This is a genomic window from Segetibacter sp., from assembly GCF_025963695.1.
Lineage (GTDB): Bacteria > Bacteroidota > Bacteroidia > Chitinophagales > Chitinophagaceae > Segetibacter.
In genome coordinates, this window is record NZ_JAOQAH010000078.1 from 1 (window position 1) to 53972 (window position 53972).

The window sequence follows — 53972 nt, forward strand, 5'->3', positions numbered from 1 at the left end:
GGTGGTATACATCGGAAGAGGGCTTCCCACCCAATTGTTCAAAGGCTTTATCGACGAAATACGGGTGTACAATGTGGCCTTAAGTATTGAAGAGGCAACTAAGAATCAAACACGATTGTTTACCGGCGACGAAAACGGCCTTGCAGCCTACTGGCGTTTTGATGAAACAATCGCCAACCAGTTCTATGATCTTTCGTTTCATGGCGAGGACTACAACCGCAACGATGGCAAAATGAACAGCGCTGCTGTTTCCAGGTCAAACACCACCCCCACCGCCGACCAACTTTCTTTTAAATCCTATACTGATCTTTCAGGCAATTATTTTATTGCTGGCATACCCTATCTTGGCAATGGCACCACCTACACCATTGTTCCGTTAAAGGGTACGCACAAGTTTGATCCCATATCGGTAAACCGGCTACTCTCGCCCTCCTCCACTCAGTTTTCGGTTGATTTTAAAGACAAATCCTCGTTCCCGGTTTCAGGCTATGTTTATTATAAAAACACTACTGTACCCGTGCCAGGGGTTCAGTTTAAAATTGACGGGCAATACGCACAGAGGAGTAATGGTATTATCATAGAAACCGATGAGAACGGACTTTTCGATATATCTGTTCCGGTAGGTGTACATGAGGTAAAAACAGTTAAAGCCAACCATTTATTCGAGAATGATGGTAAAATTACTGACCGGGATGGAAACAATCGGAATTACCAGAATAGTGAAAGTGGTTTAAGCCTTACTGACATCACTACCATCAGGTTTATTGGCAGGGTTGCAGGCGGAGCAATCCAAAACAACTTACCCCTTGGCCATTCCGTATCGGTAAACAACCTCGGCAAAGATATCAGCATAAGAATGACTTTGCTGAACGACACTAAGTATGCATTAAATCTTGAGCCTGGAGCCCAAACCATAACAGTTAACCATTTGTTGCCTTCCAGCATAGCAGACTCATCCAAGATCCATAAAACGCGTGTTACTTATAATACCAATAGTATTGTTATAACGCCAGATCCTATAACGGGTGAATTTGTGGCTGATCTTATACCAGTCAAATTTATTGCCTCTGATGTAAATGTTACCGGTTGGGGCGATATACTGGAAGGTAAAACCGTACAGCTCGATTTCATTGATAAATTCTCAGCTGAGGGTTCGGTGCGCCGCTATACAGACTCCGCTTTGACTATCCGGAATACCTACGTTACCAAAACCTATTTTGACAGCCTCACTTTTAACGCTGCTTATAAGTTTATAAAACGTGTTACCCCTTCAGTGGAAATGGTACAGAAGAATGACAACAACGAGCCTTTACCTTATTTCGGCAACCTCCATTTCGAAACCGCTTCGCTTTTGGGTGTAAACGACAATATTGTGGTAGTTGATACGACTAAAGCTGCTAAAGCACAGTACAACTTTGGGAACCCTGTTTTTGTGCAAAATCAACTGTACAAATTTGGATTGAAGGCCTTTGAACAATACCCCTATTATGAGAGTGTAATAAACGGTATACCGCTTATTAAGCAAATTGGTGGCAAAAATGTGATGGATAACGTGGCAACCAGCGACGGTTTCGTTTCGGTTTTAAACAGCATTCGCAACGGTGCTGCTACGGCTGATACTTTTACACTTGACAACAAGGGCATGGCCGAGTATCAATTTACTGCGGGAGACCCGGGCCTTTCAACTGGTGGTATAAAAGACTTAGGAGTAAATATTCGCTTTGGAGAAGCAGTGAACGTTAGTTGGAACTGGTACAGCGAGCCTCAGTTAAGGGCTTTTGTTATGGGAGGAAAACTTACAGGTACCGACTTTGTAACAGCCGGACCTGACAAAGTACTTATGGTACTCCGTGATCCTCCGGGGTCTAAAAGTTTTTCCTATGTCGACAAAGGATCAACCCTGACCAATACCACTACTTACGGCGGTTCCTTCGACCAGGTTGGTGATGTTGACCTTACAAAAAAACTTGGAGCGGAGGTTGTAACCTGGACAGGAATTGGGGCGGGAGTAATTACTACCGTAAAAGCAACTACGAGCCTTACTTTAGGTTTACATCACGAAGAACATATTACCAGTACCAACGTAAGAGAATCAACCTCTACCCTTACCACACGCTTTCAAACCAGTGCCGAGCCATCGTTTGTTGGCCCGGAGGCTGACGTGTATGTGGGATACTCTACTAACATAGCCTATGGTAAAAGCAACAACATTACAATTGCAAAGAGAATTGAGGTGCTGGCTACTGACCTTGTACTCTTTCAACCTTCACCTACCAGTACTTATGTTGTCATTAGAAGGAGCGGCATCAATATTGGCGAGATATTCGGTACCCTGTTCGCCTTTCCGCAGCAGCATTTAGAGAAGGTCTTGATCCCGAACCTCATTGAGATCAGGAACAGTGCGCTCTTACCCGTTGGTACTTCACTCGCCGATGCCCAAGCGAAGGCAAACATTGAACAAAAGGCGATATATGTTTCTAAACTTCCAAATGGCCATGGCAACTTTGGCAAATCAAACACCGATACCATTGCCTTTGGACAAATTGCAAAAAGCGACCCGTTTGATAATGGCAAAAGTTACCAGATATTTTTCCCAACCTCTTCTAAGTATCGCACCGACACGATAATGATTCTAAATCAATATATATCAAACTGGCACAAGAGGATGGCTGATAACGAAAAGGCAAAAATAGAAGCTTCCCTTGTTCAAAACTATTCTTTTCATTCGGCAAGCCCTATAACCTATACGGCGTTGACAAGTATGAAACAAAGTAGTGACAACACCTTTCATTTTGTTATTTCTGGCAGCGTAAGCGATAATGTGACAGCAATTTTCCAGGGAAGTGGACTAATATTTAAATACAAGCAGACTATCGGCACGTCAATCAAAGGAGGGGTTAACAATAACAGTACAAACATTACAACATCCGGCTTCAATCTTGCATCAAGCAGCACAAACGATTATTTTAGCGTTGACCTAAGTAAAGCCCCCGATAACAGCCTCGTGTTTCATACCAAAGGAGGGGTAAGTGCCTGTCCTTATGTAGGTGCTACTATCTCCAAATATTACCAGCCTGGTACGGTTATCGACCAGCCTACCCAAAGAATAGAAGTTCCCGTTATAACAGTTGATAACCCCGTGGCAAATAATGTTCCATCAAGCCGCAAAGCCACCTACAAGATTACTCTGCGCAATGAATCTGAGGCTAAACTTCCGGCAGCGTTCTTAATAAAGTATACTGATAATAACGCAGTAAAGGGAGCAACTATCGCCGTAGATGGAACCAATATTGGAGGCGCGGGCCGTGTAGTGCTCCTACCCTATGGTGAAAGCATAACCAAAGTGCTTACGCTTACGAAGTCCGATGCAATGGATTACGACAATATTCAAATCTTGCTTACATCATCCTGCCAATACAATCCTATCGGTTACCAGGAAAATATTGCAGATACAGTACTCATCTCTGCGCACTTTATCCCTTCCTGTTCCGATGTCAGCATCAAATCACCCAAGGACAAATGGGTGCTTAATACAGAGTCGCCGGTAAACGGGCAGGCACGGCGCTTTTTACCCCTAGTGATTGACAACTTTGATGTAACTAATAGTTTATTTGATCATATCGGTTTGCAATTCAAGCCATCGTCGTCCAGTACCTGGATAACGGTAATGAGTTTTTATGCTGACCCGGCAAAGCTGAGTACAGCCCAGGGAGAGAAGCAACTCATTTCCAATGCGTCGGCTATCAATTACAATTTTGTACTGGATGATGGCTCATTTAACGACCAGAACTACGAGATACAGGCCGTGAGTTTTTGTAAAGTGGGTAGCGACTATGTTACTACCGAGTCGAACCTCATCAGTGGTATAAAAGATACCTATAACCCGCGCCTGTTTGGTACCCCACAACCTGGAGACGGTGTGCTGAATACTAATGAAGATGTGCGGCTAAACTTTAATGAGACCATTGCTGCAGGCTTGCTTACCAACAGCGATTTTCAGGTAACAGGTATACGCAACGGGGTAAAAGGTGACCATACGGTGAGTGTACGGCTTGATGGAATTAAGAATTACCTGGCGACAGAGTTTGAGAAAAGCTTTACGGGCAAGAACATAACATCAGAAATGTGGGTGCTTCCAACCGGGCAAGCTAATCAAACACTGTTTAGTCAGGGCGACCCAATAGAGTCGATGGAATTGGCATTAACAACAGACAACAAAATACAGATCACAATAGGTGCAACCATCATCAAAAGTCCGGCTTCATACGTTTACAACCCCGGCGAATGGGCGCATGTGGCCATGGTGTATAACGATAAGAGCCGAACCGTATCTGCCTTCTACAATTTTGTAGAAGTGATACATGCGGCACCGGTAAGCCCTTATACCGGGATTGGCCACATTGAGTATGGCCGCAGTATAAGCAAGCTCAACAGTTATTTCTCGGGCAAAATGCATGAGGCAAGAATTTGGAGCGATACCCTCAACTCCATCAAATTACAGGTGAATAGTTTGAGCATATTGTCGGGTGCAGAAAATGGACTGATTGCCTATTATCCCATGAGTGAAGGAAAGGGCCAGGTGGTGTTTGACAAAGCCCATGGTTCGCATGCTGCGTTAGATGGATTGTGGAGTACACCTGCAGGCAAAGGCATTAGCCTGATTGGCAACAACTATGTAAAACTCAACACCTCGTTTGCCCCTGTACTGGCGGCTATGGATTATACAATGGAGATGTGGTTTAAGGGCGATGCCGCACAAGCCAATACAACACTGGCAAGTAATGGTAAGGGAGACGGCGACGAATACGATGGATCGCTTAACCTCTTTAGCATAGGCTTTGAAGGGGGACTGCTTACCTATTGGAATAATGCCTTTAAAGCACAGGCTACCGGCAACTACCTGGATAATAACTGGCACCATGTAGCCATCGCGGTTAACCGCACATCAGGTAGTGCACAATTGCTTGTTGACGGGGTGTTGAACCAGTTTTTTGACGCCAGCAACCTTGGTGGAATTACGGCAGCTACCACCATCCTCGGTGCAAGAACATGGTACAGCAACGATGCGCCGGCGGTTCCCAAATACGACCGGTACTTCAAAGGGTATATTGACGAGTTCAGGTTATGGAATACTTACCTGAACCAAACCCTTGTATCAAGAAACAACAACGTGCGGTTAATGGGTAACGAGCTCGGGCTGATGGCCTACTATCCTTTTGATAATTACGAGTTATTCCAGGGCGTGCCCGGTTTATATTTCTCGTTAAAAGATGCCAAGGTGCAGGAAGTAGCCAACACATTTGTGCCCGATGCAATTGCCCCTGCTGCGGTAGCAAGCGACGAAGCTGCACCAATGAAAGATACCGGTCCGGCGGCTAACCTGAAGTTCGACTTTGTAGTGAACAATGATGCACTCATCATAAATGTGCAGGAGCCACCACAGGCCATCGACAAAACCGTGATCACGTTTAAATCGAAGAATGTACGCGACCTGAACGGCAACAAAATATTATCACCGGTTACATGGACAGCTTACATAGATAAGAACCAATTGAAATGGAGCGATCGGGAGATTAACCTGGTGAAGGACGTAAATACACCAATGAAATTTGAAAGCCACCTTGTAAATAGCGGTGGAACGGCACAACGTTTTATGCTCACCAACCTGCCTTCGTGGTTAAAAGCTTCAAGGGTAACGGGTACCGTTGAACCTCTGGGCGACCTTAAAATAGAGTTTACCATTAACGAAGGATTGAACATTGGCAGCTACGAAGAGATCATATTTATGCGCAACGACAATAATGAAACCGAAGCATTAAAACTGACTCTAACAGTAAAAGGCAAGAAGCCGGACTGGATTGTGAAGGCATCCGACTACCAGTACAACATGGGCGTGTACGGAAAAATACGCCTCAACAACATGTACTCTGTAAATAAAGAAGATATGCTGGCCGCCTTTACTGATGGAATATGTGTGGGAGTAGCCAACAATACCTACAATCCTTCCAACGACCTTTGGTATACTTTTCTAACCATCTACAGTAATGACGTTAGCAGCACAAACGTAGAGTTTAGGATATGGCAGGCAAGCACCGGAAAAACAATCAAGGCCACTCCGTCGCGGATTATTAATTTTTGGAACAACGGCATAGTTGGTACGCCGACCATCCCTGTTGTATTCGACGGCAGCGCATCGTTGTACCAGGATATGGTTGTGAATGAAAACTGGAATTGGATATCGTTTAACCTGCTGATCCCTGCTAATACATCGGTAACTACAACGCTGCAAAACGGCAGGTTCACCAATGACGATTTAATTAAGCATGACCTGATGGGCTTTAGCATCTATAATAACGATAAATGGGTAGGAAGTCTAAAGAGCCTGGACAACCTTTCGCTTTTTAAATTGAAAGCTACTTATGCGCAATCTTTAACCTTGAATGGCACTCCGGTAAATGTTGCCACCACGCCCATCCCGCTTAAAGGTGCACGCTGGAACTACATCAGCTACCTGCCGCAGGTAAACGCAACTTTGAAAGAAGCGTTGGCCGGGTATGTGCCTATGGATCAAGACGTAATTAAATCGCAAACAGGCTTTGCTATGTATGGTAAACAAAGTGGCTGGGTAGGAAGCCTGAGTATTCTTGAGCCGGGCAAAGGTTATATGCTGTACAGAAAAAGAGCGACTGATACCGCTTTTTACTATCCTGCTATCAACGGAAGCCTTTCAGGCGGAAGAATTATACCAGGAGCCATTATTCTAAATCATGAGCAGCGGCCAGTAGCCGGAAACTACAGTAGTTCCGACAACATGACCATTGCAGCAGTAGTGTCCCCTGACTTTGACTTTAAAAATGGGGACAGTATAATAGCTTATGTAAACGGAGAAGTGCGTGGAAAAGCGAAGCCTATTCTTAATCCCGCAATAAACAGGTACACCTATTTCTTTAACATAGGTGGAGAATCAAAACAATCAATTGTGTTTATGATAGATAGAGGCGGAAGCATTATAGCACAGTCCAGTAACATTGTTAGTTACAGCACTAACACCATTATTGGCACGTTGGCTAACCCTTTGGAATTAAATTTTGTAAAAGGGGCTGGCGCAATAACGGTATATCCAAATCCTTTTAATAGCACTACAAACATTAGTATCGATTTACGGAATTTAACAGTAACAGGTAACCACGAAATAGAATGGTCTGTAGTTGATGTAGCTGGGCGAATTATATTAGTCAGTCCTAGCCAGAAAGTTTTTGGAACGAGTTACAAAACTACCTGGAACGGCAGAAACGCTGATGGTACTCTTTCCAACAAAGGATTGTACTTTATCCATATATCAGTTGATGGCATTAAACATGTTTATAAAGTAATAAAACAATAGTTGGAATGTAAAATTTGGTTTACAGCAACAAGGTTTTACAATCTTTTGCTGTAAACCATTCTTAAAGTAGCTTTAATATGAAAAAGATTAAGTGGGCGCTTTGTATCTTCCTGGTGTTGTTAACGTTGGGTTGCGTAAAAAAGTCGGTGGATATTCCGGAAGAAGTAGCAACTAAATTTGCCGCACCAAAATGGAAAGCAGATGATTCTGGTAAATACCCTGCTACAATGACAGCAGTCGTTACATTACCTGTAGGGTTAACTGGCGCTGCAATGGAAAATGATGAACTCGCAGCCTTTGTAAAAGGTGAATGTCGTGGGCTGGGGGTAATAGTAAAGGTTAATAACCAACACCTTTACTTTGTTTTAATACAAGGCTTATCTGAAGAGGCAAACAAGATAACGTTCAAGTATTACAGCAATAAGACATCCTACATGCACGAATCTCAGCCTACATTAACTTTTTTGGTAGATGCCACTTATGGCTCTGCGGAAAATCCGAAAATATTAGAACTTACTCAATTAAAGTAAAAACAGGGGCTATATTTTATTCGCTTAAATTAGTTATGATAAAATCTTCACCTGCTTACATAGCTATTTTATTTAATCTCTTTCCATATTTGCCACGCCTCAATAAGATTAAAAAATGCTCCTGCTTAGTCTCAAAATAACAATGGTCTTTCTGCTTTCCAAATTTTTATAGAAGTTGTTGTTGAAAGCCCCATACTCCTTTGCATCTTCTGCTGTGTGAGCCGAATGAGGGTCTGCTGCAATTTGAAAGCAATTAAAATAATTCCCGCCATCTTATATTGTCTTCGTGGCAAATGGAAGTTAGTGGAACATTGGGAGGATGGTGAGCAAAGCAGTGCGAGGTTTTGTGTGAAGAAGAAATTAGACGATTTCTTGCCTGTGCATTATGAAGAGTCAGGTCAGGAATATTAGCATGGGCTGCACTCAAAGAATACCGGGGTCGGTGAGCCAGACACAGAGTATAAAGGAGACACCAGTAGGACGACCTAAGGGCACCGTACACCCATCAACTACATCTGCAGAATAGGCAATAGCTTATTCTACTACGGGGAGGAGAATTTTAAAGACAGTTCCTTCTCCAGGTTTACTTTCCGCCCAAACAAAGCCATGATGATTTTCGGCAACTTTTCGAACAATACTAAGACCTATGCCGGTACCTGAATAATTAGCGCCTTGTAACCTGGTAAATACCTTAAAGATGTCTTCTGCATATTCCTGGTTAAACCCGATGCCGTTATCTTTTAGCTGAATAAGATGATAGTGCCTGTCAGCCACTTCAATCGGCAGACTTTCCTTTGCTTCATAACCGGTTACCGCGGATGATGAAATTTCTATCATGGGAGCTACATCGGGCTTTGTATACTTTATTGAATTACTAATTAAGTTCTGAAATAACTGCTGAAACTGCCGCTTATCTCCAATAACTTTTGGCAGACTTTCAACGCTAAACTTTGCTCCTTTTTCTAATATGTCAAGCTCAAGATCTTCTAATACATCTTTTATTTCCAGGTTTAAATCAATTTCAAATGTTGCTCCTGCACCCTTACTAACATATGAATAGATGAGCAGGTCGTTCATTAGTGCTGACATGCGATCTGATGATCTTGTTATGCGATTAAATAGTTCCCGCTGCTGCTCATTTAGCTGTTGCCATAGCTCGCCCTTTAATCGACTTACAAAAATACTTATCTTTCTTAGTGGGGCTTGTAAGTCGTGAGATGAAGCATATGCAAACTCTTCAAGACTCGAATTTGCTCTAAGTAATTCACTATTGATGCTATCGAGTTTTATATTAATATCCCTGGTCTCTTCAACATTAATATTTAACTGTTCAAGATATTTTTTCCTGTCAGTTTGGTCCTGCGTAATTTTTATAAATCCTATATGATTTCCCGCTTCATCAAGAACCCGGGTTAAGGCTACAGATGCCCAGAATAATTCTCCGTTCTTTTTTCTCCGCCAGTTTTCAATTTCATATCTGCCTTTTTCTTTTGCCAGTTGTCTTTCATACACGTGCAAATTCTGTTCTTTCAAAAACTCAGGAAAAAGAATATCAAAGCTTTGCCCTACAGCTTCTTCAGCTGTATAACCTTTCATTAATTCACATCCATTATTCCAGGTTTGGATTATACCATTAGTATCCAACATAAAAATTGCAAATCCTTTAACCTCTGCTACTGCGTCAGGAAAATAGCAATCATAGGGCTTAAAACTCATTTCATAACCGTTTATATTATAGTAGTTTCATCAAATGTATAAGCAATATTTCGAAAACAGGTAATTGATGTAAACGTGCATAAGCGTATACGAGGACAGCTGTAAGAAAGATTTCGCGTGCAGTGTATCACTGCTTCTACAAAGCTGCTGGTGAACTTAGGCTCATTGGTTTAGCCCCCGTTACCTGGGAGAAAGGCAATTGTTTGTGCCTCCTGTAGTGTTCCTTGCAGCTACACGGTTGCACGATGTTAACGCCCATTTTAAAAGCAGGCTGTGGGTTACGTACAACCTTAGTTGTTACAGTACGTTCATATAAAATCTTTGATTATGCCTTACCCGAACAATGTTGACTCTTGTTCTGTTCTTAACCAGTGCCCAAAAGGTAGCTTTACATGCGGGCTTGTATAGGCTTCTACATTTACCCAACTCGTCGAATACAAACTATATTATAAATATTCAATGCAAACAAAGCCCCTATTTTTATTCGCAGACAGTCAGCTCCTTTTCATTAAAAATGACAGGCAGGAGTATTACCTGCAATCAGCGGTTAATAATATAACAAATCCCGATCCTTCATGTGCTTATATCGGCGCTTCAAATAATGATGAACCCGTATTTTACGAACTTTTCGCTGCAGCCATGCAAAACCTCGGACTTAGAAATTGCAAAAAGATCAGTTCGTCTTTTGATAAAGATGACCGTGAATTTTTAGACAAGGCCGATCTTATTCTCCTGGCTGGAGGAGATACTGAACTTGGGTTGAACATCATGAAGGAAAATGGGATAGATGGAATTTTACAAAGAAAATACGCTGAAGGTTGTATTTTAATTGGCGTTTCTGCAGGGGCTATTCAATTAGGATGGCAGTCGTTTAAAGCTACCGATGAAAGAATGAAAGCAACAGAGGCATTTAAATTTTTACCCTTTATTGTACTGGTGCATCAGGATAAAGATGAAGTTGTAAAAGTAGAATCACTCTTAAAAATTTCAGATACGATAAAAAGAGCTTACGAAATTCCTTGGGGTGCAGGATTAATTTTTCATCCCGACAACACTGTTGAAGCTATCAGAAAACCCATCAATGAATTTATTTTAAAAGAAGATACATTGGCGCATACTTTAATATTTCCCGGAAATTTCTGTGCCGCTGGCGACTCCTTCAACGCCTGTTTGTAGACCAAAACACGACGGCATAGCTGCTGAAGCAAGCAACAAGAGTAAAAGTGTGCGACGCAACGAAGTATAGCAGAAGTTCCGAAGCCCGGTACAAAAAGGGTAGTCATTAAACCAAGTTGTACACTTTACCCCACCCCAACCTTTGGTAAACGACACAAAGCGAATAAGGGTTTGTTTGACTTACATGATAAGTATAGGAGTGGGATTTTAAGGACTATAGCCAAAAGCAAGACAAATGTTTAATGTAGCAACACAATTATTTTACATTTAGGTGCCTGTATCCGTAATAATACAGGAGTGCGAACAATACAATTTACCTTTACACTACGAATGAACAACGCCCACAATCTTATTTCAATTACTAAACGCAACCCCTTCGAACTTTTTTTTGAACTATCGGCCGACTTGTTATGCATTGCAGGATTTGATGGATATTTTAAACAAATAAATCCTGCTGTTTCGAAACTATTGGGTTATACAAATGAAGAACTAATGTCGAGACCCATTAACGATTTTGTTCATAACGATGATAAAGGAATAACGGGTAAAGTTCGTTCTGAGCTTATTAAGGGCAATGCACTTTTCCATTTTGAAAATCGCTACGTAACAAAGTCGGGTGAAACGGTGTGGCTTGCGTGGACCTCGATGAATATAGACAGCGACAAAATGGTTTTTGCAATCGCTAAAAATATAACGCATAAAAAAAAACTTGAAGAAGATCGTAATATGCTTCTGGCAAATATGACCAGGGTTAATAAAGAGCTTAAGAAATTAACGTACACTACCTCACATGATCTTAGAGCGCCTGTAAACAATCTACTTTCCATTTTCGACCTATTAGATATTTCGAAAATTACAGACGAAGAATCGCTTGAATTAATACATATTCTAAAGGCTGCAAGTGAAAGTTTAAAGCATACCCTAAATGGTTATGTAGATATTTTAAGTGAAAAAGAAAGCATAAATGTACCCGTTGAGGAACTTGATTTAAAAGATGTGCTGGATATAGTGCTTGAATCCATCAGTTCCTTAATTAAAACTTCGAAAACTATAGTTAAAGTAAACTTTTCAGAACTGGCTAAAGTAAAGTTTAATAAAGCTTACCTGCATAGCATCTTCCTTAATTTACTTACTAATGCTATTAAATATGCCAAAACAGATTGTTCACCTGTTATTACCATTGTTTCAAAAAAAGTAAATGGGATCAGTCAGTTGACTATAGAGGATAATTGTGTAGGTTTTGATATGGAAAACGTAAAAGAGAAGGTTTTTGGATTGCATCAAAAGTTTCATGAACATTCTGATAGCAAGGGGATAGGACTTTATTTAGTATATAATCACATTACCAGTTTAGGCGGAACGATAGCTTTAGAAAGTAAAGTAAATGCCGGATCGAAATTTATAATCTCTTTCAAGGATTGTTGAAAAATATTTATTCATTAAAATAACATTGGTCCATTTTACTCAAGGGCTCCCTCATCGTCGTTATGTGGTTCAAATACCGGCTGCCTTCTTTCCCCGATCTGTTGACGCCACAAAGCGTAGTATAAACCTTTATTTTGCAACAATTCTTCGTGGCTGCCAATCTCTGAAACTTTGCCTTTCTCCAACACATAAATAACATCAGCATGCATAATGGTAGAAAGCCGGTGGGCAATTAAAATAGTTATTTGCCGGCGCGAGGCAGAAATACTGCGAATGGTATTGGTGATATCTTCTTCGGTAAGAGAGTCAAGAGCAGAAGTTGCCTCGTCAAAAATCAATAACCTTGGATTGCGTAATAGTGCCCTTGCAATAGAAAGGCGTTGCTTTTCTCCGCCGGACAATTTCATTCCACTTTCACCCAGCAAAGTGTTTATACCCCCCGATGAACGACTAAGCATTTGAGTGGCTGAAGCTTTCTCCAATGCGTTCACAATTTCCTCATCTGTTGCGTCTGGTTTCACAAAAAGCAGGTTGTCTTTTATAGTTCCTGCAAATAATTGCGTGTCTTGCGTTACAAAGCCAATTTGTCTGCGCAGTTGATTATACCGGATGTCTGTAGATAACTGGTTATTGAAATATATTGCCCCGCTTACAGGTCTGTATAACCCTACCAGGAGTTTTACCAGTGTCGATTTTCCTGAACCGGAAGGACCGACAAAGGCAATGGTCTCACCGGTTTTTACACCAAATGAAATATCATCAATAGCGTTATAGCCGGCTGTTTTGTGACGAAAAACAACATTTTTAAAATGGAGGTTATCGAGATCCCCTATTTCAACCGGTTTCTCGGGTCGTTGCTCAATTGGCTTTTTCATCAGCAAATCAAAGCTATTGATAGAAGCTTCCACTTCGCGGTACTGCAAGATGATATTACCAAGATCTTGTAACGGAACAAAAATGGTGGTAGAAATGAATTGCATACTGATGAGTTCGCCGGTAGTAAGTACGTCGCGAAAGATGAGCCAGAGCAAAATAAACAGTATGGATTGACGCAGCAGGTTTAAGACTGTTCCCTGCAGAAAGGACAGTGTTCTTACTTTTTTCACCTTCACCATTTCAAGATCGAAGATTTTTTGGGTTTGCAGTCGAAGCCGTCGTATTTCAGGAAAGGTAAGTCCAAGACTTTTTACAAGTTCGATATTCCTTAGGCTTTCTGTAATAACGCCCGACATTTTATTAGTCTCTCTGTTTATGGACCTTTGAACAGTTTTAATCTTTTTAGATAGCAACCCTGTAAGCGAACCAAGCACAAGAATGCCAATAACAAATACGGGAATTAAGAGCCAGTTTTTAGTAATGCTGTACCAGACTAAAAAGCCGATGCCCACTACAGAAGAAAATACAATGGTGATAAAAGAATTTACAAATTTCTCAGTATCAGTCTTCACTTTTTGTAAAATGGAAAGTGTTTCCCCACTTCTGTTTTCCTCAAATTCCTGGAACGATAAACGTAGTGTTTGACGAAGACCATCATTAAAAATTTGCATTCCGAATTTTGCAACAGCAAGGCGTGTTGTATACTCCTGGAACGCTTTCGCAATCCTGGCAACTGTTGCTACAGCTACAGCGATTCCTAACCATAATAACACACCCCTTACAAGTTCATTTTGTGGAAGGTGTTGGGGATTACTTGCATAATTATCGATAATTCTTCCGAAGATAATAGGGTCAATAAGACTGAGCAACTGAGCGACGCCGGCAAGTAGTAGCGAAAAGAAAACAAGTGTTCGGTGCGGTTGTAGGTATAGCCATAAAATTCGCATAATTAAAGGTAAGAACTACGAAGAGAGTTTTGGAACAGCCCTATTTCTATCTTTTTTAACTGAAATGAAAGTCTTAACGCCGGCACCCCTTCTATAAAGAATGAAGCGCAAAATGGCAGGTATCGAACGTTTATTAAGACGGCAAATACACTTTAAATTTGTGTTTTATGATAGGAGCACTCCAGGCCGGCTGTAGTCTCAAAAAGTGACTTAAATCTTAAATGATAGCGATACTGCGTACTGCGCAGTTGCATTACAACAGTACAAATGTGCGACGCAACAATAGTCTTATAGTAGCACTTCTGCTAAGTACATAAGAACCTCGTAAAACCGCAACAGCAACAAAAGTTAAAAAGCACCTTTAACCCCGAAAGCTTTCGGCGACGTTGCAAATGTACCTCACCTTAAAATACATACACGCGGAGCCCCGGCTCTCCACAGTGTTTGCATAAAGACTCGCAATGTCAGAGGGCCGGGGTCTGAACGTGGCCATTGTTTTGAATACAAAAACAATAGCAACAGGTAATCTAACAGAATTACCTGCTGGCTTAATCTGATAACACATTAGTGCAGCCGGCGGCAATTTCTAAAAAGACTTTCACTATATGAAAAAGCTATTCAAAGCGCCTTTATACGTTCTCTCCTTCTTAATTGTTACTATAGGCACAGTAAGTGTAGAGGCACAGGAGTTCAGGGGATTTTACGGCAGTAACCGTACGGCGAATTATTCGGGCAATGCTTCCCGGTACTATAAGCCCAACTATTCCAAACATTACCGAAATCGCGTTGCAAACAGTCCGTCTGTTTATTATGGAGGTAACCCGGCTATTAATGCTGCTGGCTTTTTCATTCAACCTTTTCAAGGTTTCTATCCTTCTACCTACCCACCTGCCAGTATCATTATAAATATTTTACCTGCAGGCACCACGCCTGGCCACGGCATGTACAACTACTATAATGGCTCAAACCGTTACGGGAACAATTGGCGCGACCAGCAGCTAAACGAAGGTCAGGGATATAATAACTATAACCCGCTACCATACGGCAGCCGCACTGTAAAAATAAATGGCGACTGGTTTTACGAAATTGATGGAAACTATTACAGGGCCGATAATACCCGCAACCGGAGCAATAGAAACACTGGTTCGGGCCGGTACGAGGTGAACCGTTACAATACCAGAGGCAGCTATGACAACGATGACAGGGTCGTTTATGTTACTGACCGCAACAGCAGGGGTAACGCAACGTATAGGTCAGATAAGAAACAAGCTGCCAAAGGGGTATATGTAGATAATAGTTACGAAGGCGAGAGTCCTGAGTATTCCGATACAAGACAAGTGGACAAAGCACTACTCCTATCGGCGAAGGAGCAGCAGGCCCTTAAGGCGGAAAACGAGCACCTGAGGGAAGCGGCACAGCAGAGACTGGCAAATGAAAAGAAAGTGATGGACGCGGAAAGGAAAAGACAAATGCAGCAAAGCGAGCGGGCAAAAGAGGAACTGAAGGATACGAGAAAACGTAGTCTAAAAGAGATAGAATCGCGAAGGGAAAGACAGAACCGCCAAACCACACTGGCACAAGAGGAACTAAATGATGTTAAAAAACGGAGCGTAAGAGAGATAGAGGCTGAGAGGAAAAGACAGATCAAAGAAAACAGGCAGGCAGCACAGGAACTGAATAATATCCGCAAACAGAATGCGCAGCAGATAGAACAGGCGAGGCGTGATAAAAAAGCCCTGGAAGACAAAAGGGCAAGAGCGCAACAGGAAGCAGATAGAGAATACGAAAAGCAACAGGTGGAAGCAGCGAGAAACAATGCAACTACCAATGAATTATACAGTAATTTAAAGATCGGCGACCGGGTAAATTAGATCCCGGAAAACTCAAGAGAAATTAAAATAGATGGAAAGAAAACATATGTATCGCCCCAAAACGTTTATTACAGAAAACAACAGGGAAAGTACAGAGTTGTGGGAATGCGCTAAGAGAAAACGTAGCAGAGTAATAGCAAGATAACCTCAACTATAAAGGGCTCTGCCTGTTTCAGCCATTAATTCAATGCAAAATCACAGTTATTGCTTATTCATCTTTTGCAGATCTACCACAGGGCGCGGTACCCCTTAGCATCTTAATAGCTTGATCATTTAGCAGGCAAAAAACAAGAGTGCCCTTTTTTAGATAGCCTCTTTGTATAGACAATTGACCTTTAATACACATAACGCAATTCTCTCTCCTTATGAGGTTTCACCCCCTCGTTTCAAGTCCTTTTAAAAGAGAGCCTGTAGGGTTACCGACATCAGAGCTTCAGGCAGCATCGTTGCGTCGCACTCTTGTACAACAATGTTCGCTGCAGCTTCAGTTCAGCTATCCAAAACAGATCTTAACGCTTTTCGGTTAAAAAGGCTTACAGGTGCAGCATAAGACCAGCATAAGGATTTAGCACTGTTCTATTAAAATCCTTGCCGTAGAGGAAGTTGCAGTTAACCGATATGGAAATGAGGCTGAGCTTAAAGTTTAAACCTACTGTTGAGGAATTGTATTTAAGAGACCTTTCATTTAGTTTAATATTGGTTCCGGATAGTAAGTTTTGGCTGGTAAAGTTTTGCTGACCAATACCTGTACTAACCCTTAATACATCTAAAATCAACAATCCGCCCTCAATTTGAAAAGCATTATTGGTATTGTCCTGGCTTGTAGCGGTGGTTATGTATCCCTGATCTCTTAACATCTGGCTTACTGTACCTGCTTTGTTGAAACCGAGGTTACCAAAACCGCCAAGAATAGAACGACGCCCCGCATTATCGTGGCCTATAACAAATCCTAACATTCCATTGGCCGACCAGTTTAAACGATCGTTTGTAAAACTGCCAATATTCTGGTCACCGGGCCCATAGTAATAATTAGCTGAAGCACCGAGCCCAACTGCCAAAACACTACCATCATAATCCTGTGCTTTTACTGATACCACACCAGCGCACATTACCACAACTAGTACCATGTACTTTTTCATATTTTTCGCTTTTTTTATTATCAATTAACTTTAAACGATACACCGACATTCAAAACAGAGGCACCAAAGCCTGCATCTGCGAATACACTTACCTGGTTATTGAAGTAGTAGTCTGCTCCCGCCCTTCCCATAAAACCAATGCCTGCCGCCCTGGTTCCGGACTTAATAAGTAACAGCTGATCGGAATTGTTAAGAAAGCTAACGGTTGACTCGGACGTAATGTGTGCAGAGTTTAAACCGATGCCAAATGTAATATAGGGCCGGAGTGCACTACGCGAACCAGCGACCACCTCGTACCTGCCATAGAGGTAAATATTAAAGATGTTTTCCTTTATTTTTATGCTGCTTTGAGTACTGTCGTACAAACTGAGCCTATCAGTATTGAACTTGTGCGATCCTATAGCTGCCAGAATACCTACTCTTAAAGTGCTGTTGTACCGGGCGTCATAAGCTATGCTAACCGTTGGGAAAGACCCGGAAGTAGCATATTGACTTGCATCTTTTACCTTGGAATAACTTCTTAAAAATCCGAGACCTACGCGCATTACTCCATTTCTAAACAGCCGGTCGCGTGTTAGTTTATAGTCGTAGTCGTTGTAGTCAGGCACCAGTCGGGGGTCAACTATTGGAGTACCTGGCGGGATGTTGATAGGAGCTAATATATCCTTTACCTGGTTACGATAGCTGATAGCATAAACCTCACCGCGACGTATGGTATAGAAAGGTCCATCTGGTATATCAGTACGCTGATAAATTATAAACTCGAGGTTTACTTCTTTAACTAAACCGTATACTATATCACCGTTCTTTTTAATGATTACATCGAATGCAGCATTCGCAGGTGGCGAGGGAACTGTGGGGCGGCTGGTGTCAGGAGTTTGTGCATAGGTACGTGCTGCAAAACTTAGCAGGAAAACAATAAAAATGAGAACCAGGGTAAAAATTCTTTTCATTATAAGTTGTTGTGACTGGGTAAATAGGTTAATATCTGATATCAGTAATCATTCCATTAGCGAGAATTATCTTTTGAGTGGTATCTCTTACATTGCATAATGTAAACCGGAAGCTACCGGACACCAGTCGCTCTGCCTGGCTTTGCCGTTTGATAGTTAAGACAGATAATCCAGGATCGGCACATAACTGGTAAGCCATTAAATTGTTGCTATTGCTTAAATTGTATAGCTGCACATTTGCAAGTCCTCGTTGGGTATTGTGATCAGGTGTGTAAGCGCCAACAAGCACGTTTGCGTCAACAGCATCGAATGAAACAATGAGTTGCAGATCGTTGTTGGCAGCATCTTTTCCAAATGCCTGCATAGTAAGTCTGTTATAAAACTTACCGGGCTGGGTAGTATCTCCGGGGTACACTACCACTCTTGCCGGGGCGGTAAACGAGTAAGAACTGCTTTTCCACGGTGAAGTGTTGTAATCAAAACTAACTGAAGGATTTCTAATTACCTCTACAGTAACAACATCAGGAGAACACGATGCAATCAAAATTATAAAGCTAAATAGCAGAAAGGGGTACTTGTTTTTCATAAAAAAATATTGCATTACCATTCATCCAATTAGTGAAGGCTTTAATTCAGAATTTTAACAGGGGTAAGTTGAACGAATAAGATTGGTGAAAGCGCTACCGGTAAAAAAAGTATGCCATGTTACCTCGCCAGGAATTGCAGCCATCTTCAGGTATGAACCCTGGTACGCTTCGCAGGCTAAATAAAAGCTGGGCCAAGCACATAAGCATGCGGCTCAACTGATGTTTAATGGAGATCAAATGGCCGGGTACAAAAAGAAATTCTTCTTTCTAACAATATTACTACCGGTAGTCGCAGCTCCAGAACCATTAACGCAAGTACGTCGCCAACAAAATATCGTTACACTTGATCATGTTTTTGATATGGTAAGAAAGTACCAATCTTGCAGCGCGAAGTGCGGTTGACCCCTCGTATAAATGAGGCTAAGTACTACGAGGGAGCAATCATCATATACAAAAATCTAAGGAGTATAAATTCACCAGGACGGAGAGCCGCTAATCCTATTTCAACTATCATTCGGCCTTCAAGTAAATCGCTTGCTGTCATCGTTTGATTCAGTCCCACTTTAAGATAAAAAGCTTCCTGCGTTTTAACGCCCGTTAAAGCGCCAGCCTTCCAAAGTTGTGTAAGATAATCTTCTATCATTGATCTAATTCTCTGCCATGTATTGGCGTCATTCGGCAGAAAAACAACCTGAGCCGTTGCACTTTCAAGTGATTTTTCGACCATGCTAAAAAATCTTTGAACAGAAATATATCGCCATTCTGTATCGTTACCCGCCATGGTTCGCGCACCCCAAATAATAGCATTACCACGGCCAGGAAGACTACGAATAACATTTACCGACTTCCCTCCAATTGGGTCCACGTTAAGGTCCTCCTGTTCCCGAATGCTTAGATTGATTTCAGGATTAACAGCCAAAGATATCCCAACGTTAGCAGGAGGGCTCCATACACCTCTCGAATGATCGATTTCTGCATACTTTCCAACAATGGCACACGACGCAGGTAGCGGCATATGTATGCCGCTTATTGCATTTGTTGCAACTACGAAATGGGATGGGCTTTTGCTTTTTAATTGAAGCAAACTGCCGTTAAGAGTACGATCACCTTTACCAATTATTTTTACGCTGCTTCCTTCGGGGTCATAATGATATTGAATAGTAGTAAATATTCCGGGGTAGTAAATGGCAGCGTATTTTCTTATGTTACTTTCGCCGAAATCGAAGTCGCGAAATGTTTTAATGGGATCAAAAGTAACATCGTCTGGTTTCACCCATACGTCCATCACTACAAATCTATCCTTTGATTCAGCAGCCTGCTCCATCGCTTTTTTATGTAACATGTAGTAGTCTCCGGCCGAAGCAATGTTTAAGGAATCCGGAAAAACTACAAGTGTTACCCCAGTTACTTTGGCTATTTTGTTCAAACCCTTTGTCAAACTCACCAGTGATATTCCACCTCTCGTTTTAACACTTCCAACCGATATTATGTAGCAAGCTCCACCCCCATTCGCGAAGAACATTTGAAGGGAATAATACATCAAAAATTTGGACGGCTTAACCACTTTACCTTTTGCGTCTACCTGGCCTGGCCGGGTTGCATCTATAATTACCTGGATAGTTGTTTCAGGTATAGTAAGGCCGAAGTACTGCTGATATTCTGGCAGTGATTTTATAAGAAGGGGTTTAAACAATAAATCGCCGGGCTTTCTATTTTCAGCCTTCTGCGTGTAGCCAACGAAGGCGGGAATGGCAGTTTCAACCGAGGTAATAAAAGGTGGAAGCGCTGCCATTTCATTGATAAGTACTCCGGGGATTGTAGCTTCTGCCATAAATATAATTTCTGGTTTATAACTGGTCCTTCTTCTGCCTTAGCACTTTCTTGTGGATTTGGAAAGAACTGTTCAAAAAAGCAAGTTCTTTAAAGCCAGTTTCGTGTTGCCAGTCTCTAAAAACATTTTCCTATCGGTAATTGCAGATCGGTAGTAAGGATAAACAAAATAGGTGGGCTTTTCTCATATTGGGCAAAAGATGAATAATTCTTGCCCTTCGTTCATACCAAAGCAACAGGAAGTCGGGGGTATTAAGTTTGAAATTTCTACCAGCTCACAACCATCTCTGAAATGGTTGCCTTTGTAAAGCGCTGGTTCTTCAACTACAGTTCAGTAATAACTGCTTGCATCAAAATATTTGGACTGTCAACTTTTGATCAGTAGAATTTCTTTATCCGAACCAATGCAATGAATGTCTGGAAAAAACAATAATTAGAATAATGGACGAATGGTGAAAAGGCGAATAAAAATATGCAAGTACAGGGAGTGACACAACCGGAGACAGCTTGAAAAACAACTGCTGGTAAACTAAAAAAAATCAGAAATACTATTGTTTGTTTTGCATTTTACGTTGCTTTTTTTCTTCCTTCATTCTTGCGCGTACGCCATCATCAACACCCCTGCCGCTTTCCATTGGTGTAAATACTGCACCTGAAGTTGATTGCATTGGTGGTGCCGTTTTTATTTGATACCTATGAACAATGTTGGCCGACATTCTTTCTGTTGTATGTGGGAACAAGTGATGGAAGAACCTTGTAAGCTTCGCCTTTGTGGCAACGGCTAGTTCCTTTCGTGGATGCAGTGATGACCAGATAACTGCATTCACTACTTTATCAGGATTGTCCATTGCGGCCATGCGTGGAGTGCCGCCACTATAATTTGCAGCATGGCGCCAGAAGGGGGTATCGAAAGCCCACGGTTCAACAGTTACCACCTTTATGCTTTTGTATCCGTTCAATCTTAGTTCCTGGTTAATGGCTTCGCCTAAATTTAACACGCCACCTTTGGTAGCAGCATACGATGCATGGTAAGCCAATGGATTTTCACTTTCAATAGAACCCATATTTATAAGTACGCCATAACCCTGTTTCCTAAACTGGTTTATGGCGGCGTGACTGCCATAAATAAAACCTTTCAGGTTGACATCGACCATTCGTGCCTGTTCTTCGATTGGGATTTCCCAAAAACGCCCAATTGCTCCAACACCTGCCATGTTTATCCATACATCAATATCTGCAAACTGCTTAAGCGCAGAATCTCTTAATCGTTGAACGTCTTCAGGCTTACTTATATCCATAGTAACCACCAGCGCTGTTCCTCCATTAGCCCTAACCTTAGCAGCTACTTCTTCCAGTAAGTCTGTTCGTCGCGCAGCTAACACTACGTTGGCTTTATATTCTCCCAGCTTTTCTGCCACACCGCGACCAAAGCCACTTGAAGCACCAACTATCACAAATGTTTTACCTGCAGTTTTTCGTTGTGCGCCTGAACTAAGTCTTGAGGTTGAACAACCAGTCATTAGAAACCCCAATAGTAATAGTAAGTAGAATTGATTGTTCTGAAGCAGAAGTACTAATTGGTTGATAAATGTTGTTCTATCAGGAGAGACACAGTCGTTATTGCTGTTTAGTAATGTAACCCTTCTCATAAGTCTTTTTAGATTATTGGATGAACTAAAAATTATAAAAAGAATATATATAAAAAGAATGCCATTACAGTTTTTGCCATATGGTCAAAACATTACAAAAAATGGATAGCAACCGATGAGCACCGCCTATCTATTCTTTTCGTTGTCTTTCCCCTTCTTACCGAAACGGTCGCAGTTGTTCTCTCACCGCTTTTACAAATTTCGCTGATCCTTAAACTGATTCAGTAATTAAACCCGGCGTTTCTGGTATTCGCATTTTAAAAACTCATACTAACATTGCACTTACTTATTCCATTTTCTACCGATCTGTGATAAAGAACACAAAGTTTTAGAAGATGCAACTTAATGGTCCTTCTATCCTTCACACAATTATAACTAATCTCAGTCGTTTAAGGCTATGGGTTATTTTAAATGTTTTTCCTTATTAAAGCAATGATAATTACCATGGGATTTCTGCATATAAGAATAATAAGTGTACTTCTTCCTGTTGCTATTGCAAGTTCTTTTTCAACTTTGGCACAAACCCGCACCGAGTTGAAGGAGGCAAACAAACATATTGGGGAGATAGTGTCGGTATGTGGTACAATTATAAGTGTCAAGCACCTGTATAATGTAAAGGATAAGCCTATTTTAGTGAACCTGGGAAACGTAACACAACACCTGGATGTAGTGATAGCTACAGAAGACGGAACTCTGCCCTACCTATCGGTCGACAGCTTACAATACAAAGATGCTTGCGTAACTGGCAAAATTTACTACTTTAAAGGAACAGAGCATATTTATCTAAAGGCAGAAAATATAAAACTGAAACAATCTGAAATCATTGCTTCGGTAGCTTTTAAAGAAAAAGAAGCCGAACTAATCAGCACGCCTGCTTTATTATCTGCGACTGAAAAAAGCAATGTCAAAAAGACTATAACCCTTGATAGTAAAAAGCCCAGTGCCGCCTCTAGTGCACTACTAATAAGATATATTAAACTGGGAAAGATCCTTTCTTACAAGGAAAAAAAAGGAAAGAAAACGTATGTTGTTCAGTTGAAAGAGTATAAGAAGAATTAGCCTGGTAACTTTTTAAAGTTTACATCATAATTATATTTTACCTGCCTATAAATATTTCTTATCAATATTATGATCGGGTTGCTACTTGTTCTCCACGGTTTCTCCTTCCAGGTGCTTGGTTCAGTTGACGAGTTTTGCTGGATAAACAAGCTTTTAAACTCATCAAAAAATAATCCTTTTCCTTTTTTTTGAATAAAGGAAACACACTTTGCATACTCTGTTTTCCTCGAATTTAAGGTCTCGGAATAACGCCCGAACTTCGCAAAAAAGTTGCTTTTTCTTAAATGAGGATGATCGCTATAATAGTGCAATTTCATTGTTTTTAATCCCCACCGGTTATATACCATTTCTGAAAATCCTCTGTTAAAAGGCTTTAAATACGGGTAAGGCAAATATGCATAAAACCTAATCATATCCCACCTGCTGTCCGTACTCATTATATTTATGGCGTCTTCAAAATGTGTGGCGAAGGCAGACGTAGGTACAAAGTCTTCTTGCACATAGAGGGTATAAAGTGTTTTAACCGCATCTTGCCCTTTATTAATATTATTTCCCAATCCCTTATTTTCCGGTGTGGTAATAAGCTGGAAAAGATATTGTTTTTCTAATTTCTTAACGGCATCCAGGTGTTCTGGCAAACTGCCGTCGTCCGACACTACAATATCTCCAAATTTGCACTGCTGTTCCTTAAAAGCAAATAATAAACGCTCTAAAGAACTACTCCTGTTATAATGAGTTATAAGTAATGTAACATCTGGAAAAGAGTAGTTTATAGTAGACATAGAGTGATATATTGCTGTCTGAATAACGATTAAAGAGTAAATGGCTTTAGAGGGATGGCACTACTCCATTCGTTTGTTTCAAAGTTGTGTTGTTTAATTACTTTAGCCGGATTTCCTGCTGCCACACAATAAGAAGGAATATTTTTGGTAACTACAGATCCTGCAGCGATCACTGAATGTTTGCCAATAATTACGCCTGCCGTTATAACGCTGTTTGCACCAATCCAGCAATCATCCTCTATAATTATTTTTCTTGTCGTTATGCCCTGGCACCGGATGGGCAAGACGACGTCCTGGTACTGATGATTCAATCCACTAATCACAACATTCTGAGCCAAAATAATATTGCTGCCTATTTGTACCGGCCCTATAATTACATTGCCTAATCCAATTAAAGTATTATCCCCTATTACCACATCGCCTACCCCATTATTAATTGTCGAAAAATCTTCAATTACAGAGGCTTTGCCAATTTCAAAATGATTAAAGGGCACTACATCCAACCTTACCCTTCTTCTTATTATAGCGCCTCTTTTATGTGTATGAAAAAAGGGGTTAACAAACCAGCTTACCCATAGCCTTGGCCTTGCTTCGTTTTTCGCTATTAAAAGCCGGTGAACAATCTTTTTAAGGCTCTTATTACTTTTTAAAAAATCAATATTCATTGTTCCGCTGTGTTATTAATGTACACGGTTTCGATACGAAATAAAAGAAGCTTAAAACCGTTATAGCAATCTATTGATTACAAGCAGGTACAAATAGTTGCAGTTTGCCCGGCAAAATCTTTTGAAAACGGCTGCATCATATTTCGCCTTATTGTCATCATACTAGCATTCAAATTTTAGAGAATTACTATTTATTGAAATCGAAGTATGTATCGTTTAATCTTAATCATTTTCATTCTATTCTTTTCCGTCTTTACAAAAGTTGAAGCACAGGAAACTATGTTAAAGGAAATCTCCTATCCCTACCTAGACACGCTGATTCGAATTTCAAAAGGATATTACGCCCGAATGAAGGTATTTGAAGCACAGATAAACATAGCTGAACTGAATGTAAAAAGATCAAAAGCTTCACTACTTGATGTTTTAAACCTGTCTTACTTATACAGCCCTAAGAATACTACTACTTTAATAAATCCCTCTTTACTTAATGGTTACCAGGTGGGCGTAGGTATTAACATTGGCAACTTGCTTCAAAAACCCTCGCAGGTTAGAATAGCAAAAAAAGAATTGGAGATTTCATGGCTGCAAAAAGATGAGTATACGTATTTACTTGAGGCGACAGTGAAAGAACGTTATTTCAGGTATATACAATCATTGTCTACGCTTAAGCTAGTGGCGCAGGCCGAGATTGATGTGCAAAGCATTTTAGTAGCAGTACGCAACAAGTTTCAAAAAGGTGAGGAAACCTTCGGCAATTATTCTGCCGCTTTAATCGCATTTACCAATCAGAATCAAGCCAAGGTAGCAGCCGAAGCAGAAGTATTTATCGCAAAGGCAAGGCTGGAGGAATTAATTGGAAACACGCTAGAATCGGTAAAACAATGGCAATAGAAAATTTTTTAAAAGTTCTTTTAAGGCATAAAATAGCACTTGTTGTTGTTCCAATAATCGCGGTTGTTATTACTCACTTTCTTGTCAGAAACTCGCCTGATGCTTACACCTCCCGGGCCCGTATTGCTACAGGCATTATCGACGGATCTACCGCCTTAATGAATGGAAAAAACGTTCCTGAAGTGCAGGTAAACCAGGAGTTTGGTAATATTATCCAGACAATGAGTTTGAAAAAGGTTTTAAACCAGGTCTCGTACAAACTGGCTTTACACGATCTTTCTACAGATATACCATTTCGAACTTTACGTGGCTTTTGGAGCGCCCTGAGCGTAAGGGAAAAAAAACTCGCTATTGAAATTCTCACTAAGAAATACAACAGTCGTGAAGGACTTTCTCTAGACAATCCGCAGGAATACAAACTATACCAGTTACTGTCGTCTGCCAGGTACGACAATGAGTCGTTGCTTGCAGACTTAACTATTTTAAGGGTTAACAACAGTGACTTTATTGATTTAAATTATGAAGCTGAAGAGCAGCGTCTTTCCGCTTTTGTTCTTAATACACTTTGCAAAGAAACAATTGCTTACTATACCGCAACCGTAAGTGATAACAACCGTAAATCTGTTGAGTTTTTAGACAGTCTTCTCCAACATAAGCAGGCCCTACTCCAGCAAAAAACGGCGTACCTACGGGACTATAAAGTAAGGAACGGCATTCTGGATGTAAATAACCAGGCAAGCACTTTAATTGCACAAATTGCCGACTTTGAAACAAAGAAGCAGGATGCAGAAAAAAACATAAGTTCTTATAGGGGTGCGTTGAAAAATATTGATAACAGGTTTAATCCCAACGACAGAAAGTTTTTCGAAAGTAGTGTAGCTAATTTAAACCAGGACATTCTCGTTACCAAGAGTCGTTTAACTACTGTTAATAACGAATTTATTAAAAGTGGTTTCGACTCTAAGTATAAAGCAAAGGTAGACTCATTGCAGTCCGTGCTTTCGTACCAAATTAATAAAGTAAATGACAATTATAGCTACAACCCTGCTTCATCGAAGCAAGACCTGGTATCTCAAAAGCTTAACCTCGAAGTTTCTCTTGAACTTGCAAAAAATAGTACGTCTTCACTTGGCAGCGAGTTGAAGAGGCTAAACAGCCGGCTGTACTCGCTTGTACCCTACCAGGCAACTATAAAACGCACGCAAGATGAGATAGACTTAGCTACAACAGAGTATACGGAGTTATCTAAAAAATATGAGCAGGCCCGTATGGATGCAAGTTTTACAGTAAGGCTAAAACAAGTTGAAGAAGCATTGCCTGGTACACCAAAGCCATCTAAAAAAATGTTGCTGGTCATTTTAGCGGGTATTATTAGCTTCATCTTTTGCCTCACCGTACTGTTCGTTCTATATTTTCTTGATAATTCTATAAACGACAGTTACGAGCTTGCGAATAGAACCAAGCAACCAGTCTTAGGATTTTTAAACCAACTTAAAAACAACAAGATTAATTTAAAAGATCTCTGGAAGAATGCGAACGAAACAAGCGATCTCCAATATTTTAAAAGCTTGCTTAGTAGTTTGAGGTTTGAGTTGGATAGTAATCTAGGCAACAAGAAAGTAATAGCTATTACAAGCCTGCAAGCAGATGAAGGCAAAACATTTTTTGCTTTAAATCTTGCGTATGCATATACTATAATAAATAAAAAAGTTTTGCTTATTGATGGCAATTTCGATCAACCTGAAATAACAGAAACTGTAAAACCAACATTTTATATTGAAGACTACTTACTTTCTGATGATGTTAGTACTTGTGTTTTTGATAGCGAAAATAATTTGACAATAATGGGAAATAAGGGTAGTGATCTTTCTTTGCTTGAGCTGACCAACCAGAAAACTGTAGCAGATAAAATAAATACACTTAACAGCTTATTTGATGTAATTCTCATTGAAACCCCTTCATTAAACAAACTAAATAAAGCCAAAGAATGGATCATGTTTGCTGACAAGGTGGTGCCTGTTTTTGAGGCAACAAGAACTATTAGCCATAGCAATAACGGGGAAATAGATTATTTAACCAGTTTAAATGGCAAGCTTACCGGATGGGTGCTTAATAAAGTTGTAAATAGTAAAAGTGGGACGGTAAAGCGTAAGAAAGTTAAAACAGCAATTGTGTGAGAGTGATCGAAGTGGTTTGGTTAATACTGCAAGTTGCAATAGGATATAACCTGGCAATACCCTTACTGCTTTACGTAATTTTCTTTTTCACAAAAAAAAAAGAAGCTTTACCAAAGCGCCCTCGTGAAGCAGATTATGCCATTATTGTAACTGCATATGAGCAGACACATTTGCTGCAACAGTCTGTTCATTCAATTTTAAATATCAATTATAGCAACTATTTAATTTACGTAGTGGCTGACAATTGCGATATTTCTGATTTGGTTTTCGATGATCCTAAAGTTGTTCTTTTATGCCCTGAAACTACTTTAGGAAGCAATACGAGATCTCATTTTTACGCAATACACAGATTTGTAAGAAAGCATGAAAGGCTCACGATAATAGACAGTGATAACCTGGTAGGCCCCGGGTATTTACAAGAGCTGAATAAGTTCTTCGAAAGGGGGTATCTGGCTGTGCAGGGGGTAAGGGAAGCCAAAAACTTAAACACAACTTACGCCTGCCTGGATGCAGCAAGAGATGTGTACTATCATTTTTATGACGGCAAATTGTTATTTGGAGTAGGCTCTTCAGCCACGCTTGCCGGCTCGGGCATGGCCTTTACAACCGAGCTTTACAAGCACTGTTTAGAACATTTAGATATAACAGGCGCAGGCTTTGATAAAGTGTTGCAATATGAAATTGTGAAACGCGGCGAACGAATAGCATTTGCAGAAAATGCACACGTGTACGACGAAAAAACCGCGCGGGCAGACCAACTGGTTAAGCAACGGGCACGATGGATTAATACCTGGTTTAAATACTTTTCTTATGGCTTCAGTTTGGTTGCAAAAGGAGTAAAAAGCCAGTCTGTAAATCAATTCTTATTCGGCTTAATTCTGCTGCGGCCACCTCTCTTTATTTTCCTTTTATTAGCACTCGTTTGTCTCGGTGTAAACATATTCATTTCCCCCTTAGCGGTAGTACTTTGGGTAGTCGCTATTTTATTGTTTGTAGCAGGATTTTTAATTGCCCTGGTAAAAACAAAAACTGATAAAAGAATTTATAGTGCACTCACAGGCATTCCAAAATTTATGTTTCTCCAGCTGCTGTCTTTATGTAAATCCTCGAAAGCGAATAAGATTTCTGTTGCAACGCGACACGATTACACGTAGACAAATCGAAGGGGAATTTCAACAAAAAATTAAATCATGATTTTACCGAATAATAAAAACAAAAAATCGCCTGAAGAACAAGATGTGTGGGTAGAAGGCCTCACAAGACCAGTGGCACTTTTGGTGGTGTTTATTAGTGTTTTTATTTTCTTCTTTAAGATACTTTTCTTTTAATGAAAGAAGTTGAAATTATATTAAATAACGGCCGAAACCAACCAGTTACTGCTAAGACTTTCCCGCGGGAAAGACGGTTTATAGCAGGTTTAAAAAACAATAAGGCAATCGCTTTTTTATTGTTTATCGCAGCTGCAGCCATTGCTTCTTCAGCGGTTGCCTATTTGGGCGTAATTGGCGGGGTATTATTTATAGCTGCAGTGATAGGTTTACCTTTTATATACGCAATTGTTACTTATCCAAGCTTCGGCATTATATTTTTGCTGGTGCTGGCGTACTTTCTCATGTTCATTTTAAAATATGTAAAAGACGTTCCGCTAGGCACTGCTGTTGATGGTTTAGAGGCTTTATTTATTCTTGGTTTTTTTATTCGGGTTAAAAGAGAGAAGAACTGGAAGATGGTTAAAGGGCCTACCTCCATTCTTATCCTTATATGGATTTGCTATAACTTTCTTCAAGTCTTAAATCCATCATCGGAATCAACTTTAGCATGGGTATACACGGTGCGTTCGGTTGGGCTGGTTATGTTTCTCTATTTTATTTTCCTCTATAATATTCGTACCGTTTCTTTTATAAAAGTTATTTTAAAACTCTGGATTGCACTATCTGTTATTGCTGCTTTATACGCGCTCAAACAAGAATTTATAGGATTTTCTGCTGTTGAAGAAGAGTACCTTTATTCAGACCCTCTTGTCGCCTCTTTATTGTTTATTGATGGTGTCTGGCGCAAGTTTTCCATTTTTTCTGATCCTGTTACATTTTCTTATAACATGGCAGCAAGCAGCTTGCTATGTATTGCTCTTATAACCGGGCCGCTAAAGCTTTGGAAGAAAGCAGCACTCTTGGTTTTAGCCGGTCTCTTTCTGTACGCAATGGTCTTTTCTGGTACACGAGGCGCTTACGTACTTATACCAGCATCACTGCTTTTATTTGCAATTTTAAAATTCTCTAAAATTATAATGGTGGCAACGGTGTTTGGGGCCGTCTTCTTTGTATGCCTCGTTTTTGTTCCTACAGGAAATGTTTCTTTATATCGTTTTCAATCTGCATTTAAACCTTCTAATGATGCGTCATATAATTTGAGGAAAGAAAATCAGAAAAAAATTCAACCATACATTTTGTCACATCCAATGGGAGGAGGACTGGGCTCAACCGGTGTGTGGGGAGTAAAGTTTGCGCCTAAATCTTACCTCGCTAGTTTTCCACCTGATAGCGGGTACGTAAGGGTAGCCGTAGAAATGGGGTGGATAGGCCTTTTTCTCTTTTGCCTTTTAATATTTACCATTCTTAAGACAGGCGTTAATAACTTTTATCGTATAAAAGATCCTGCACTAAAAAGTTATTGTCTTGCCATGACCTTGATTGTTTTTGCACTCAACATAGGCAATTTTCCACAGGAAGCGCTTGTACAGTTTCCAACAAACATTTACTTCTATTTAGTTGCGGCATTAATAACAGTAACATACCGAATTGACAAAGAGAAGACTGCATCGCAAAAGATGCCTGGCAATTACCAAACACCTAAAAGCTGATTGAATAAACAATTTGAGTATTGCGGGTAGCATGAATTATGAGTAATAAAAACAAAGCAATAAACGGAGGTAAGTGGATAACAATTTCAACTGTGGTAGCAACTGTGTTTCAGTTTATGCAGGTTGCCATTCTTGCCAGGCTTTTGTCCCCGTCTGCTTTTGGTGTAGTTAGTATCAGTACCTTAATAATAGCTTTCTTTAATATTTTTACCAATCTTGGCTTCTCTAATTCTATTATCTACAAACAGGAGCAGGACCGCAAAGTTCTGTCGACACTTTACTTTCTAAATCTCATTCTTGGTGTCGTCATTTTTATTGCCATTTATTTTAGTGCTCCGCTGATTATTGCTTATTATAAAGAAGCTAAACTCGGTTCGGTTATTAAGCTTTCCTCAACGTATTTTCTTATTGTTTACTTTGGCCAGATTTATTATTTTTTATTGGAAAAAGAATTGCAGTTTAAGTCCGTTGCTATTATTGAGATAGCAGGCGCTGTTATTGGTACTACAGTTACGATAAAACTTGCTTATTCAGGCTTTGAAGCGCTTTCTCTTATTTACGGACAATTGTGTATGCAACTGGTAAGAACTGTATTGCAGATAATAATTGGTAGAAAGTATTTTGTGCCTAAGATCTATTTCAACATCCGTTCAATAAAAGAGCATCTGCAATTTGGGGTTTACAATGTAGCGGATGGCTTTATTGGCTTTATTCAATCAAATGCAGACAACATTATTATTGGCGGCGTTTTAGGTGTTAAAATGCTTGGTTATTATACCATCGCAATTCAACTCGCGGTATTTCCAATTACTAAATTAAATCCGATTGTTTTACAAGTCACTTACCCGTTATTGGCCAAAATGAAGGATAATCTTTCTGGTCTTAAAAATTCCTATCTCAAAATACTTGACTTCTTATCGTATATCAATCTGCCGCTATTGGCCGGCTTGTTTATTACCGCGGATAGTGTAGTTCCATTATTTTACGGACCAGGATGGGGGCAAACAATAGAGTTGATAAAGATATTTGTATTTATAAGTTTTTTTAGCTGCCTGAGTCATCCGTTGTACACCCTTGCTTTTACGAGAGGAAAACCAAAGCTGCTGTTTTATTTAAATCTTGCTACCCTTGCCGTAAAGCTTCCACTGCTGTATGTTTTTTCTAAATATTGGGGAGTAACAGGAATTGCGATGGCTTTCCTTCTTGCTACTTTCATAAACCTTGTGCTTAATTTCTGTATCGTCCAACATCTTATCGGTGCCTTTATTAACACCTTCCTTAAAAATCTTTTGAAACCCATCTTTTTCTGTTTGTTAATGGTAGCGATAATTTATGCCTATAAATTGTTTATAGGGTATGCCGGTATCGTAAACACCATAACTCAAGTTTGTCTTGGAGGAATAATTTACGGAGTATTAACGTTAATATATAAAATCTCGTTTTCTGAAATTAAAGCACTAAAAAAAGCGATTTAATAAAAACTTGAAAAACAGATTACAAAACCCAGAACAAAGAATAATGCAACGGCTAATCTTAAAATCTTTATATGCTTTTGTACTAATAAAATATCCAGGGATGCGCAACGATCTAAGATATTTTATAAGAGATAATTATTTCTGCAGACTTAATCAGCTTCAATTTATAGTCAAAGATTACTTAGTAAGAAAACAGTATAAAGAAACTGATTACCAGGGAGAGTTTGACCAGGAGTTGCGATATGTTTTACCTTTTGCCTACTGGCACCATCTAAACGGAACACTTAAGAAAACAGTGTCATGTAAGCATACAAAGGCGTTTTATTTTTTCAGCGAAAATCATGAAGAAAGATATGCAGAACGTATTTGGGAGGCGGGTTACGACTATTACAGTGTACCAAACATGACACACAGCAACTCGTTTAGTTATAAAAAGTGGGCAAGAGTTCCGCTTAAAAAATTTTATAAAAATAATCAGTTTGTTTACGCTAAACCAATACTGATTATCGCCAATAAATATAATGTTGAGTGGGGCAATCCTCCACTCAATTATCTTGATATAGAACTTCTTGATAAAATAGTATCGAAGTATAAGTCCAGGTACCAGGTCATTTACAATAGGCCTTTATCAACCCAAATCGTCTCTGATAACAGCGAAGTACTCGATCTTAATGAACACGCCTGGCTGCGGCAAACGCATCCGGAGGTTTTACTTATGAACGATCTTTTTACCACTTACCAATCAACAGTCAACAGCTTCAATCATTTGCAGTTGATGGTTTATGCTAACTGCGACCGGTTCATATCCATGCATGGTGGTACGGCGGCCTTAGCAAGTTATTTTGGTGGAAAAAATATAATTCTATCAAATCCTTCCGGTGGGATGGAGCATCATTTCAATGAGTATAAAACAATTTTTCCTGCGCTGTCCGGCGCCACAATACTGCATGCAAAAAATCGCGAGGAAGTATTAAAATATTTGGAAGAATTATATTAATAAGAGAGGAGCAGGTAGCTAATTCTTACAAATAAGTATAGAATGATCATTACAAAAATTACCAGTGGATTAGGAAATCAGCTTTTTCAATATGCCGTTGCAAAAAGTCTTTCTTTAAATCGCAACACGCCTTTATTTTTTGACTTAAGTTATTATCACTCGGCTTACGAAACCGATACCGCACGCAATTTTAAATTGCATCATTTCAATATTGATTATAAAGTATTGAACACCTCCCCACTTGTCTATTTTTCTAAAGCAACTAAATTATTTCCCAATAGAACTTTTAAACCTTTTTTTTCATTGCTGAAAGAAAAGCATTTTCATTATGATGCGGAGATTGTGCGGTGCAGTTCAGTTTGTATAACCCTGGAAGGCTTCTGGCAATCGGAAAAATACTTTGCCGGCAGTACAGAAGCAATAAGAAGTGAATTAACCTTTAAAAGTATTGCAAATACGAAAGCCGAACATTATAAACACGAGATTAATAAAGCAGTAAATGCAGTGTCAATACATGTTAGGCGAGGCGACTACGTTAGTCACCCGCAGTTTAGTAAAAGCTTCGGCTTTATCGGTCTCGATTATTACGATAAGGCAGTTGAACACTTAAAAAGCAAAATCGAAAACCCCACTTTTTTTGTTTTTAGTGATGATAAAGAATGGGTAAAGAAACACTTTAGTTCAAATGACCACTATGTATTCGTTGAAATTGAGGGCGAAGACAGTGATGTAACAGAATTGCAACTAATGAGCCTTTGCAAGCATCATATTATTGCCAACAGTTCTTTCAGCTGGTGGGGAGCATGGTTAAATAACCATAAAAACAAAATGGTGATTTCTCCGAAAAGCTGGTATAAAAATAAGCCTGATTGGAACACTAAAGATTTGATTCCAGCTTCATGGGTAACGTTATAAACGATATGAAGCAAGTATAGCCTATGTATAGAGATCACGATATCATAATGCTTTCATCATCCCGTTGGGATGACAATCTCTCGTCCTCGGCTCTGAGTCTTGCAAAGGAATTTTCAAAGTCTAACAGGGTCTTTTATATAGACCATCCTTTTTCTGTTAAAGATCTCTTATGCAGAAAAAACAGAACCGGGCTTAAGTCAAGAATTTGGGCCTTGCTGTTTGCTAAAAAAAACTGCAGGCATATTAAAAATTTTCCTACGGGCTTTGTAGCGGTAACACCAATGCTTACTATTCCTGTAAATTGGTTGAAGGAAGGAAGGCTTTATAATTTTTTATCTGAAAAAAATGACAAAATATTACACTTAGCCCTGCGGACGGTTGTAAAAAAGTATAGCATTAACCGGTATGTTTTTATAAACATCTTCGACCCTTTCTTTTTCAAAAGCTTCCCGAATGATATAAAACCAACCCAAAATATTTATCTGACAGTAGACGACATAAGCCAGGAGGAATACATTTCAAGGCATGGGGTACGACTTGAAAAGGAAGCAATTGCCAGGGCTGATTTTACTTTCGCCACTTCTAAAGAATTAGTAAGGCGGAATAAATTATTCTCTAATCGCGTTTTTTATTTACCCAATGCTGCAGATATCTCAATTTTTAAAAGGGCTGCAAGTGTCATTTTATCAAGACCTGAAGAATTAAAAAACGCAACAGGAAAAATAATCTGTTATACAGGCGTTATTGGTACGAGAATTAATTACAATCTCTTAAAAGAGATTGCCATTATTCATCACGATAAGACGCTTGTATTAGTCGGGCCTTTCTTTACAACAGATTACATTGACACGGGCCTATGCAACCACGCCAATGTTGTATTTACCGGCGCTAAGCACATTAATGATCTACCAGCTTACTTACAATATGCCGATGTTGCAATCATTCCTTTTGAATACAATCAATTAACAAAAAGTATTTATCCTTTAAAAATTAATGAATACCTCGCAGCAGGCAAGCCTGTAGTATCAACAGCATTTTCTGAGGACATACGAGATTTCGAAAACGTGGCGTATGTGGCAAAGACCAATGAAGAATTCTTATACTTTATTGATCTGGCTATAAAGGAAAATACAATGCAAAAAAGAGTGGAAAGAATTAACGAGGCTGCACGAAATACCTGGCAAAATCGGGTAGAAACTTTTTGGAGTGTTCTTGAGGGCCAAAGTAAAGTGGCTGTATTGCCGGTGGAGGCTTTTTCAAAAAAATGAGCGGTTTTAAAATAACAGTTGCAGATGATCGGTTTCTATACGAGTTTTTCAAATGGGTTTAAATATTCAAGCAGTATAAACCTTAGTAAATATCCAATAGTTGATGTCAAGTTTTAACCATAGCATTCTTAATAAAGAATTGGTTCATGCAGTTTTTGAATTAGCAGCGCAAAAATACGCTGACAATGCTGCTATAGTTTTTGGCGATCAAATGATTACTTATAAGCAACTAAATGAACAGGCAGAAAATTTAAGTTTTTTAATATTATCCACCGCACCCGAAGTTGAAATAATTGGCGTTAGCGCATCACGAAGTATACAAACTATAATTGCTGTAATTGCTGTATTGAAAGCAGGCAAGGCTTATTTGCCACTTGACATTGATTATCCCCGGCAAAGGCTTTCTCATATCATACAAGATGCAGATTTAAAATTTTGTGTTGCGGAGAGCAAGGAGATCGGTCTGTTTGAATCACTGAACGTTAATGCAATAGTGGTTAATGAGCGATACTCAAAGGGTGGCTCGGAACAAAAGACCGTGCAAAGCTCAACAGCTTATGTTTTATATACTTCAGGATCGACGGGCAAGCCGAAAGGTGTTTGCATGGGTCATAAAGCTCTTGTAAATCTCTTAAAATGGCAAGCTAAAAGTTCTTATGTAGGCGCTAACACAAAAACGCTTCAATTCGCACCATTAAGTTTTGATGTTTCTTTCCAGGAAATATTCGCAACGCTTACAACAGGCGGCACGCTCGTATTGATAGAAAATGAGCTGAGAATTGAACCGGAAGCTTTATTACAATTCATTGAAAAGGAAAAAATAAGCAGAATTTTTTTGCCGTTTGTTGCATTACAATATTTAACCGAAGCCGCAACAGTGGCCGGTCTTTTTCCCCGTTGCTTACAAGAGGTAATCACTGCAGGCGAACAACTTAAAATTACACCGGCAGTTGAACGCTTTTTTAATCAAATACCCAATTGTTGTTTAATTAATCAATACGGTCCAACTGAGTGCCATGTAGTAACTGAATACAAATTAACAGGAGCAGCATCCACCTGGCCCAAACTCCCCCCAATAGGCAAGGCAATTGACCGCACAGAAATATTAATCCTAGATGATGACTGCCATGAGCTTCCTGGCGGCGATATAGGAGAACTGTGTATAAGCGGAGCCAGTCTGGCAATTGGCTATTTAAATAAACCTGAGTTAACAGCTACCAGGTTTATACAAGTTAGCAGGGCCAATGGTGAAAGTGAAAGAGCATACCGAACTGGTGATCTGGCCCGCATTTTAGAAGATGGCAACATTGAGTACCTCGGACGAAAAGATGACCAGGTTAAAATACGCGGGGTAAGAATAGAGTTAGGCGAGATTGAAGTATTACTTAATCAATTCACCAATATTAAACAAGCAGTAGTTATTGCAGATGAAGGGGAAGATAGCCAGAAACGTTTAGTAGCTTACCTGGTCTCTGCTGATGGTCTAAATAATACGACGGAAATAAAAGAACACCTGGCCGGGCAGCTGCCTGATTACATGATGCCGTCGGCCTTTGTCTGGCTGCAGGAGTTGCCAAAAACTACCAGTGGCAAAATTGATAGGAAAGCCTTACCCCGGCCTGCCATTACTCGTCCTAATCTTGCTGTTCTGTATAAAGCTCCTAAGACTGATACTGAAAAACGTCTGGTTGCTGTGTGGTCTGAAGTGCTCGGCATCAATGGACTCGGTGTTAACGATAATTTTTTCGAGCTTGGCGGAAACTCTTTACTCGCTCTTAAATCAGCAACTATTCTACTTGAAAAGTTTGGCTACAAACTACCTGTTACAAAACTTTACCAGCTCGCCACCGCTGCAGCAATTGCCGATTTTCTGGATCGGGGAACGAAGACAAAAAAGGTTGAGTTTGCCACAAAACAAACACAGGAAAATACAGATGATGATATAGCAGTAATAGGTATGGGTGTTCGTTTACCAGGCATTAATACTATTACAGAGTTTTGGGAGGTATTAAAAGAAGGAAAAGAAACAACGACTTTTTTTACCGACGAGGAGTTATCGGCCCATATTGATCCTGCAATAAAAGCAGATAGCAGTTATGTAAAAGCAAGAGGGATTATTGATAAGATAGAAGAATTTGATGCTGCTTTTTTTGGACTTAATCCCAAAGCTGCTGCTCTGATGGATCCGCAACAGCGAGTCTTCCTGGAGATAGCATGGGAGGTATTAGAACAGGCGGGACATCTGCCCGAAAAGCATAATGGAACAACGGGGGTGTATGCCGGATCTGGAAACAATTCTTATTATATAAACAACGTCTCGTCTAACCCCGAAGCGGTTGATAAAGTAGGTGCGTTTAATGTAATGACGTTAAACGAAAAAGATTACATAGCGTCAAGAACGGCGTACGAATTAAATTTAAAAGGCCCTGCCGTCAGTGTTTACTCAGCCTGTTCTACTTCATTGCTTGCTGTTGCACAGGCGGTAGATGCTATCAGAAAGGGACATTGCTTTATTGCAATTGCAGGTGGCGCCTCAATTACTTCGCCTGTTAAAAGTGGACACCTTTACGAGGAAGGTGGTATATTAAGTAAAGACGGTCATTGCAGGCCTTTTGATAAGGATGCATCAGGAACGGTGTTTAGTGACGGTGCGGGTGTAGTCCTTTTAAAAAGCCTTGCGCATGCAAAGCGTGACGGTGATACTATTTATTCAGTAATAAAAGGTGTAGGTGTAAACAACGATGGTTCGGCAAAAAGCAGTTTTACAGCTCCTAGTGCTGAGGGCCAGGCAAGGGCCATAACAATGGCGATAAGAGACGCAGGCTTACAACCCTCAGACATTTCGTTTATTGAAGCACATGGCACTGCTACTGGCATTGGAGACCCGATAGAAATTGAAGGCTTACACATGGCTTTTGGGGAGCAGCAGTCAAATCAGTTTTGTGCTATTGGCTCTGTTAAAAGCAATATGGGCCACCTAACAGCTGCTTCGGGCATTGCGAGTCTCATCAAAACAACCTTATCATTATTTTACAAACAAATACCTCCTACTCTATTTTATAAAAAAGCGAACCCTGAGATAGATTTTGTAAATAGCCCTTTTTATGTAAATAATCAACTTGAAGAATGGACTGCTAATGGAAAAAGAAGAGCAGGTATAAGTTCATTTGGTGTCGGTGGTACCAACGTGCACGTTATCGCGGAAGAATACGAAAATAAAAAAGTCTTTTCTGGTGCGTCAAGGCCGATGCAATTGATTACGTGGTCTGCAAAATCTCCACAAAGCGGACAAGGTTACGCTAAAAAACTTTTAGAATACTTACAGCACAACGAACACCTAAACCTTGCAGATGTAGCTTATACGCTTCACGCTACGCGCCCTGATTTTAACCATCGCTATTTTGCCATAGTCTCAACTGGTGAAAGAGAAATAGAGATTTTACAAAAGAGTGTTGGTTCAGCAGAAGCCAATGTTGTTACTGAAAAGCCTTCAGAAGTTGTCTTCATGTTTCCCGGCCAGGGATCGCAGTATGTAAATATGGGCCGCGAGTTATATCAAAACGAATGGGTGTACAGGCAATCAATTGATGAGTGTGCCGAGTTACTACAGCCTTATCTCGGAACTGATATACGCCGCATCATTTTTACAGAAGATATATGTAAGGAAAATGAGACTAAAATCAATAATACCTTCTATACACAACCGGCAATATTTATTACAGAATATGCTTTAGCTAAATTATGGATGAGCTGGGGCATCGAGCCAACAATACTTTGTGGTCATAGTATTGGCGAAGTGGCTGCCGCTCACCTCGCCGGCGTTTTCAGCTTAAAGGATGCTATAAAATTTATAGCATTAAGAAGCAAAATGGTAAGCGAGCTTCCAATGGGAAAGATGCTATCAATAAGAATTGACGTTGAAAGTTTGAAAAAAATACTTCCCGAAAGTCTATCAATAGCTGCGATAAATAGTGACCATTTGATTGTGGTAGCTGGTACTGAAACAGCCATTCTACATTTTTCTGATTTTTTAACTACCTCGGAAATACCAAACAAAGTGCTTTTAACAAGTCACGCTTTTCATTCTTCAATGATGGATCCTGTCATTGAAGAATTACAAAAAGTGGTTGAAGGGTTAAGTTTATCTCGTCCTTTGAAACCCATCATGTCTACGGTTACAGGTACCTGGCTTACCGACGCACAAGCTACAGATCCAGGCTATTGGGCGAACCATGTTAGGAAAACAGTATGTTTTGGAGATGCATTAAAAAATATATTATTAGAAGACAATCCAATTTTTCTTGAAGTAGGTCCTGGTAATGTTACAACTACGCTTGCCCGTAAGCAGGCAGCGGGAAGAAAGATAAGTGTAGTGGCAAGTCTCGGGAATAAAGGCTCCGAGTATTACTTGTTATTAAAGGCTTTGGGAAGGCTGTGGCTATATGGCTTACAGCCGAACTGGACACTGTTTTACTCAAATGAAGAGCGAAGAAAATTATTGCTTCCAACTTATGCCTTCAATAAAAAATACTGTTGGATCGATCCTCCTATTACGCCTTCAACATCTAAGCAATTAGCAATTGAAACTTTCAGAGATGATACGCTCCCTAAAACTATGTTACCTGAATTACCCGTGAGAAAGGCAAGTATAATTGAAAAGATAAAACTTATCATTGAAGATGCATCGGGCATTGAAATGGCCGATGATAACACAGTAATAAGTTTTTTAGAAGCGGGCCTCGACTCTTTATTACTGACCCAACTTGCCTTAACATTAAGAAAAGAATTTGGCATTCCCGTTACCTTCCGCCAATTACAGGAGGAGAGTAATACGGTAGATCTGCTAGCTGAATATATTGATAAGACTCTTTCACGTGACACCCATTCGCCACCCGTTCAGACTACAATTGAACCTTCAATTAATAGTTCTCTTTCTGCCAGAGGCGGCAATCATATCACTTTAGACGCTATTACGCAACAGTTGCAGGCACTAACAAAACAGGTCGAAATTTTACGGGGCGATCCAAATATTTTTTCAGCAAATAATTCAACAACTCATCCAGCTGGTTTTTCGAAAAATGGCTCTTCGTACGATGCATCTGGCTTAACACATGAGGAGTTGATGGAAATAAAAAAACCTTTTGGAGCAACTCCGCAAATCGAGCGTAAAAAAACTGATTTTACAACTACTCAGGAAAAATTTTTACAGCAATTAGTCATAAGGTATAATCAAAAAACAAAAGGCAGTAAGACTTTTACACAGCAGAACCGCGCACACATGGCAGATCCTCGTGTGGTATCGGGGTTTTCTCCGTTAACCAAAGAAGTTGTTTACCCTATTGTTGTCGAAAAGTCAAAAGGTAGCAGGTTGTGGGATGTAGATGGAAACGAATATGTAGATGCGTTGAATGGTTTTGGCTCCAACTTATTCGGCTATCAGCCAGACTTCCTGAAAAAAGCGATTTACGACCAGGTAGAAAAAGGCTTTGAATTAGGGCCACAACACGAGCTTGCAGGTGAAGTAAGTAAACTGATTTGTGCGTTTACTAATTTCGACAGAGCCGCTTTTTGTAACACTGGCTCTGAGGCTGTTTTAGGTGCTTTGCGAATTGCCCGTACAGTAACGGGTAGATCGTTGGTAGTGGCTTTTACAGGTTCTTACCATGGTATAAATGACGAAGTACTAATTAGAGGAACAAAAAAATTAAAATCATTTCCGGCTGCGCCGGGAATAATGCCCGAAGCTGTTCAAAACATGCTTATTCTGGATTATGGCACCGATGAAAGTATACAAATAATCAGGGAACGTGCACATGAACTGGCCGCCGTTTTAGTTGAACCTGTGCAAAGCAGGAGGCCTGAATTCAGGCCGGTAAGTTTTTTAAAACAGGTACGAGAAATAACACTGCATTCAAACACTGTTTTGATTTTCGACGAAGTGATAACAGGTTTTAGAATGCACCCGGGAGGAGCGCAGGCTCTATTTGGTATAAAAGCCGATATAGGCACTTACGGTAAAGTAATTGGCGGAGGATTGCCGATTGGCGTTATCGCTGGCAGAAAGCAATTTATGGATGCACTCGACGGAGGCTATTGGGATTATAACGACAACTCCATCCCCGAAATAGGTGTAACCTATTTTGCCGGAACCTTTGTTCGGCATCCACTGGCTTTGGCCACTGCTAAAGCCTCTTTGGAGTACATGAAGGCAAAAGGACCCGAGCTTCAAAATAGGATAAGCTACAAAGCAGAGCATCTTGCTGAAAAAATAAATGCTGAACTTGAGAGCAGGCAAATGCCCATCTATATTGCCCATTTTGGTTCTTTATGGAAAACTAAATTCAAAGAAGATGTACTGCATTCTGAGCTAATGTTTACGCTAATGCGTGAAAAAGGCGTTCATATCTGGGATAGCTTTCCTTGTTTTATGACAGAAGCACATACAATGGATGATGTAGAATTTATTATTGACGCATTTGTAAAAAGTGCTGACGAAATGATAGCGGCGGGCTTTTATAAAGAATTGAAGGCCAGTAATCATAAAACCGTTAGAAAAAATGGATGCAATTCTTTTAATACCCTTCCAGTTCCTGGTGCTAAGCTAGGGCGGGATAAAGACGGCAACCCCGGCTGGTTCATTGCTCACCCTGAAGAACCGGGAAAGTACCTTCAGATAAAGACACATTAAAGTATGGTTACAAGTACATCTTCATTAGAATACACAACTATTGATTTTGATCCATTTGCCGGATTACAGATCTTAGCAGTTGCACCGGTTACAGAACCGCAGAAAGAAATATGGGTTTCATGCGTGTTAGGTGGAGATGATGCAAGCAGAGCTTTTAACGAGTCCATTTCCTTGAACTTTACTGGTGAGTTACAAAAAGAGAAATTAGAAAGAGCATTACACGAATTAAAAGAAAGACACGAATTACTACGCTCAGCCTTTAGTGCTGATGGTAACCATATCTTCATTTCTGAAAATCAGTATAAAGAACTGCCTTACGAAGATTTATCAAATCTTGAACTTGAACAGCAGGAACAATTAATAGCAAACGAAGCAAGACAAGAAGTTCTATATGTTTTTGATCTGTTTAATGGGCCGTTGTTTAAAGCTAAATTATTGAAGTTATCAGGTGAGAAACATGTTCTTACACTAACAGCACATCATATTATCTGCGATGGCTGGTCGTTAAGTCTGATTATTCAGGAGCTAGGCAAATTATATTCCGGGTATATGCAGAATATTCAAGTCGAGTTACAGTCTGCTGTGTCTTTTAATGCATACGCAAATGAGAAGCTTTTATTTTACAAAACGGAAAAGTATAAAGCAATAGAAGAATATTGGCTTAAGCAATATAAAGAAGACATTCCTACAGTAAGTCTTACTACAGATTTTCCTCGTCCGGCAATTCGCACCTATGCAAGTCAACGTTTAGATTTTAAGTTTGATGCAACGCTAACACTATCGCTTAAGCAACTGGCTAATAAAAGTGACTGCAGCTTTGTTACTACTTTAATTGCTGGTTTCGAAGTATTTCTACATCTCGTAACGGGTCACGACTCGCTTGTGCTTGGTCTGCCATCAGCTGACCAGGCAGCAACAGGACAATACAATTTGGTGGGTCATTGTGTAAACCTTCTTCCTCTTAAAAGCCGGGTAAACAGTAAGAGTAGCTTTAAAGATTATTTAAAGCTGCGCAGAAAAGACATTCTCGATGCTTTTGATCATCAACAATTCACTTTTGGAAGCCTGCTTAAGAAATTAAATCTATTGCGCGATGCGTCGCGGGTTGCAATGGTGCCGGTAGTGTTTAATGTAGATATGGGCATGAATGACGGAGTAAGTTTTTATGGGCTACAACACAAACTCATAAGCAATCCCAGAGCATTTGAAACTTTTGAAATCTTCTTAAATATAACCGGCTCTGAAGAGTCGCTCGTTTTCGAATGGTCATTTAATACCTATTTATTTCAAGCTCAAACGATCAACAATATGATGGAAGGTTTTAAAAATATTTTGAAATCAGTAATTGACAATCCATCAATTGCAATCGAAGACATTTCTCTTGACAATAAAATAGATTTAAGTGTCAAACGTAATCAGCGAGATGCTGCAACGGTTTTTTATCCCCGCGACAAATCTGTCTCAAGGCTAATTAGTGAGACGGCTGAAAAGTTTCCAATTAAAACTGCACTGGTTTTCGCAGACAGAAAAATAAGTTATAAGGAGTTAAACAGAAAATCGAACCAATTTGCTAACTATCTCATCAGTGAAGGAATAAAGGCAGGAGACATAGTTGGGGTGGCTCTGGAAAGGTCTCCCGAAATGCTTATTACATTGCTTGCTGTAATGAAAACCGGTGCTGCTTTTGTTCCTTTAGATGTGCTGTATCCCACTGATAGGATCCAATATATGTTAGATGATACCTCTGCCCGTTGTATTATAGTCAACAAAAGGCATAAGGGAAAATATAACTCGCCTGAAGTGTTTATCGAAGACGTTTTACCTGAATTAGCTTCTTTCTCAAAAGGCGATCCGGCGACAAAAGTTTGCGGTAATGCCCTTGCTTACGTTCTTTATACATCGGGGTCTACCGGCAGGCCCAAGGGAGTGCTCATCAAACACAGGAATTTAGTAAATATGCTGTGCAGCCTTTTAAAAATGCCTGGAATAACCCAAAGGGATGTGTTACTTGCAGTAACCACTATTTCTTTTGATATAGCGTATGTTGAATTGTTTTTGCCTTTATTAGTGGGTGCAACTATCGTGTTAGCAGATGCAAACGTGGCACGAAACGGCCGCGAAATTTTACAAGTTGTAAAAGATCAACAAATAACTGTCATGCAGGCAACGCCAGCCACCTATAAAATGATGCTTGCAGCAGGCTGGGAACAACCTTTGCCAATAAAAATTCTTTGCGGTGGCGAGCCAATGTCTAAAGATTTAGCAGATAAATTATTGACAAGATGTGGTTCTTTATATAACATGTACGGCCCAACCGAAACTACCGTTTATTCTACAGGCAAGCAGATCCTTCCCGGCGATGAAATTATTTCTATTGGTTCCCCCATCAACAATACACAGGTATACATTTTAGATGAAAAGCTGAATGCTGTACCGCATGGTGCTACGGGAGAAATATATATTTCAGGCGATGGGGTTGCGGGTGGATATATAAACTTGCCGGAATTAACAGAAGAAAAATTCATTAAAAATCCTTTTGGAATAGCTGAAGGAAAAATGTATAAAACAGGCGACCTCGGCAAATTTTTAATCAACGGAGAAATACAATGCCTGGGCCGGATAGACAGGCAAATAAAACTACGGGGCTTTCGAATAGAGCCGGGAGAAATTGAAAAAGTTATTATAAAGTATGGCCTTTTTAACGAAGCCCTCGTAATGGCCCAGCAGGATGAAAGGTTACATCAAACCCTCGTGGCTTATGTGGTGTTTAAAAACACTTCAGCCAAGAATAACTTTTCAAAAATAGTTGCAAAACTAAAACAACAATTGAAATTGGAATTGCCTGCTTACATGATTCCTGACGATTTTATTGGCCTTTCACAATTACCGCTTTTGCCTAATGGCAAAATTGATTATAAGGCAATTCCGAAAGTACACCGACAAACAGCAAACAAAGATGAATCAGAGTATAGCGAAGCTGAAAAATTGGTAAGTAATGTTTGGAAGCAATTTCTGGGCGAACAAAACATTGGAATTAACGACAACTTTTTTTTGCTAGGCGGACATTCCATGATTGCAGTAGAAGTTATGGTTCGTATTGAAAAGGAGACAGGCATAAAGCTGCCTTTATCAAGCTTGTTTAAGTATCCAACCATTAAAGGGTTTGCAACTTTACTAAACGCAGATAATAAAGAGACTATTTGGAAGTCACTGGTTCCTATCAAATCAACAGGAAGCAAAATGCCTATTTATATTATTCATGGCAGTGGTTCAAACATTATGAATTTCAGCAGCTTCGCTTTACATATGGACGAGGAGCAACCAGTTTATGGCTTGCAGGCCAAGGGTCTGAACGGGGTAGACAAGCCTTTGAATAATATGGAAGAAATAGCTAGCCATTATATTACCGAGGTTGTTAAACACAATCCTACCGGCCCATATGCTATCGCCGGCTATTCGTTCGGGGGCTATGTGGCAATTGAAATGGCAAGGCAACTGAGGTTGTTGGGGAAAGAAGTAAAGTTGCTGGCAATGTTTGATACAAACGCTGAAGAACACTTTTCAAAAACAACTACTTTTAATAAGGCCTGCAACAAAGTAGTAAGGCAGTTTAAAAAAGGTGCATGGATAACATCTCGGCTACTAAAACACCCTGGCAGTACAATCGATTACCAGGCTAACTTTTTAAAAAACAAAGTAATATCACTTTCCACTTCGATAGGACTTTTAAAACAACAAAAACCCGAGGGGTATTTATTGGAGTTGCATCGTATCAGCCAGCAAAACAATATGGCCTATTACAATTACCGGCTACAACCTTTCGATGGGAAGATTGATCTTTTTAAGGCAAAAGAGAGAGTCTATTTTGTAGATGATTTTAAATTTCTAGGATGGAAAAAGTATGCATTGCAGGGTGTACTAGTTCATGAAGTTCCGGGGGATCATAAAACCATGCTATTCCCTCCTAATGATAAAGTTTTTGCCAGCGTTTTGCAAAAAGCGCTTGACAGTTGTAGTTAATTATTCAACATAAAAGAACATATTGAAGGCAATAACCGCCTCAGGCATCCTTTAAAATTGTAGCTCCTACACAATGAGAATTGAACGAAAAGTTTTTGTCTTATGTCATTCGTTTCTATAATAACAGTTAATTACAATAACCCTGTAGTTACAGAAGAACTACTACAATCAATTTTTGAAAAAAACGGGTTTTCTGATATAGAAATTATTGTTGTAGACAATGGCAGCAAAGTAAACGGCGTTCCCGCATGGATAGAAAAATATCCTGCGGTCAGGTTTATAAGATCCGAAACTAATCTCGGTTTTGCAGGGGGAAATAATCTTGGCATAACCGCCGCCACGGGCGATTACCTGTTCTTCGTTAACAATGATACTGAGGTTACAGAAAATTTAGTTGGGATTCTTGCCAATACCCTTGATGAAAATGCACATGTTGGTGTTGTATCGCCTGCTATTTTATTTTTCGATAAGCCCGATATCATTCAGTATGCCGGTTTTACGAAAATGAATTATTTAACCGGAAGAAATGAAACCATTGGTATTGGTGAAAAAAATATTGGTCAATACAATAATTGCATAGGTAAAACAGCATATGCTCACGGAGCCGCCATGATGATCAGGCGAACAGCAATTGAGAAAGCAGGTTTAATGGCAGAAAACTTTTTTTTGTATTATGAAGAACTGGATTGGTGCGAAAGAATTAAACAAATAGGGTTTGAAATTTGGATTAACACAAATGCAATTATACTACATAAGGAATCTCTTACCGTGGGCAAACACTCTGCTTTAAAAGAGTATTATATGAATAGAAACCGGATCCTTTTCATTCGTATACATGCTCAGGGTTTTACCTATTTTGGATTTATGATTTACTTTCTAACCGTAGTTTCTACCAGGAATATTGTTAATTATATAAAACACAAACAATTTCGTTTTATCTCCATCTTGTTCAGAGCTATTAGCTGGAATTTTACAAACAAGGTAAATAGTAAGCGTTTATATTTTCCGTCGTCGTGAAATAACAGAAATAGGTTGTGCGTTAAAGCTTAGAATTATTCTTTGTTTCGTTCAGCGCTAATTTTTATGATAGCTATTTTTTGGATCTGTGTGTTTATCATTTTTTATACTTATGTCGGCTATGGCATTTTACTTTATTTACTTGTAAAGATCAGACAGGCTATAAAAGGGGAAAGGCCGGTAAATAATAACCTCAAAAATCTCCCTTCGGTTACTTTAATTATTGCAGCCTATAATGAAGAACATATCATTGATAAAAAGATAAAAAATACGCTTACGTTAAATTATCCTGCAGATAAAATTAAATATCTTTTTATCACCGATGGCTCTACTGATGGAACTCCCAATGAAGTAGCAAAATACGATAGGATAAAACTGATGCATTCGCCAGAGAGAAGTGGTAAAATAAATGCAGTACATCGGGCAATGAAGGAAGTAACAACAGAGGTTGCCATATTTACCGATGCAAATACTTTTCTCAATAAGGAAGCACTAATAAATATCGCACGTCACTATAAAGATGAAAGAGTTGGCGCTGTATCAGGCGAAAAGCGCGTTGAAATAACGGATGTTTCTGACGCTACTGCCGGCGAGGGGTTTTACTGGAAATACGAATCGGCTCTAAAGAAGTTAGACTCGCAACTCTTTTCGGTCGTAGGTGCCGCTGGAGAACTTTTTAGCATTCGTACAAGACTCTATGAGCCTGTTCCTGCCGATACAATCTTAGATGATTTTATGATCTCGCTGTTAATAGCGGCCAAAGGTTATCGTATTGTTTATGAACCTGACGCCTTTGCTCTTGAGTCTTCTTCAGCAAATACTTTAGAAGAGTTAAAAAGAAAAGTACGCATTGCAGCTGGCGGAATTCAGTCTATACTTCGTTTGCGCACTTTATTAAATCCTTTCAAATTTCCTGTGTTATCATTTCAATACATTAGTCATCGCGTATTAAGATGGACGATTACTCCATTATGTATGATAATAGCATTTATTCTAAACTTTGTTATTCTTTTCTACTCGCCAGCCTACGTTTATAAACTTATGTATTTAGCTCAGTTGCTTATATATACTGCAGCTTTTTTTGGATGGTTATTCGAAAGGAAGGAGATTAAGGTAAAGGTGCTTTTCATTCCTTTCTATTTTTGCATGATGAATTATGCTGTGTTAGCAGGTATTGTAAAGTTTGCATCAAACAAACAAAGCGCAGCCTGGGACAAAGCCCGGAGAAAATAAGTTATAAGTCCGTTCGAACCTCACTAAATCGCCGAGGAAACAAAATCTTTTTAACTCGCTTACTAACTCCTGTCAAAAAACCCCCTTCCAGTTGTATCCGTCTGTCAGTCGTCCAGACCAAGGTGTTAGCAGCACTAATACTTTTCAATTTTCCAAAGCCTTTGTCTCTTAATTTCAACGCAAGCCACCCATCCTCGTTACTTCCTGCAGGGTGGTCGAATCCTTCTACCAACAAGCCGTTATCCCTTCTGAAACAGGAATTAAATCCATAAACATTAACAGCTTCCTCTTTTAAGTGCTTGTGGTAATGCTTTACCAGGCTTGTAGCATATTCGTAAAGAAAATAAGTAAAACGGGAAGTGCCACCAGTAGGAATAAAAGAGAAGCCACCGTAGGTTAGCGAAATGGTCGAGTCATTCTCCAGAGGAGTAACCATAGCGTCGATCCAATTTGATGAATAAATAGTATCAGCGTCAGCGTTTAAAATATATTTTCCTGTTGCTACTTTTAAGCCTGCATTTCTTGCCGCTGTTATTCCTTGCTTCTTTTCTAATATGCATTTGATACCTGTCGACCTGACCAGGTCCTCGGTTCTATCAGAAGAGTTATTGTTTACTACTATAATTTCTACCGATTTCTCAGTTCTATTGAAGGCTAAAGAATGTAAAGTTTTAAGGATGTTTTTTTCCTCATTGAAAGCGGGTATTATAATAGAAACTTCGTGAAATTTTCTTTTTTTTAAATCTTGATAACGCTTTCTTATTAATTCAATTCTGGCTGTTATCGGCACATCTTCCCATATGCTTTTAATTTCAGCAGGTATGTATAAAGCTCTCATATTTTTTAATAAATCTTTCTTCTCCTACGCCATTGGGTATAACGCCTACGCGTCACTTTTCTGAAATAAAGCTGCAGGTGTATTAGCCATAATATACAGGTCAAAAATTGGACTTGCTTTTCTTGCGTAGATAATATCCAGGTCTACTCTGTCTTTAACAGACATTTCAGCTTTCCCTCTTTTTTTAATCTGCCAAAAACCGGTCATACCGGCTGGTGCTGTAAACCTTTCTACAAATTCATTAGTGGTTAACGTCGCTGCTTCATATAAGGGTAATGGGCGGTTGCCAACTAAAGACATATCACCCAGTAAGATATTGAGAAGCTGGGGAAGTTCGTCAAGGCTAGTGTTGCGAAGAAAACTACCTACACCTGTTATGCGGGGGTCGTCACTAAGTTTAAAAAAAGACGGCCCTTCTTTGCTTAAATCATACTGGTTTAAATGAGCTAACTCGCTAATCTTTTTATCTGCATCTTTTACCATTGTTCTAAATTTATAGAACTTAAAAATTCTATAACCCTGACCAGCTCTTAAAGAGCTATAGAACACTGGTCCTTTTGAGTCATACCAGATTGCAATGGAAATTAAAATGAACAGCGGCAGTAATAGTAAAACGAGTACAGCAGCAATGAAAATATCAAACACCTTCTTTAAGAAGAAGGAAAGATCTCTTGCCTTTGTTTTTCCTTTTACATGCAGTTCTTTTGTTTTGTAGATAAGCCCGTAATAGTAGTTTTTACTTTTTGCTTCTATGGCATTTTTAACTACAAAATCAAGGCTTTCTAGTTCCAGGTCTATTACTTCATCTACCAGGTTAAAAGCCTTTAAAAATTTAGCTTCGTTTCTAGTAAGTTTCTTAGCATTGTAAATGATAATTGTATTGGTTTTCTCTTTGGCAATAGAAGAGAATTTTTCGAGCTGGTTAACTACTAATGCAATGTCGATAACAATTATTTTGTAAGACTGACTGGCAATGGAAAAAACTTGATGCTTTGCTTCAGAATAATCTGCTACTACATGGGGATTACCAATATAATTATACGAAGAGGGGGTCTTGGACTTTCCAATTAAAATGATAGGAAATTTATCTTCAGATCTATTAAGTACCGATATTCGATACCATCGTCTTTTAAAGTCTTCTCTGGTTATTAGTTCACTTTCTATATTCATAAATAAATACCTTGCGTTTTCAACTGAAATGGTTAATACACCTATTTACTCTGCATCGTTAATACCTGTCGTAAAATTTCATTAGCAGCAGTTATTAATTTAACCGGATCAAATGGTTTAACAAAGTAGTGAGGAGTAATTTCGTTGCCGAACCTGTCGACTATTTTTTGGTCGCTTAGAAGTACAATAACGGGTTTCGAATAAAGGGAGCTGTTGCTTACGAACTTCATAAAGTCTATACTTTCCTGGGTTTCAAAGTCTGCGTCTATAATAAAAAGATCAATGTTTTTTGTTGTTTTAAGTTTAGTAATGCCATCCGAAATATTGTTTGCAGGTATTACACTATAATTATTTGAAAACGTGGTTTTCAAAAGATAGTTCATATGCCTATGCCCCGAAATGCTTAAAATTTTTTTTCGCACATGCAGTAGTTAAGAATTTACAATAAGAAAATCTAAAAGACATAACAGATGCGGCTATTAAGGTTATTAATAACGCATGTATTTTAATTCTTTAGAATGATGGATAGATTTACTACAAAGGGTACTAACCCAGGCTTCATATGTAGAATAAAAGGATATAAGATAGCAGATAGAGAAGCACTAAACTAGAAACTCTACAACAATGTAAGCTATCCGTAAATTTACTAAAAAAATAGTATATATACTTAAGACGGTACTTAGCAAAAAAAGATGCTTTAAGTCAAAAATGTTTTAAACTACAACAGAAGATGTGTGGAGTGGTGTATTAGCGTGAATATTTTTAATACGAAAAAGATTTAAAGTAGCTTTTGTGTAACTCTTTTCTATTAAGAATAGGTGCAAGTGAAGAAGATGAAATGAAAGATATCAATTACACTTTCATCTTTACGCATTGACGATCACTTTATTCTTCGTCTTGTTCTCACTACCAATTATGAAAATCTTTACGGTGAGTACAACCTTAAACACTGTTATTTCATCAGTAATTAGCCAACCTACTACATTAAAAAAGCTAACTCAGCAATTGATGGCATACCTAAAAAAACACTCGCTTATTTAAATGAACAACTTTTTTATAAATCAAAAACCTTTTAATGTTAAGGAGCCAGCTCCTATAGTTCAAAATATTAACAGAGTACTAAAGCGTTTAAAATTCAACTATGTATTGCAGCCCATACCAAATCCTATAAAGGATATGACCACGATAGAGCAACGTATAAACTTCTTTCATTTGTTGGAGAACGTGATAGTAAGTGATATAAAGGGAGACGTTGTTGAATTAGGGTGCTTCACCGGGCAATGCGCTATGCTTTTTCAAAAGACTATTGAAATAATGCAGGCAAACAAGAAACTGCATTTATACGATAGCTTTTCGTCAAAATTTACAATAGAAGGCAGTGTAGTTGAAGCGTTGCAAGATAATTTTAGAAAAGCAGATTTGAGACTACCTGAAATATATCCAGGTTACTTCAACAGCACTCTGCCAAAAGAACTACCAGAAAGTATTGCATTTGCTCATATAGATTGCGGATTTGGAGGAGACCCTTTACAGCATAAGGAGATTGTTACGCATTGTTTAAGTAGTATATATCCAAGAATGAGTAAGGGATCGGTATGTGTCCTTATGGACTACCATGATAGTTCTCTAACTGACAAAGGCTTTGATGCTAACCCAGGCGTAAAACTAGCTTGTGATGAATTTTTAGCTGGTAAAGAAGAAAAAGTCACTTCGTTATTTGGTAACCAATATTCACATGGATTTTTTAGAAGGCATTAGACTTTGGTAATTATAGGAGCACCTCCCCTAACAGAACTAATGCCTGTTGTTGTGTAGTGGCAGAAACTGCAAACAACAGGGTATTGATAATACTTACAATTACTTTTTCTTGCAAATACAGCTAAACTCAAAGATTAAACGGTACTTGAACTTTTAATAGTCTTTTAGTCTACAGATTTCTTCAGAAACTATTCGTCGCACAAACTAGCCTGTTTGTCTATAACAAATTGCTGGTTTGCCGATTAAGCCGGCAAGTAAATTCAACGAAATGCTACTTTAGCAACGACAAGTAATCCAGAATACATGATTGCGATTAAGGGCCGCGTTTCTACGTGGCTCTTATTTTTTTACACCTTTTTTCAACTTTACGTACCCGTACGCTCGAACGGCTCTTTCCTTATTGTTATAACCGTGTGGGTTGAAATGGTTTGAATATTGGCACTATCGTTTGTGAATGGACAGATCAAATTACAATCGTGTAAAGTGAGCGGATAAGTACCGGAAAAACGTTTTAGCTACCAGAGGAGATTTTTTAAGGCTTTAATCTAAATACTACCCATTTTCTCTAAAACCTTACTTTGCACGTTCAACTACACTTACAGGTGCAAAAACATGTGGGACTCATACAAAAAAGGATTTAAAGCTTATTTACAACTGGAGAGATCATTGAGTGACAACTCAGTTGAAGCCTATTTGAGGGATGTTGATAAACTGACAGCTTTTTTAATAGCAACAGAAGAAAAAAAATCTCCGGCGGAAATAGATTTAAAACTATTACAAAAATTTCTGCAATGGGTTGGCGAACTGGGAATGACTGCGTCAACACAAGCCAGAACCATCTCGGGCATAAAAGGCTTTTACAAATATTGCTTAATGGAAGACATCGTAACGGTCGATCCGACAGCACTATTGGAAGCTCCCAAACTAAAAAGAAGTTTACCTGATGTCTTAAGCTTCGACGAGATTGAAAAAATCATTGGCCAAATTGATCAAAGCAAACCTGAAGGCGGGCGAAACAAAGCAATTCTTGAAACAATGTATAGTTGCGGACTTCGTGTAAGCGAAATTGTAAACCTGCAAATAAGCTGTCTTTATCTGGATGTTGGTTTTATAAGGGTTATTGGAAAAGGTAATAAAGAGAGACTGGTTCCGATTGGTACTGATGCTATCAAATACATTAAACTATACAAAGACAATATCCGTGTTCATGTGCCAATCAAAAAAGGATGTGAAGACATCTTGTTTGTCAACAAACGAGGTGGGCAGCTTTCACGGATAATGATCTTTTATATCATTAAAGACCTGGTTAAAAAGGCCGGCATTACTAAAGTTATCTCACCCCACACGTTTCGACATTCTTTCGCGACGCACCTGGTTGAAGGTGGTGCCGACCTTAGAGCGGTGCAGGAGATGCTGGGACATGAAAGTATTACAACCACAGAAATCTATACTCATCTTGATCGTGATTTTCTTAGAAGCACATTGCAACAGTTTCATCCTGCTTTTGCCCCCCGCCCTAAAGGGAGCTAAGAAAGTAATCGGATCAATCCGATTTTTCTTTACTCCCTTTAAAGTCAAAAACTACTCCTTATTCGACGCTACATCTTTAGTTAACTTCTGAGCTTTCTTAACCAACTCTAAAAACTCTTTGCGGTATCCTTCCGTATCGCTTTCTAAAGCTTCGCTGGCAAGTTGTACAACTTTTGCAAAAGTGCTGTTTGCTTTATAGGCAGAGTTACGAAGCAACATCCCAAATTGAGCAACAGCCGCTGCAAAACGTAAATTGTCTGAAGCCTCTGATATAGCTGTATTATGATCTATTACAGGATGCTGTAAAAGTTTGCTAACCTCTCCATCTGGCTGCTTATATCGAAGTTTAATATTTATCAATTCTCCATTGAAAGCTGTTTCAACTTTTTGTTTCACAGGCTTCTGGTATCGCAACTGGTCAACAGAATCAAGCACACTACTTTTTACGCCGGCGGGAATGATTTCATACAAAGCTGTAACTGTATGTCCGCTGCCCAATTCACCCGCATCTTTTTTATCGTTGTTAAAATCTTCCTTTGCAAGCAT

33 protein-coding genes are annotated in these 53972 nt (G+C 39.4%); 20 read left to right on the forward strand and 13 right to left on the reverse strand.

Features of this window, described 5'->3' with window-relative positions; all coding sequences use genetic code 11:
• The first annotated feature begins 73 nt into the window (after positions 1-73).
• Both JWR87_RS13225 and JWR87_RS13230 read left to right on the forward strand, forming a co-directional pair.
• On the forward strand, positions 74-7384 hold the full coding sequence (locus tag JWR87_RS13225) for a LamG-like jellyroll fold domain-containing protein (RefSeq protein WP_297820833.1): 7311 nt from the start codon (positions 74-76) through the stop codon (positions 7382-7384).
• Positions 7385-7461: 77 nt separating this feature from the next.
• On the forward strand, positions 7462-7914 hold the full coding sequence (locus tag JWR87_RS13230; protein ID WP_297820835.1) for a hypothetical protein: 453 nt from the start codon (positions 7462-7464) through the stop codon (positions 7912-7914).
• Positions 7915-8448: 534 nt separating this feature from the next.
• Here JWR87_RS13230 and JWR87_RS13235 read toward each other — a convergent pair.
• Entirely contained in the window at positions 8449-9630 is a 1182-nt protein-coding gene (locus JWR87_RS13235) for an ATP-binding protein (protein WP_297820837.1), read from the reverse strand.
• Between the two features lie 459 nt (positions 9631-10089).
• Between JWR87_RS13235 and JWR87_RS13240 the strand changes: the two genes are divergently transcribed.
• Positions 10090-10806: a Type 1 glutamine amidotransferase-like domain-containing protein gene (locus JWR87_RS13240; protein WP_297820839.1), complete on the forward strand. Its 717-nt coding sequence runs from the start codon at positions 10090-10092 to the stop codon at positions 10804-10806.
• A 297-nt stretch (positions 10807-11103) separates the two neighbouring features.
• Entirely contained in the window at positions 11104-12231 is a 1128-nt protein-coding gene (locus JWR87_RS13245; RefSeq protein WP_297820841.1) for a PAS domain-containing sensor histidine kinase, read from the forward strand.
• A gap of 35 nt (positions 12232-12266) precedes the next feature.
• Here JWR87_RS13245 and JWR87_RS13250 read toward each other — a convergent pair whose 3' ends face one another.
• The gene (locus JWR87_RS13250; protein WP_297820843.1) at positions 12267-14054 is read right to left on the reverse strand and encodes an ABC transporter ATP-binding protein; all 1788 of its coding nucleotides are present in this window, start codon (positions 14052-14054) and stop codon (positions 12267-12269) included.
• A gap of 605 nt (positions 14055-14659) precedes the next feature.
• Between JWR87_RS13250 and JWR87_RS13255 the strand changes: the two genes are divergently transcribed.
• A complete protein-coding gene (locus tag JWR87_RS13255) occupies positions 14660-15925 on the forward strand; it encodes a hypothetical protein (protein ID WP_297820845.1) in 1266 nt (421 codons plus the stop codon).
• 533 nt (positions 15926-16458) lie between these two features.
• Here JWR87_RS13255 and JWR87_RS13260 read toward each other — a convergent pair.
• The 5 genes from JWR87_RS13260 to JWR87_RS13280 form a co-directional block, all read right to left on the reverse strand.
• Positions 16459-17064, reverse strand: coding sequence for a hypothetical protein (locus JWR87_RS13260; protein WP_297820847.1), 606 nt, complete (start codon positions 17062-17064; stop codon positions 16459-16461).
• A gap of 20 nt (positions 17065-17084) precedes the next feature.
• Positions 17085-18017: an outer membrane beta-barrel protein gene (locus JWR87_RS13265; protein ID WP_297820849.1), complete on the reverse strand. Its 933-nt coding sequence runs from the start codon at positions 18015-18017 to the stop codon at positions 17085-17087.
• 28 nt (positions 18018-18045) lie between these two features.
• Positions 18046-18603: a hypothetical protein gene (locus tag JWR87_RS13270; RefSeq protein WP_297820850.1), complete on the reverse strand. Its 558-nt coding sequence runs from the start codon at positions 18601-18603 to the stop codon at positions 18046-18048.
• A 428-nt stretch (positions 18604-19031) separates the two neighbouring features.
• Positions 19032-20435 (reverse strand): phage tail sheath C-terminal domain-containing protein, encoded by a 1404-nt coding sequence (locus tag JWR87_RS13275; protein ID WP_297820852.1) that lies wholly within the window; start codon positions 20433-20435, stop codon positions 19032-19034.
• Between the two features lie 547 nt (positions 20436-20982).
• Complete coding sequence (locus JWR87_RS13280; RefSeq protein WP_297820854.1) at positions 20983-22083, reverse strand: SDR family NAD(P)-dependent oxidoreductase; 1101 nt, start codon at positions 22081-22083, stop codon at positions 20983-20985.
• A gap of 432 nt (positions 22084-22515) precedes the next feature.
• On the opposite strand from JWR87_RS13280, the gene JWR87_RS13285 reads away from it, so the two are divergent.
• Positions 22516-23142, forward strand: a complete 627-nt coding sequence (locus JWR87_RS13285; protein ID WP_297820856.1) for a hypothetical protein — start codon at positions 22516-22518, stop codon at positions 23140-23142.
• Here JWR87_RS13285 and JWR87_RS13290 read toward each other — a convergent pair.
• Positions 23139-23924: a glycosyltransferase gene (locus JWR87_RS13290; RefSeq protein WP_297820858.1), complete on the reverse strand. Its 786-nt coding sequence runs from the start codon at positions 23922-23924 to the stop codon at positions 23139-23141. The genes JWR87_RS13285 and JWR87_RS13290 overlap by 4 nt on opposite strands.
• Positions 23925-23953: 29 nt before the next feature.
• Positions 23954-24589 carry an acyltransferase gene (locus JWR87_RS13295; protein WP_297820860.1) on the reverse strand — a complete coding sequence of 212 codons (636 nt, stop codon included), beginning with the start codon at positions 24587-24589 and terminating at the stop codon, positions 23954-23956.
• A gap of 207 nt (positions 24590-24796) precedes the next feature.
• Between JWR87_RS13295 and JWR87_RS13300 the strand changes: the two genes are divergently transcribed.
• From JWR87_RS13300 to JWR87_RS13355, 12 genes are all read left to right on the forward strand, one after another.
• Positions 24797-25480 carry a TolC family protein gene (locus JWR87_RS13300; RefSeq protein WP_297820862.1) on the forward strand — a complete coding sequence of 228 codons (684 nt, stop codon included), beginning with the start codon at positions 24797-24799 and terminating at the stop codon, positions 25478-25480.
• Positions 25471-27657: a hypothetical protein gene (locus JWR87_RS13305; RefSeq protein WP_297820864.1), complete on the forward strand. Its 2187-nt coding sequence runs from the start codon at positions 25471-25473 to the stop codon at positions 27655-27657. The genes JWR87_RS13300 and JWR87_RS13305 overlap by 10 nt, the downstream gene beginning before the upstream one ends.
• Positions 27654-28811 (forward strand): glycosyltransferase, encoded by a 1158-nt coding sequence (locus JWR87_RS13310; protein WP_297820866.1) that lies wholly within the window; start codon positions 27654-27656, stop codon positions 28809-28811. Before JWR87_RS13305 ends, JWR87_RS13310 begins: the two co-directional genes overlap by 4 nt.
• Positions 28812-28984: 173 nt before the next feature.
• Positions 28985-30517 carry an O-antigen ligase family protein gene (locus JWR87_RS13315; protein ID WP_297820868.1) on the forward strand — a complete coding sequence of 511 codons (1533 nt, stop codon included), beginning with the start codon at positions 28985-28987 and terminating at the stop codon, positions 30515-30517.
• A 38-nt stretch (positions 30518-30555) separates the two neighbouring features.
• Positions 30556-31992, forward strand: a complete 1437-nt coding sequence (locus tag JWR87_RS13320) for an MOP flippase family protein (RefSeq protein WP_297820870.1) — start codon at positions 30556-30558, stop codon at positions 31990-31992.
• 7 nt (positions 31993-31999) lie between these two features.
• Positions 32000-32989 (forward strand): hypothetical protein, encoded by a 990-nt coding sequence (locus JWR87_RS13325; protein ID WP_297820872.1) that lies wholly within the window; start codon positions 32000-32002, stop codon positions 32987-32989.
• Positions 32990-33031: 42 nt separating this feature from the next.
• A complete protein-coding gene (locus tag JWR87_RS13330; protein WP_297820874.1) occupies positions 33032-33904 on the forward strand; it encodes an alpha-1,2-fucosyltransferase in 873 nt (290 codons plus the stop codon).
• Between the two features lie 23 nt (positions 33905-33927).
• Positions 33928-35172 (forward strand): glycosyltransferase, encoded by a 1245-nt coding sequence (locus tag JWR87_RS13335; RefSeq protein ID WP_297820876.1) that lies wholly within the window; start codon positions 33928-33930, stop codon positions 35170-35172.
• Positions 35173-35275: 103 nt separating this feature from the next.
• The gene (locus tag JWR87_RS13340; protein WP_297820878.1) at positions 35276-41860 is read left to right on the forward strand and encodes a polyketide synthase; all 6585 of its coding nucleotides are present in this window, start codon (positions 35276-35278) and stop codon (positions 41858-41860) included.
• 3 nt (positions 41861-41863) lie between these two features.
• On the forward strand, positions 41864-45880 hold the full coding sequence (locus JWR87_RS13345) for a non-ribosomal peptide synthetase (RefSeq protein WP_297820880.1): 4017 nt from the start codon (positions 41864-41866) through the stop codon (positions 45878-45880).
• A gap of 102 nt (positions 45881-45982) precedes the next feature.
• Complete coding sequence (locus JWR87_RS13350) at positions 45983-46897, forward strand: glycosyltransferase family 2 protein (RefSeq protein ID WP_297820882.1); 915 nt, start codon at positions 45983-45985, stop codon at positions 46895-46897.
• A 66-nt stretch (positions 46898-46963) separates the two neighbouring features.
• A complete protein-coding gene (locus tag JWR87_RS13355; protein WP_297820884.1) occupies positions 46964-48130 on the forward strand; it encodes a glycosyltransferase family 2 protein in 1167 nt (388 codons plus the stop codon).
• 1 nt (position 48131) lies between these two features.
• Here the strand turns inward: JWR87_RS13355 and JWR87_RS13360 are convergent, their stop codons facing one another.
• Genes JWR87_RS13360 through JWR87_RS13370 form a run of 3 tightly spaced genes read right to left on the reverse strand, consistent with a single transcriptional unit; the run spans position 48132 to position 50560 of the window.
• Entirely contained in the window at positions 48132-48968 is an 837-nt protein-coding gene (locus JWR87_RS13360; RefSeq protein WP_297820886.1) for a glycosyltransferase family 2 protein, read from the reverse strand.
• 45 nt (positions 48969-49013) lie between these two features.
• Positions 49014-50138: a sugar transferase gene (locus JWR87_RS13365; RefSeq protein ID WP_297820889.1), complete on the reverse strand. Its 1125-nt coding sequence runs from the start codon at positions 50136-50138 to the stop codon at positions 49014-49016.
• Between the two features lie 41 nt (positions 50139-50179).
• Positions 50180-50560 carry a hypothetical protein gene (locus JWR87_RS13370; protein ID WP_297820891.1) on the reverse strand — a complete coding sequence of 127 codons (381 nt, stop codon included), beginning with the start codon at positions 50558-50560 and terminating at the stop codon, positions 50180-50182.
• A 619-nt stretch (positions 50561-51179) separates the two neighbouring features.
• Between JWR87_RS13370 and JWR87_RS13375 the strand changes: the two genes are divergently transcribed.
• The gene (locus JWR87_RS13375) at positions 51180-51896 is read left to right on the forward strand and encodes a TylF/MycF/NovP-related O-methyltransferase (RefSeq protein ID WP_297820893.1); all 717 of its coding nucleotides are present in this window, start codon (positions 51180-51182) and stop codon (positions 51894-51896) included.
• Between the two features lie 612 nt (positions 51897-52508).
• On the forward strand, positions 52509-53426 hold the full coding sequence (gene xerD / locus JWR87_RS13380) for a site-specific tyrosine recombinase XerD (protein WP_297820895.1): 918 nt from the start codon (positions 52509-52511) through the stop codon (positions 53424-53426).
• Positions 53427-53477: 51 nt separating this feature from the next.
• Here xerD and JWR87_RS13385 read toward each other — a convergent pair.
• The coding region (locus JWR87_RS13385; protein ID WP_297820897.1) for a YfbK domain-containing protein at positions 53478-53972 on the reverse strand (495 nt) is incomplete at its 5' end.

What these genes read in the sequence shown, in the direction of transcription:
- JWR87_RS13230 (WP_297820835.1), top strand. Translation starts at nt 7,462, where the DNA reads ATGAAAAAGATTAAGTGGGCGCTTTGTATCTTCCTGGTGTTGTTAACG.
- JWR87_RS13235 (WP_297820837.1), bottom strand. Translation starts at nt 9,630, where the DNA reads ATGAGTTTTAAGCCCTATGATTGCTATTTTCCTGACGCAGTAGCAGAG.
- JWR87_RS13240 (WP_297820839.1), top strand. Translation starts at nt 10,090, where the DNA reads ATGCAAACAAAGCCCCTATTTTTATTCGCAGACAGTCAGCTCCTTTTC.
- JWR87_RS13250 (WP_297820843.1), bottom strand. Translation starts at nt 14,054, where the DNA reads ATGCGAATTTTATGGCTATACCTACAACCGCACCGAACACTTGTTTTC.
- JWR87_RS13255 (WP_297820845.1), top strand. Translation starts at nt 14,660, where the DNA reads ATGAAAAAGCTATTCAAAGCGCCTTTATACGTTCTCTCCTTCTTAATT.
- JWR87_RS13260 (WP_297820847.1), bottom strand. Translation starts at nt 17,064, where the DNA reads ATGAAAAAGTACATGGTACTAGTTGTGGTAATGTGCGCTGGTGTGGTA.
- JWR87_RS13265 (WP_297820849.1), bottom strand. Translation starts at nt 18,017, where the DNA reads ATGAAAAGAATTTTTACCCTGGTTCTCATTTTTATTGTTTTCCTGCTA.
- JWR87_RS13270 (WP_297820850.1), bottom strand. Translation starts at nt 18,603, where the DNA reads ATGAAAAACAAGTACCCCTTTCTGCTATTTAGCTTTATAATTTTGATT.
- JWR87_RS13275 (WP_297820852.1), bottom strand. Translation starts at nt 20,435, where the DNA reads ATGGCAGAAGCTACAATCCCCGGAGTACTTATCAATGAAATGGCAGCG.
- JWR87_RS13280 (WP_297820854.1), bottom strand. Translation starts at nt 22,083, where the DNA reads ATGAGAAGGGTTACATTACTAAACAGCAATAACGACTGTGTCTCTCCT.
- JWR87_RS13285 (WP_297820856.1), top strand. Translation starts at nt 22,516, where the DNA reads ATGATAATTACCATGGGATTTCTGCATATAAGAATAATAAGTGTACTT.
- JWR87_RS13290 (WP_297820858.1), bottom strand. Translation starts at nt 23,924, where the DNA reads ATGTCTACTATAAACTACTCTTTTCCAGATGTTACATTACTTATAACT.
- JWR87_RS13295 (WP_297820860.1), bottom strand. Translation starts at nt 24,589, where the DNA reads ATGAATATTGATTTTTTAAAAAGTAATAAGAGCCTTAAAAAGATTGTT.
- JWR87_RS13300 (WP_297820862.1), top strand. Translation starts at nt 24,797, where the DNA reads ATGTATCGTTTAATCTTAATCATTTTCATTCTATTCTTTTCCGTCTTT.
- JWR87_RS13305 (WP_297820864.1), top strand. Translation starts at nt 25,471, where the DNA reads ATGGCAATAGAAAATTTTTTAAAAGTTCTTTTAAGGCATAAAATAGCA.
- JWR87_RS13315 (WP_297820868.1), top strand. Translation starts at nt 28,985, where the DNA reads ATGAAAGAAGTTGAAATTATATTAAATAACGGCCGAAACCAACCAGTT.
- JWR87_RS13320 (WP_297820870.1), top strand. Translation starts at nt 30,556, where the DNA reads ATGAGTAATAAAAACAAAGCAATAAACGGAGGTAAGTGGATAACAATT.
- JWR87_RS13330 (WP_297820874.1), top strand. Translation starts at nt 33,032, where the DNA reads ATGATCATTACAAAAATTACCAGTGGATTAGGAAATCAGCTTTTTCAA.
- JWR87_RS13335 (WP_297820876.1), top strand. Translation starts at nt 33,928, where the DNA reads ATGTATAGAGATCACGATATCATAATGCTTTCATCATCCCGTTGGGAT.
- JWR87_RS13340 (WP_297820878.1), top strand. Translation starts at nt 35,276, where the DNA reads ATGTCAAGTTTTAACCATAGCATTCTTAATAAAGAATTGGTTCATGCA.
- JWR87_RS13345 (WP_297820880.1), top strand. Translation starts at nt 41,864, where the DNA reads ATGGTTACAAGTACATCTTCATTAGAATACACAACTATTGATTTTGAT.
- JWR87_RS13350 (WP_297820882.1), top strand. Translation starts at nt 45,983, where the DNA reads ATGTCATTCGTTTCTATAATAACAGTTAATTACAATAACCCTGTAGTT.
- JWR87_RS13355 (WP_297820884.1), top strand. Translation starts at nt 46,964, where the DNA reads ATGATAGCTATTTTTTGGATCTGTGTGTTTATCATTTTTTATACTTAT.
- JWR87_RS13360 (WP_297820886.1), bottom strand. Translation starts at nt 48,968, where the DNA reads ATGAGAGCTTTATACATACCTGCTGAAATTAAAAGCATATGGGAAGAT.
- JWR87_RS13365 (WP_297820889.1), bottom strand. Translation starts at nt 50,138, where the DNA reads ATGAATATAGAAAGTGAACTAATAACCAGAGAAGACTTTAAAAGACGA.
- JWR87_RS13375 (WP_297820893.1), top strand. Translation starts at nt 51,180, where the DNA reads ATGAACAACTTTTTTATAAATCAAAAACCTTTTAATGTTAAGGAGCCA.
- xerD (WP_297820895.1), top strand. Translation starts at nt 52,509, where the DNA reads ATGTGGGACTCATACAAAAAAGGATTTAAAGCTTATTTACAACTGGAG.